The organism is Cyclobacterium sp. SOCE241 (genome assembly GCF_056867545.1).
In genome coordinates this window covers 2,018,499-2,076,169 of the sequence record NZ_CP149779.1, presented here as the reverse complement: position 1 = coordinate 2,076,169, position 57,671 = coordinate 2,018,499, and the positions used below count along the sequence as shown (strand labels likewise).

The 57,671-nt window shown below is 36.6% G+C and carries 56 protein-coding genes and 5 pseudogenes (2 of these 61 cut by a window edge); 37 read left to right on the top strand and 24 right to left on the bottom strand.

Going from position 1 to position 57,671, the window contains the following annotated elements; translation table 11 throughout:
- The 4 genes and pseudogenes from WG932_RS10180 to WG932_RS10165 form a co-directional block, all read left to right on the top strand.
- Positions 1-485 carry the 3' portion of a hypothetical protein gene (locus WG932_RS10180; RefSeq protein ID WP_483087844.1) on the top strand. 16 nt of this gene lie to the left of the window's left edge, so only the last 485 of its 501 coding nucleotides appear in the window; the start codon falls outside the window, past its left edge; the stop codon is at positions 483-485.
- 193 nt (positions 486-678) lie between these two features.
- On the top strand, positions 679-1,020 hold the full coding sequence (locus WG932_RS10175; RefSeq protein WP_483087843.1) for a FecR family protein: 342 nt from the start codon (positions 679-681) through the stop codon (positions 1,018-1,020).
- Between the two features lie 116 nt (positions 1,021-1,136).
- A pseudogene (locus WG932_RS10170) lies at positions 1,137-4,447 on the top strand (SusC/RagA family TonB-linked outer membrane protein).
- 21 nt (positions 4,448-4,468) lie between these two features.
- Positions 4,469-5,983, top strand: coding sequence for a RagB/SusD family nutrient uptake outer membrane protein (locus WG932_RS10165; RefSeq protein WP_483087842.1), 1,515 nt, complete (start codon positions 4,469-4,471; stop codon positions 5,981-5,983).
- 576 nt (positions 5,984-6,559) lie between these two features.
- Here the strand turns inward: WG932_RS10165 and WG932_RS10160 are convergent.
- On the bottom strand, positions 6,560-7,885 hold the full coding sequence (locus tag WG932_RS10160; RefSeq protein ID WP_483087841.1) for a S41 family peptidase: 1,326 nt from the start codon (positions 7,883-7,885) through the stop codon (positions 6,560-6,562).
- 192 nt (positions 7,886-8,077) lie between these two features.
- On the opposite strand from WG932_RS10160, the gene WG932_RS10155 reads away from it, so the two are divergent.
- Together WG932_RS10155 and WG932_RS10150 are read left to right on the top strand one after the other, a co-directional pair.
- Complete coding sequence (locus tag WG932_RS10155) at positions 8,078-8,734, top strand: TetR/AcrR family transcriptional regulator (RefSeq protein WP_014023045.1); 657 nt, start codon at positions 8,078-8,080, stop codon at positions 8,732-8,734.
- Positions 8,735-8,736: 2 nt separating this feature from the next.
- A complete protein-coding gene (locus WG932_RS10150; RefSeq protein WP_149393613.1) occupies positions 8,737-10,059 on the top strand; it encodes an ABC1 kinase family protein in 1,323 nt (440 codons plus the stop codon).
- Positions 10,060-10,068: 9 nt separating this feature from the next.
- Here WG932_RS10150 and WG932_RS10145 read toward each other — a convergent pair whose 3' ends face one another.
- Positions 10,069-11,139, bottom strand: coding sequence for a serine hydrolase domain-containing protein (locus tag WG932_RS10145; protein WP_014023043.1), 1,071 nt, complete (start codon positions 11,137-11,139; stop codon positions 10,069-10,071).
- 333 nt (positions 11,140-11,472) lie between these two features.
- Between WG932_RS10145 and WG932_RS10140 the strand changes: the two are divergent.
- The 3 genes and pseudogenes from WG932_RS10140 to WG932_RS10130 all read left to right on the top strand — a co-directional run bounded on the left by WG932_RS10140 (position 11,473) and on the right by WG932_RS10130 (position 14,659).
- Positions 11,473-13,060, top strand: a pseudogene (locus WG932_RS10140) (M81 family metallopeptidase).
- Between the two features lie 685 nt (positions 13,061-13,745).
- Complete coding sequence (locus tag WG932_RS10135; protein ID WP_483087840.1) at positions 13,746-13,976, top strand: hypothetical protein; 231 nt, start codon at positions 13,746-13,748, stop codon at positions 13,974-13,976.
- Positions 13,976-14,659, top strand: coding sequence for a DUF2490 domain-containing protein (locus WG932_RS10130; protein WP_483087839.1), 684 nt, complete (start codon positions 13,976-13,978; stop codon positions 14,657-14,659). The genes WG932_RS10135 and WG932_RS10130 overlap by 1 nt, the downstream gene beginning before the upstream one ends.
- 225 nt (positions 14,660-14,884) lie before the next feature.
- Here WG932_RS10130 and WG932_RS10125 read toward each other — a convergent pair whose 3' ends face one another.
- On the bottom strand, positions 14,885-15,316 hold the full coding sequence (locus WG932_RS10125; protein ID WP_483087838.1) for a hypothetical protein: 432 nt from the start codon (positions 15,314-15,316) through the stop codon (positions 14,885-14,887).
- A 605-nt stretch (positions 15,317-15,921) separates the two neighbouring features.
- Between WG932_RS10125 and WG932_RS10120 the strand changes: the two genes are divergently transcribed.
- The 3 genes from WG932_RS10120 to xylA are packed head-to-tail and all read left to right on the top strand — an operon-like array spanning position 15,922 to position 20,429.
- Positions 15,922-17,565 (top strand): sodium/sugar symporter, encoded by a 1,644-nt coding sequence (locus WG932_RS10120; RefSeq protein ID WP_149393619.1) that lies wholly within the window; start codon positions 15,922-15,924, stop codon positions 17,563-17,565.
- A gap of 20 nt (positions 17,566-17,585) precedes the next feature.
- Positions 17,586-19,076: a xylulokinase gene (locus tag WG932_RS10115; RefSeq protein ID WP_483087837.1), complete on the top strand. Its 1,491-nt coding sequence runs from the start codon at positions 17,586-17,588 to the stop codon at positions 19,074-19,076.
- A 39-nt stretch (positions 19,077-19,115) separates the two neighbouring features.
- The gene (xylA, locus tag WG932_RS10110) at positions 19,116-20,429 is read left to right on the top strand and encodes a xylose isomerase (protein ID WP_014023036.1); all 1,314 of its coding nucleotides are present in this window, start codon (positions 19,116-19,118) and stop codon (positions 20,427-20,429) included.
- 260 nt (positions 20,430-20,689) lie between these two features.
- On the opposite strand, the gene WG932_RS10105 is transcribed toward xylA, so the two are convergent.
- Positions 20,690-21,388, bottom strand: coding sequence for a mannitol dehydrogenase family protein (locus WG932_RS10105; RefSeq protein ID WP_483088617.1), 699 nt, complete (start codon positions 21,386-21,388; stop codon positions 20,690-20,692).
- Positions 21,380-22,002: pseudogene (locus tag WG932_RS10100) on the bottom strand (mannitol dehydrogenase family protein); the annotation flags it as partial. The gene WG932_RS10105 and the pseudogene WG932_RS10100, both read right to left, overlap by 9 nt.
- A gap of 805 nt (positions 22,003-22,807) precedes the next feature.
- Between WG932_RS10100 and WG932_RS10095 the strand changes: the two are divergent.
- The 8 genes and pseudogenes from WG932_RS10095 to WG932_RS10060 all read left to right on the top strand — a co-directional run bounded on the left by WG932_RS10095 (position 22,808) and on the right by WG932_RS10060 (position 29,893).
- Positions 22,808-24,213: pseudogene (locus tag WG932_RS10095) on the top strand (putative oxidoreductase C-terminal domain-containing protein).
- A 28-nt stretch (positions 24,214-24,241) separates the two neighbouring features.
- Entirely contained in the window at positions 24,242-25,510 is a 1,269-nt protein-coding gene (locus WG932_RS10090) for a dienelactone hydrolase family protein (RefSeq protein WP_339677134.1), read from the top strand.
- Between the two features lie 30 nt (positions 25,511-25,540).
- Positions 25,541-26,029, top strand: coding sequence for a hypothetical protein (locus tag WG932_RS10085; RefSeq protein WP_483087836.1), 489 nt, complete (start codon positions 25,541-25,543; stop codon positions 26,027-26,029).
- Positions 26,008-26,388 carry a hypothetical protein gene (locus WG932_RS10080; RefSeq protein WP_483087835.1) on the top strand — a complete coding sequence of 127 codons (381 nt, stop codon included), beginning with the start codon at positions 26,008-26,010 and terminating at the stop codon, positions 26,386-26,388. The genes WG932_RS10085 and WG932_RS10080 overlap by 22 nt, the downstream gene beginning before the upstream one ends.
- Positions 26,385-26,717: a hypothetical protein gene (locus tag WG932_RS10075; protein WP_483087834.1), complete on the top strand. Its 333-nt coding sequence runs from the start codon at positions 26,385-26,387 to the stop codon at positions 26,715-26,717. The genes WG932_RS10080 and WG932_RS10075 overlap by 4 nt, the downstream gene beginning before the upstream one ends.
- A 10-nt stretch (positions 26,718-26,727) precedes the next feature.
- Entirely contained in the window at positions 26,728-27,204 is a 477-nt protein-coding gene (locus tag WG932_RS10070; RefSeq protein WP_483087833.1) for a sugar phosphate isomerase/epimerase family protein, read from the top strand.
- Positions 27,201-27,614, top strand: a complete 414-nt coding sequence (locus WG932_RS10065) for a sugar phosphate isomerase/epimerase family protein (RefSeq protein ID WP_483088616.1) — start codon at positions 27,201-27,203, stop codon at positions 27,612-27,614. The genes WG932_RS10070 and WG932_RS10065 overlap by 4 nt, the downstream gene beginning before the upstream one ends.
- 185 nt (positions 27,615-27,799) lie before the next feature.
- Positions 27,800-29,893 (top strand): alpha/beta hydrolase family protein, encoded by a 2,094-nt coding sequence (locus WG932_RS10060; RefSeq protein ID WP_483087832.1) that lies wholly within the window; start codon positions 27,800-27,802, stop codon positions 29,891-29,893.
- A gap of 872 nt (positions 29,894-30,765) precedes the next feature.
- Here WG932_RS10060 and fbaA read toward each other — a convergent pair.
- A complete protein-coding gene (gene fbaA, locus WG932_RS10055) occupies positions 30,766-31,827 on the bottom strand; it encodes a class II fructose-bisphosphate aldolase (protein WP_483087831.1) in 1,062 nt (353 codons plus the stop codon).
- A gap of 199 nt (positions 31,828-32,026) precedes the next feature.
- Between fbaA and WG932_RS10050 the strand changes: the two genes are divergently transcribed.
- Positions 32,027-32,890, top strand: coding sequence for a substrate-binding domain-containing protein (locus WG932_RS10050; RefSeq protein WP_483087830.1), 864 nt, complete (start codon positions 32,027-32,029; stop codon positions 32,888-32,890).
- Between the two features lie 105 nt (positions 32,891-32,995).
- Here the strand turns inward: WG932_RS10050 and WG932_RS10045 are convergent, their stop codons facing one another.
- Together WG932_RS10045 and WG932_RS10040 are read right to left on the bottom strand one after the other, a co-directional pair.
- Positions 32,996-33,355, bottom strand: coding sequence for an NIPSNAP family protein (locus WG932_RS10045; protein WP_483087829.1), 360 nt, complete (start codon positions 33,353-33,355; stop codon positions 32,996-32,998).
- 116 nt (positions 33,356-33,471) lie between these two features.
- Positions 33,472-33,786: a hypothetical protein gene (locus WG932_RS10040; protein WP_483087828.1), complete on the bottom strand. Its 315-nt coding sequence runs from the start codon at positions 33,784-33,786 to the stop codon at positions 33,472-33,474.
- Between the two features lie 176 nt (positions 33,787-33,962).
- On the opposite strand from WG932_RS10040, the gene WG932_RS10035 reads away from it, so the two are divergent.
- From WG932_RS10035 to WG932_RS10015, 5 genes and pseudogenes are all read left to right on the top strand, one after another.
- On the top strand, positions 33,963-34,910 hold the full coding sequence (locus WG932_RS10035) for a UDP-glucuronic acid decarboxylase family protein (RefSeq protein WP_014023024.1): 948 nt from the start codon (positions 33,963-33,965) through the stop codon (positions 34,908-34,910).
- A 268-nt stretch (positions 34,911-35,178) separates the two neighbouring features.
- Positions 35,179-35,586 carry a response regulator transcription factor gene (locus tag WG932_RS10030; RefSeq protein WP_483087827.1) on the top strand — a complete coding sequence of 136 codons (408 nt, stop codon included), beginning with the start codon at positions 35,179-35,181 and terminating at the stop codon, positions 35,584-35,586.
- Positions 35,579-36,142: a response regulator gene (locus WG932_RS10025; protein ID WP_483087826.1), complete on the top strand. Its 564-nt coding sequence runs from the start codon at positions 35,579-35,581 to the stop codon at positions 36,140-36,142. The genes WG932_RS10030 and WG932_RS10025 overlap by 8 nt, the downstream gene beginning before the upstream one ends.
- Positions 36,123-36,176: pseudogene (locus tag WG932_RS10020) on the top strand (hypothetical protein); the annotation flags it as partial. The gene WG932_RS10025 and the pseudogene WG932_RS10020, both read left to right, overlap by 20 nt.
- Before the next feature lie 12 nt (positions 36,177-36,188).
- Positions 36,189-36,788: a sugar transferase gene (locus WG932_RS10015; RefSeq protein ID WP_483088615.1), complete on the top strand. Its 600-nt coding sequence runs from the start codon at positions 36,189-36,191 to the stop codon at positions 36,786-36,788.
- 116 nt (positions 36,789-36,904) lie between these two features.
- Here the strand turns inward: WG932_RS10015 and WG932_RS10010 are convergent, their stop codons facing one another.
- From WG932_RS10010 to WG932_RS10000, 3 genes are all read right to left on the bottom strand, one after another.
- Positions 36,905-37,471, bottom strand: a complete 567-nt coding sequence (locus tag WG932_RS10010) for a glycosyltransferase (RefSeq protein WP_483087825.1) — start codon at positions 37,469-37,471, stop codon at positions 36,905-36,907.
- A gap of 29 nt (positions 37,472-37,500) precedes the next feature.
- Positions 37,501-37,665 (bottom strand): hypothetical protein, encoded by a 165-nt coding sequence (locus tag WG932_RS10005; RefSeq protein WP_483087824.1) that lies wholly within the window; start codon positions 37,663-37,665, stop codon positions 37,501-37,503.
- 250 nt (positions 37,666-37,915) lie between these two features.
- Positions 37,916-38,128 carry a hypothetical protein gene (locus tag WG932_RS10000; protein ID WP_483087823.1) on the bottom strand — a complete coding sequence of 71 codons (213 nt, stop codon included), beginning with the start codon at positions 38,126-38,128 and terminating at the stop codon, positions 37,916-37,918.
- A gap of 133 nt (positions 38,129-38,261) precedes the next feature.
- On the opposite strand from WG932_RS10000, the gene WG932_RS09995 reads away from it, so the two are divergent.
- Positions 38,262-39,041 carry a glycosyltransferase gene (locus tag WG932_RS09995; RefSeq protein WP_483087822.1) on the top strand — a complete coding sequence of 260 codons (780 nt, stop codon included), beginning with the start codon at positions 38,262-38,264 and terminating at the stop codon, positions 39,039-39,041.
- Positions 39,042-39,067: 26 nt separating this feature from the next.
- Positions 39,068-39,442 carry a hypothetical protein gene (locus WG932_RS09990; protein ID WP_483087821.1) on the top strand — a complete coding sequence of 125 codons (375 nt, stop codon included), beginning with the start codon at positions 39,068-39,070 and terminating at the stop codon, positions 39,440-39,442.
- Between the two features lie 14 nt (positions 39,443-39,456).
- On the opposite strand, the gene WG932_RS09985 is transcribed toward WG932_RS09990, so the two are convergent.
- The 8 genes from WG932_RS09985 to WG932_RS09950 form a co-directional block, all read right to left on the bottom strand.
- A complete protein-coding gene (locus WG932_RS09985) occupies positions 39,457-40,791 on the bottom strand; it encodes an oligosaccharide flippase family protein (RefSeq protein WP_483087820.1) in 1,335 nt (444 codons plus the stop codon).
- A complete protein-coding gene (locus tag WG932_RS09980) occupies positions 40,788-41,243 on the bottom strand; it encodes a glycosyltransferase family 4 protein (RefSeq protein WP_483087819.1) in 456 nt (151 codons plus the stop codon). The genes WG932_RS09985 and WG932_RS09980 overlap by 4 nt, the downstream gene beginning before the upstream one ends.
- On the bottom strand, positions 41,225-41,869 hold the full coding sequence (locus WG932_RS09975; protein ID WP_483087818.1) for a glycosyltransferase: 645 nt from the start codon (positions 41,867-41,869) through the stop codon (positions 41,225-41,227). Before WG932_RS09975 ends, WG932_RS09980 begins: the two co-directional genes overlap by 19 nt.
- A 62-nt stretch (positions 41,870-41,931) precedes the next feature.
- Positions 41,932-42,840 carry a glycosyltransferase family 2 protein gene (locus WG932_RS09970; protein ID WP_014023017.1) on the bottom strand — a complete coding sequence of 303 codons (909 nt, stop codon included), beginning with the start codon at positions 42,838-42,840 and terminating at the stop codon, positions 41,932-41,934.
- Between the two features lie 39 nt (positions 42,841-42,879).
- The gene (locus tag WG932_RS09965) at positions 42,880-44,259 is read right to left on the bottom strand and encodes an O-antigen ligase family protein (protein WP_483087817.1); all 1,380 of its coding nucleotides are present in this window, start codon (positions 44,257-44,259) and stop codon (positions 42,880-42,882) included.
- Between the two features lie 18 nt (positions 44,260-44,277).
- Positions 44,278-44,559 (bottom strand): hypothetical protein, encoded by a 282-nt coding sequence (locus WG932_RS09960; protein WP_483087816.1) that lies wholly within the window; start codon positions 44,557-44,559, stop codon positions 44,278-44,280.
- 164 nt (positions 44,560-44,723) lie between these two features.
- Positions 44,724-46,388 (bottom strand): GumC family protein, encoded by a 1,665-nt coding sequence (locus WG932_RS09955; RefSeq protein WP_483087815.1) that lies wholly within the window; start codon positions 46,386-46,388, stop codon positions 44,724-44,726.
- Between the two features lie 30 nt (positions 46,389-46,418).
- Positions 46,419-47,174 carry a TolC family protein gene (locus WG932_RS09950; RefSeq protein ID WP_483087814.1) on the bottom strand — a complete coding sequence of 252 codons (756 nt, stop codon included), beginning with the start codon at positions 47,172-47,174 and terminating at the stop codon, positions 46,419-46,421.
- Between the two features lie 151 nt (positions 47,175-47,325).
- Between WG932_RS09950 and WG932_RS09945 the strand changes: the two genes are divergently transcribed.
- Complete coding sequence (locus WG932_RS09945) at positions 47,326-47,988, top strand: acyltransferase (protein ID WP_483087813.1); 663 nt, start codon at positions 47,326-47,328, stop codon at positions 47,986-47,988.
- Between the two features lie 46 nt (positions 47,989-48,034).
- Positions 48,035-48,736: a LytR/AlgR family response regulator transcription factor gene (locus WG932_RS09940; RefSeq protein WP_242067748.1), complete on the top strand. Its 702-nt coding sequence runs from the start codon at positions 48,035-48,037 to the stop codon at positions 48,734-48,736.
- Between the two features lie 174 nt (positions 48,737-48,910).
- On the opposite strand, the gene WG932_RS09935 is transcribed toward WG932_RS09940, so the two are convergent.
- From WG932_RS09935 to WG932_RS09915, 5 genes are all read right to left on the bottom strand, one after another.
- Positions 48,911-49,576, bottom strand: coding sequence for a response regulator (locus WG932_RS09935; RefSeq protein ID WP_483087812.1), 666 nt, complete (start codon positions 49,574-49,576; stop codon positions 48,911-48,913).
- Positions 49,577-49,802: 226 nt separating this feature from the next.
- Positions 49,803-50,321 (bottom strand): ATP-binding response regulator, encoded by a 519-nt coding sequence (locus tag WG932_RS09930; RefSeq protein WP_483087811.1) that lies wholly within the window; start codon positions 50,319-50,321, stop codon positions 49,803-49,805.
- On the bottom strand, positions 50,240-50,830 hold the full coding sequence (locus tag WG932_RS09925; RefSeq protein WP_483088614.1) for a histidine kinase dimerization/phospho-acceptor domain-containing protein: 591 nt from the start codon (positions 50,828-50,830) through the stop codon (positions 50,240-50,242). Before WG932_RS09925 ends, WG932_RS09930 begins: the two co-directional genes overlap by 82 nt.
- Positions 50,831-50,889: 59 nt before the next feature.
- Positions 50,890-51,942 carry a PAS domain S-box protein gene (locus tag WG932_RS09920; protein WP_483087810.1) on the bottom strand — a complete coding sequence of 351 codons (1,053 nt, stop codon included), beginning with the start codon at positions 51,940-51,942 and terminating at the stop codon, positions 50,890-50,892.
- A 74-nt stretch (positions 51,943-52,016) separates the two neighbouring features.
- Positions 52,017-53,033: a PAS domain-containing protein gene (locus WG932_RS09915; RefSeq protein WP_483087809.1), complete on the bottom strand. Its 1,017-nt coding sequence runs from the start codon at positions 53,031-53,033 to the stop codon at positions 52,017-52,019.
- Between the two features lie 207 nt (positions 53,034-53,240).
- On the opposite strand from WG932_RS09915, the gene WG932_RS09910 reads away from it, so the two are divergent.
- From WG932_RS09910 to WG932_RS09880, 7 genes are all read left to right on the top strand, one after another.
- On the top strand, positions 53,241-53,903 hold the full coding sequence (locus tag WG932_RS09910; RefSeq protein WP_483087808.1) for a glycosyltransferase: 663 nt from the start codon (positions 53,241-53,243) through the stop codon (positions 53,901-53,903).
- Positions 53,807-54,406, top strand: coding sequence for a glycosyltransferase family 2 protein (locus WG932_RS09905; RefSeq protein WP_483088770.1), 600 nt, complete (start codon positions 53,807-53,809; stop codon positions 54,404-54,406). Before WG932_RS09910 ends, WG932_RS09905 begins: the two co-directional genes overlap by 97 nt.
- A gap of 251 nt (positions 54,407-54,657) precedes the next feature.
- Entirely contained in the window at positions 54,658-55,434 is a 777-nt protein-coding gene (locus WG932_RS09900) for a cupin domain-containing protein (RefSeq protein ID WP_149393639.1), read from the top strand.
- 139 nt (positions 55,435-55,573) lie between these two features.
- Positions 55,574-56,161 carry an RNA polymerase sigma-70 factor gene (locus WG932_RS09895; RefSeq protein WP_014023008.1) on the top strand — a complete coding sequence of 196 codons (588 nt, stop codon included), beginning with the start codon at positions 55,574-55,576 and terminating at the stop codon, positions 56,159-56,161.
- Positions 56,162-56,307: 146 nt separating this feature from the next.
- Positions 56,308-56,439, top strand: coding sequence for a hypothetical protein (locus WG932_RS09890; protein WP_483087807.1), 132 nt, complete (start codon positions 56,308-56,310; stop codon positions 56,437-56,439).
- Entirely contained in the window at positions 56,411-57,298 is an 888-nt protein-coding gene (locus WG932_RS09885) for a FecR family protein (RefSeq protein WP_483087806.1), read from the top strand. The genes WG932_RS09890 and WG932_RS09885 overlap by 29 nt, the downstream gene beginning before the upstream one ends.
- A gap of 90 nt (positions 57,299-57,388) precedes the next feature.
- On the top strand, positions 57,389-57,671 hold the 5' portion of the coding sequence (locus WG932_RS09880) for a SusC/RagA family TonB-linked outer membrane protein (protein ID WP_483087805.1). 3,044 nt of this gene lie beyond the right edge of the window; only the first 283 of its 3,327 coding nucleotides appear in the window; its start codon is at positions 57,389-57,391; its stop codon lies beyond the right edge, outside the window.

Here is a 57,671-nt window from a genome sequence, read left to right as displayed (position 1 = left end):
ATATAGCGCTACTTTTACTTACCAACCCTGAATTTGTAAAGTGGGTTAAGGAGCCCACTGAGGAGTTGGACATCTACTGGAACAATTGGATGCAGGCGCATTCAGAGAAAGTGATGGATGTTAAAGAGGCCAGAGAAATTCTTCTGGGTCTAAAAGGACCTGCCAACAATGTAGCTGGGGAAGTTAAGTCTAGGGTTCTTCAAAATATTTTAGCCCATGAGGATGCAAATGAAATAAATTTTCATGTTCGCAGAGACGCTCATTCTTGGTTGACCATCAAGCAATGGTATAAAGTAGCTGTAATTTTAGTTTTGACGAGTTTTATGGGTTATTTACTTAGCCAATTTGCTACAGCTGAGTCTAAAGATAAAGAAGCATTGGTGTCAGAACCTGAAATGCTTACCAAAGCCACACATTTTGGAGAAAAGCTAAATTTTAAACTTCCTGATGGATCTAGTGTATGGTTAAACTCAGGAGTCAGTTGACTTTTCCTGAAACATTTGATTCCTTAGAAAGAAAAGTCTATTTATTGGGAGAGGGTTATTTTGAGGTGAAAAAAGATTCTTCCCGAGCATTTAAAGTAGTGTCGGGAAATATAGAAACTGCGGCTTTGGGAACATCTTTTAATATTGATTTTTTAACCCTAATGAAGTTTTTGTATCCCTGCTTACAGGAAGGGTGGAGATTCATTCTGATTCTGCCAACCAAAGCTATTTCCTAGATCCCGGAGAACAACTTCAATACAAACAAGCCGATAATCATTTTAATATTACCACATTTTCTGATGCTGAAACCATAGGCTGGAGAGAAGGTTTACTTGTTTTTGAAAATGCTGCATTTAAAGAGGTGATTGCAGTACTCGAAAGATGGTATGGGGTAGAGATAAAGGTAACCGGAAAACCCAAAAAGCCTTGGGCTTTGAGCGGACGATACTTTAATCAAACCCTTGATTTGGTGTTGGACAGAATGTCCTTCATTGAGTATTTCAAATACGAAATAAATGAAAAAAAATTCACTTAAATTTTAATTAATATGATATATGATAAATAAGATAATTGCAAAGGTGAAATACCTTTAAATGGACAGTTTCTTTTAATTGTTCAAAGTCATTAATTGAAAAAATAAACCTAAAAACTATGAAATTTAAATTACAAAAGACAATCTACCTATTGTCCCGCTACTTCTTGTATGGATTTACCTTACAACTTTTTCTATTCAATTTTGTTTTGGCACTTAACCTAAAGGATCAGTACCAATCGATAGATGAGGTAAAGGTGAATATCAACGAAAAGGAAATGACCTTAGGTCGTTTTCTCCAAAAGATTGAGAAGCAAACTGCTTTCACCTTTTCATTCGATAAAAAAGATGTAAATGAGAATATCTCGCTGGTGCTTTCCAAAGGCAATGCAAGTGTGGAATCAATATTAAAGGAAGTTGCCTCTCAGACTACTTTAGGTTTTCGCCAAGTCAATGATCAAATTGATATAAGACTAGCAAAAACTGAGCAGACTCCCAAAGCCCCAATAGTGGACAGAACTATAAAAGGGGTAATTAAAGATGAAGAAGGGCAACCTTTACCGGGAGCTACAATATCTGTGCAAGGAACCACTACAGGCACTGTTTCTGATCTAGATGGTAGCTATTCCCTAACAGTACCTGATGGAGCTGTTTTGGTCTTTTCTTATATAGGGTATGAAGCACAGACGGTTTCTATTGGTAACCAATCTGTAATCGATGTTACCATGAAAATGGACGCATCTTCCTTAGAGGAGGTAATAGTTGTTGGATATGGTACGCAAAAGAGGAGTGACCTTACAGGAGCTGTTTCTTCAGTTAAGGCTGAAGAATTAACTGCCTATCCCGCTATTGATGCTGTTCAAGCCCTTCAAGGTAGGGCAGCTGGTGTTCAGATTCAATCCAATAATGGTGCTCCTGGAGCTAGTATGAAAGTTAGGGTAAGGGGTGGAACTTCCATCAATGCGAGTAGTGACCCTATCTTTGTTGTAGATGGATTTATTGGCGCAGCCATGCCACCGCCGGAAGATATAGCATCCATGGAGGTTTTGAAAGATGCATCTGCTACAGCAATTTATGGTTCAAGGGGAGCCAATGGTGTAATTATGGTAACTACCAAAAGAGGTAAATCGGGAGCAGCAAAGATTGATTTCAATACCTCTTATAGTATGCAAAATGAAATTAATCGACTTGATTTATTGAATGCTTCTCAATTCAATGACTATATATCTGATGCACGACCTAATATTCAGCCTGCCGGTGGAGATACCGATTGGCAAGATCAGATTTTTAGAACCGGTGGTATACAAAATTATCAATTGTCTATTTCAGGCGGAACAGACAATGTTAACTATTATGTTTCAGGGTCTTATTTTGACCAAAAAGGGGTGATCATTAATTCTGACTTTAATAGGTTTAGCATTACCAGTAATTTAGATATTCAAGCTACTGAAAAACTTAAAATTGGATTAAATCTTTTTGCAAGGAGAAGTAGCAGCGATGGTGTAAGGACCCAAGAAAATTCAGGTGGGTTAACTCCTGGCGTTGTTGCATCTGCTTTTAAATTTGAACCGGATCAACCAATTTATAATGAAGATGGATCCTTTACCGTTGCAAGACTAAATGATCCTCATGATAATCCTTATGCTGTGGCCACCCAATTGCAAAACGAGAATGTCAATGATCGCTTTCAAGGAAATTTCTTTGCTGAATATGATATCATCGAAGGGCTGAAATTTAAAACTACCTTTGGTGCTACTGCAAACTCTTCAAGGACAGGTACCTATGCTCCTACAACCGTTACGGAAGGTAGAAATGTAGGAGGTGATGCATCTATCAACGCTTACAGAAATACCTTGGTTTTGAATGAGAATTACCTTACCTATTCAAAGACTTTTGCAAATGATCATACCTTTTCAGCAATGGGGGATACTCTTTCCAATCGTCAGAGAGTGAAAGCTATGGAGCTAGAGGAACCTCTTTTATTACTGATGCCTTTTCATTTTGGAACCTTGGATCTTCTGCTGTTTGGCAAGCGCCTAACTCAGCTTTGACCGACTGGCAAATATCCTCTTACTATGGAAGATTAAATTATTCCTTGGGAGACAAGTACTTGTTTACATTCAATGCTAGGTATGATGGTTCTTCCACATTTTCGAAAAACAACAAATGGGCATTTTTCCCTTCCGGAGCAATTGCTTGGAACATGAAAAATGAAAAATTCCTAGAGACATCTGATTTGATCAGTTTTTGGAAATGGAGAGGTAGTTATGGAATTACCGGAAACCAGGCCATTTCACCTTACCAAACCTTGGCTAGATTTTCACCGGTTTTTTCTATAATCGATGGTGTACCGGTAAATGCAGTGAGACCGACTACCGTGGCCAATGATAATTTGACTTGGGAAACTACTGCACAACTAAATATTGGTACAGATATTGGATTTTGGGATGACAGGGTGACTTTGTCAGCTGAGTATTACCGTATGGTAACCTCCGATTTGTTATTTGCCGTTCAGTTGCCTCAATATTCAGGTTATACTACGCAATTGAGGAATATAGGAGAAGTTGAAAATAAAGGTGTAGAACTTACATTAGGCTCTAGAAACCTTGTGGGTGCTTTCCAATGGGACATGGACATTAACTTTTCCAGAAACAGGAATACTGTACTTTCTTTACCTGAAGGGACTGATATTCAGTATGGGTCGGGCCCCGGTCATATGGTGGGCTTAGGTACTACTCAATTATTACAAGAAGGAAGCTCTGTAGGTAGCTTTTATGGTTGGGTATATGATGGGGTGTACCAAGAAGGTGATGAGTTCCTTTCCGGAGGTGGATTTGAGCAAGAGGCCGGTGGAGAAAAATTCAAAGATTTAAATAACGACGGTGTACTCAATAGTGATGACAGGCAAATAATTGGTAATCCTCATCCTGACTTCTTTTGGGGATGGAATCATGATTTTAGATACAAAAACTTTGACCTGAATGTGTTCTTTCAGGGCTCGGTGGGGAATGACATCCTTAGCTATACTTTGATGGAACTTAACCTAATGTCCGGGATAAATAATGCTACTACAGAGGCTTTGGATAGATGGACCCCTACAAATACGGACACGGATGTGCCGCGAGCATTTAATGGCAGGACAAGAAGGGTATCAACTAGGTGGATTTTTGATGGGACCTACACTAGGTTAAAGAACCTTTCTTTAGGGTATAATTTCCCTACCACTGTGGTCAACAGGTTGGGACTGGCCAAACTTAGAGTATACGTAAGTGCTCAGAATATATTAACAATCACCTCTTACGAAGGCTATGACCCTGAGGTTAACTATCGTTCTGATGGAGCAACTGATGGTAACCGAAACCTAGGGCTGGATTATGGAAGTTATCCAAATGCAAAGAGTTACACCATTGGTCTGAACGTAGGATTTTAAGCAACCAAAAAAGAAATAACCATGAAAACGAATATATATAAATCTTTGGTATTGGCAGCTACCTGTTTATTTGCAGGCTGTGCCGACTTAGAAGAAAAGCCTGTAGGATTATTGGCACCTGAGAGTTTGTTTAACTCTGAAAAGGATGTAGAAACCGCAATTTTCGGTGCCTATGGGTGGATAGCAAGTGAAAGACTTTATGGAAGGCAATTTGTAACTTCCATCATGTTAAGGGGTGATATGGTGGACATTGGCGATAGGGGAACTCCAGCTGAGAGGCAACAAGTCAATGACTTTAATATGGATGATAACAACGGGATGGTTAGGGCTTATTGGCCTTATTGGTATCAGGTTGTGAGTGCAGCCAATGCTGCCATCGCAGGGGCAGAAAGTCTTGAATTGGATGAAACTGTAAGTAACCAATTAATTGCTGAAGCGAGATTTGTTAGGGCCTTTAGTTATTATCATTTGGTTCGTGTTTTTGGTGATATTCCTTACATTGATTATTTCATTACCGACCCGGAAGCAGTCAAAGATATTTCCAAAACATCTGAAGCAGAAGTATACCAAGGAATCTTGGCAGATTTTGCATTTGCCAAAGAAAACTTACCCGATAATCAACCTAACAATGTGAGATCAAGGCCTACCAAAGGTACAGCAGCTGCCTACCTGGCATCAGTAAACCTTACCTTAGAGGATTACCAAAAAGCCTATGAAGAGGCCAAATGGGTGATTGATAACAAAGACAGGTTTGGGTACGAGTTGGAAGCAGATTATCAAAATTTGTATCGAGCTGAGATGGCCGACAATATTAAAGAACCTATTTTCTCAGTTGATTTTCTAGGTCAACAAAATGGCAGTGGTGGTGCCAATGATGATATTATGCCGCCAATGACCGGAATTAGAGGTGCAGATAATTTGGGATGGAGTGTTTGTGTGCCTTCCATGGCCGTGTACAATACTTGGGATGATAGAGATTACCGAAAGTCGGTAAGTTTTGAGCATGAAGCCTTAGTAGGTGGAGTGATGGTCCCATATACTGAATTTCAAAATACCCAAAGACCACATATTGCTAAATACAGAAGGTTTCCTGGTAACAGTAATTCGGATGGCAGGTATTCAGATAATAATTACTCAGCCATGCGTTATGCAGAGGTTTTGTTGATTGCCGCCGAAGCTGCTGCCGAAGTTAATAATGGCCCTACTGAAGAAGCTGTGTCTCTAGTAAATGCCATTAGGGAAAGAGCAAGAAATGCGGCAGGACAAATGAATAGTTTTCCTGAAGATGTTCAGTCAGGTATGGATAAAGATTCTTTTATTGATTTAGTCCTTGAAGAAAGAAGAATTGAACTTTCTTTTGAGTATAAAAGATGGTATGACATCAAGAGAAGGAAAATGGGTGATGTAGTATTTAAAGGAGAAAATAGTTTGGAACCACATGAGAACTTTGATGCTGCAAAGGATTATTTAATGCCTCTACCAAGAATTGAATTGGATGTAAATCCTAACTTGGCCCCTCAAAACCCAGGTTATTAATTGAAATTTGTTATAATTAAAAAGGTGGTAGAATTTTCTGCCACCTTTTTTTATCTCTTTTTGCTTATGATTATTTTAATACGGATTATAAAATAGGATTTCTCCGCTTTTACAATAGTAAGGTGTGAGGCCTGTCACGTGTTTATGGCAAGTGTTCCAATCCTAAAAAAAAATCATGCTGTGTGGAGATTTTAGCATGGCACCGGTATAATGAGAAAACCCTCATTTCGAGAATTCATATTTTAAAAACGCTGCGATCCAGATGACAGTAAATGAATTGATTTTTTGTGCATTAGCCTACGATAAGCTCAATTGAGAGGTTGGTTTTCACCAATGCCAATGGCTCCTTACCTCTGGTTTTTACCAACTGTCATTGGTATGCATAGGGTGGAATTTGCTTAGAGGAAGCTTTGGGCCCTTTGACAGGCTTAGGAATCCGAAAACCTATGAGACTGCTTCACCCTTTCCTGCTTCAGCCAGCCCCAGAAAGGGTTCACAGTGACGACGTGCCTGTTTTTATAGACAATTGAAATCTAGCTGTGGTTAAGTAAAATTTCTGATCGGATAATTATTAAGTCAATAAACGGGGAATTCTTTTTGTAAACCAGTAAATCCATCAATCATTTGCCAATTGGACTTTAAAGTTTTTGTCCGGCTACTTGGACTTAGGTTACCATACAATAGGTAGGATAGCGCGGCAGACAATCTCTCATCCTCCAGATTTCCCCAATTGATGGAGGGATCATCAGCAGCCAAAATATCTGCAGGAAATCCGTCATAATATTCTGCTTCTCCGGCAGCATTTGCAATAGCAAAAGTTATTGGGACCAATTCGACATTGTTTTGGTCCAATACACTGTTAAATGATGACAAGGGGAATGATCCAACAGGTTTACCATAGGTTTGTTCACCTACAAGAGTAACCTCCATATAGGGTTTCAAACAATTTATTAACAATTCACTGGATGAGGCAGAACCTCTTGAAGTGATTACTACCAATTTATCCAAAGTAAGATTATTGGTTCTTTCAAAATTATATGCATCGTTGAGACTTTCTTTATCAGGGTTAAAGTCATTGGTATACATTAATTTACCATCTGCAGCTGCAGGCACCAGTGCATTCATAATCTGTTCTGCTACATCTACAGAACCACCTCCATTGTACCTTAAGTCAATGATTAATTCATTTATATTTGCTTCTTCAAAATACCTAAGCGTCTCCTCAACTTCCACACTTTTTGTAGGGCTAACATCAGCAGTTGCTTTGAAACTGTTGTAAACCCAATACCCAATTTTTTCACCACCTTGATCGATAACTTCTTTATGAAGAACTGAATTTGCTTGGTAATTATCTTTAATGCTGGTTCTTGTAGTGGTACTTCCATCAGGAAGTTTGAAGGTGAATGAATTGGATATGCCCGGAGTGCTTTCGCCTAAATCAAAATTGTATCCTCCATCAGTTTCATAAACGGAAATTGGTTGGCCATTGATTTCTAAAATCTGCCAACCCCTCTGCCAACCATCCTGCCCGGCCGGAGAATCTTCATAGACAAAGGAAATAAACAATTCACCCGCAGAATTTAAACCGAACCCAAATCCATGTCCAGCGTTTTGGCCTGTAAAGGCTTTTTCAAACGCTTCTTTTGTGGTGAGGTAGGACCACCTGTCATATTGAAGGTACATAAGATTATATAACAACTCCTCGTTACTGCCATAACTATCGGTGTTTATTACTGTTGGCAATTGATCATTCCAGTAGTACCATTCCTGCATGGATTCAAAAATTGCATTTTTCACAAGATTAGGATCTTGAGGCGCTTCGTCAATGTTTTTATCACAGGATGATATGAATATAGAAGCCGTCAAAAAGGCGGTATAGAGAATAGACTTGGCTCTTAGCATTATTAAATTATCGTTAGACTGTATCATAAATAACGAAAACAAGTAAAAAATGGATGTGCAAATAGTATTTCGTGAGCTGTGAATTTACTCATTATCAAATAGATTTAATTTTTTCTGAGAAAATTTAGTAAGAATTAACAAACCACTTAGACCTTTATTTAGTTAAACTATTAAGAATAAAAAATGGGTAAAATGACAGAGAAAACAAAGAATAGCCAAACGGATAGAAATAAAATTATTGATGGATACATCGCTCATATTTTGGAAACAGGAAGTGAACCGGTTTCTGTTTTCAAGTTCACAAAGGACATAAAAATGAAAGAGGCGATTTTTTATGAATATTTTTCTTCATTTGGGGCAGTAAAAAAAGCAGTTTGGGAATTAATTTATGACCATACCATTCAAGCTTTAGAAAGTCAGGAGATATATCAATCTTATACATCTCGTGAGAAGCTGTTGGGCTTTTTATTTACTTGGATTGAAGAGTTGAAAAATAGAAGATCCTATTTGCTTGCGGTTTACGGTAATATTTCGTTAAAAAATCAAGGTTATCCATCAGAAATAAAAGGATTCAAATCAAAGTTTAAAGAATTTGCCAGTGGGATTGTCAATGAAGGGAAAGAAACAGAAGAAATTGCAGAGAGGCCTTATTTAACAGATAAATACCAAGAGGCCATGTGGCTTCAGGTGATGTTTGTGTTTAGGTTTTGGTTGAAGGACGATTCTCCGGCTTTTGAGAAAACAGATGCAGCCATAGAAAAGTCGGTCAATCTAGCCTTTGACTTGATGGGTAGGTCTGCCATTGATAGTTTCGTAGATTTTGCAAAATTCCTATTCCAATCCAAATAGCCATGTCAGAAAAATTAAACGAGCAACAAAGCATTCCTGTTTCCAAAGTCCAAAGGGCGGCTAAGTTTATAAGTACGGGAGCTAAGGTAGGTGGCAATTATATGAAGCACTATGCTAAAAAAGTGGTTAATCCCGGGATGTCCAAGGATGAGCTTCATAAAAATAATGCAACAGATATCTATGCATCACTGAGTGAACTGAAAGGGAGCGCTTTAAAAGTAGCTCAAATGATGGCGATGGATAAAAATATGCTACCAAGCGCTTATCAGGATAAATTTACGATGGCGCAATACAGTGCCCCACCTTTATCTTATCCATTGGTCGTTAAGACCTTTAATCAATATTTTAAGAAAAGTCCTGAGGTTCTTTTTGATACATTCACAACCTCAGCAGCCAACGCAGCCTCAATAGGTCAGGTACATAAAGCCACCAAAGGAGAAAATGTGTATGCAGTGAAAATTCAGTATCCGGGTGTGGGCTCAAGCGTGAAATCTGATTTAAAGCTGGTCAAGCCATTTGCACTTCGATTGTTAAACATGAATGAAAGGGAGTTGGATAATTATATGGAAGAGGTTGAAGAGAAATTACTCGAGGAAACCGATTACCAACTGGAAGTCATAAGAAGTAAGGAAATATCGGAGGCTTGTAGTCATATCAAAGGTTTAAATTTCCCGAAGTACTACGAAGAACTGAGCAGTGCTCGGGTGATTACCATGGACTGGATGGAAGGCAAACATTTAAAGGAATGGCTTGAAACCAACCCCAGTCAAGAGGCCAGAGACAAAGTGGGCCAAACCATGTGGGATTTTTATGACCATCAAGTTCATCAATTAAAACAGGTGCATGCAGATCCACACCCAGGAAATTTTATTATTCAGAAAGGGGATGAGTTGGCTGTAATCGATTTTGGCTGTGTAAAAGTGATTCCTGAGGAATTTTATTCCGGTTATTTTTCTTTAATTAAGAAAGACCTTTTGATTAAAGAGGATGAGCTGGATCAAATTTTTTATGACCTAGAGTTTATTTCTGATAGGGATTCCGACGAGGAGAAATCATATTTTAAAAATACCTTTAAAGAGATGATTTCTTTACTGGGTAAACCGTTTCATGTAGATGCTTTTGATTTCGCTGATGACAACTATTTTCAAATGATTTTTGCTTTAGGCGATAAAATCTCCAATGACAAGATGTTTAGGAAATCGAAGCAAGCCAGAGGTTCCAGACATGGTTTGTACATCAATAGGACTTATTTTGGTTTGTATAACCTTCTTAACCAATTACAAGCCAAAATTAAAACGACAAAACCGGATTGGATAAAAAGCTGAACTAACTAATCAATTTAATTCCTTTATCATGGCAGAAGCTAATTTATAGGGTAGAAAAGGATCGTCAGATTGATTGGTGGTTCCTGTCATGAAAATTTGAAATTCCGGGGCATATAGACTGAATGCTCCGGAGGTGTGTCCTGTGTACCCAATGAATTCCGGTTCTTTTGAAGCCAGAGGGAAAATTCTAGGTTTTTGATAATGTGAAATACCAATCCCTTGTCTTAGGCCTTGTTTTACCGGTATCCAGTTCATCAAATTTTCTAATTCAGACATAGGGAAAAGATGTCCGTGAAAAAATGCTTTCAAAAAAGTTAAGCTATCTCTAGCAGTACTAACTATACCTCCGGAACCCCCAAAAGAACTCATCGCTAGTGGTAAAATTAAAGGGTGGTTTTTATAAGAAAATAATGCAGGTGTTCTATCATGTATGTCCGTATATACATAAGTTTGGTTCATAGAAAGCCGTGAAAAATGAAAATCATGGAAGGCTTTTTCTAATGAATCTCCAGTGATTTTTTCAATGATTTTTCCAAGAAGTAGGTCATTGGTGGCAGAATAAACACTTTTTGTAGATTTCCCTGGTTTAAAATTTGCTTTCTGGTCTTTGCAATTGTTCAAAATATCTTTGATACTCCATGAGAGATCCTCTCCGGAATATATGCGGGATTTTATTGAAGGTTCATCCTTTGATGAGTGGTTCAGAAAATCAGGAATTCCAGACCTTTGAGACAGTAAATGAGAAACTGTAACCTCATCGGTAAAATCTTTGCCCTTGATGTTGATTAATCCGGAGTATTCATTTTCTGATAGTATTTCTGAAATAGATTGATCAAGTGTAAGTAATCCCCTTATTTTAAGTTTGATAATTATTGCCAAGAGGTGGATATTACCTAACTCTGTGATAAAGTAAGGCTGATCTAATGAAATGTCCTTCGTGGAATCAGACCATAAAATTGGTTCTGTGTCTTCCTTAAAAATACTAAGAACAAGCCCTTTTAACTTTTTCTTGTTGGAAAACTGATCAAACGCTTTATGCCAGGCAGTAAAAATGGTAGATTTCCTGTCGGTAGAAAACATAAAATGATATTTAGGATTAAAAGGGAAAGATACTAAAATAAACCTTATAAAGGCAAATTCATTGTAAAGGTTAGCAAACAATTAAAACTAGAATAACAGCTTAATGATGTTAATATTTATTAGAATGTTTTTGCCAATTCACAAAAAACTTTATTGATCATAATTAATGAGAGATACCATTGAATTATGAACCTTAGGATGGTGTTAATTTGGAGACCTTATTCAATTAAATTGTTAATGTTAGTAGAATATGTGTTAAAAATTAACTTATTTTAGATTATTCGATGATTTTTTGTCGAATGCAAGTCATTATTATCATTTAATATTGCTACTATGTTAAGAGAAAAATCTACCTATTCCTTTTTGTGCTTATTCAGTATTTTGCTGCTGTTTAGTGATTGTGGAGGCAAATCACCGGAAAGCACAAAAGAAAAAGCTGACCTCCCTAGGGTGGCTATTGCAGGGTTGGCCATAGAGTCAAGTACTTTTTCACCGGCAGTATCAGAAGAAGATGCCTTCCTTGCTCGCCGGGGTGAGGAAGTGTTTGATTATTATCCCTTTATGAAACCTGATTCAATTAATAGATCCAGGGCTAATTGGTTTCCTACTTTAAGAGGACATGCTATTCCGGGAGGGATAGTTTCCAGGAAGCTTACGAATCATTGGTGGGTGAGACGTTGGAAAGATTAAAGGAAAACCTACCTTATGATGGATTGTTTTTTGATATTCATGGGGCCATGAGTGTGGTAGGCCTTGATGATCCTGAAGGTGACTTTATTGAAAGAATTAGAGAAGTAATAGGAAAAGAGACCATCATTTCTACCTCTATGGATTTACATGGAAATGTTTCTTGGCGACTTGCCGGTAATTCTGACTTAATTACTTGCTACCGAATGGCGCCTCATGAAGACGCATTGGAATCGAAAAAACGTGCTGTCAATAATTTGTTAGATCGATTAGAATCGGGAAAAGGAAAGCCTGCATTTAAAGCTTGGGTGCCCATACCTATTTTACTGCCTGGGGAAAAAACCAGTACCCGTGTTGAACCTGGAAAAAGTTTATATGCGGCGGTAAATCCAGCTACTCAACAGGAAGGGATAGTTGATGCGGCAATTTGGGTAGGTTATGCTTGGGCAGATGAGCCTCGAAACCATGCTGTGGTTATGGTTACAGGAGATGAAAAAGAAAAGGTTACACAAACCGCAGAGGAACTTGCCACAAGTTTTTGGGAGAGACGGAACAAATTTGAATTTATTGCACCTACTGCCAGCCTAAAGGAAAGTTTGGATATGGCAATTGCTAGTGATAAATCACCTTTTATGATCAGTGACATGGGGGACAATCCAACAGCCGGAGGGGCAGGGGATGTAACTTGGACATTAAGGGAAATACTTGATAGACCGGAATTTAAATCAACGTCAGGGCCTTCGCTTATATATGCATCAATTCCCGGCCCTGATTTGGTAGAAGCTGCTTTGGAGGTTGGAGTTGGGGGAAAGTATCTGCTAAGGTGGGAGCTGCGGTAGATGACCGTTTTGCGCCGCCATTATTACTTTCAGGTACGGTGACAGCAATAGAAGAGGGTGATAAGAATGCGGAAATTGAAGTGGTTGTAAAAGTGGGCAGTGTTCATGTAATTGTAACTAAAAAAAGAAAGCCCTATCACAAGGAGAAGGATTTTACAGACCTTGGTCTCAATCCAAAAGAAACAGATATTGTAGTTGTCAAAATTGGTTACCTTGTACCGGAATTATACGACATGAGGGCAGATTGGATCATGGCCCTCACTCCGGGAGGTGTCGATCAGGATCTAGAGCGTTTGGAATTTAAACGCATTAACCGACCGATGTTTCCGTTTGATAAAAATATGGAAACTCCGGATTTAAGTGCAAGATTAGTGCCTTTGTCTCATGAGTTTTAATTAACCTGCATGGTTTTTGTTGTAATTATTTGTAGAACCGGCTAACTAAATTTATTCTAGATTAGTTAGGTAATTGAGTAAATGGCCTGATTCTAATGTGTTTACTTAGAATCAGGCCATTTGAATTTATTAAGGACTAGGTTTGGCCTATTTCAGCATTTATTGTTAGGGTGAAATTTTTAAATCCCATCAATAATTCCATTCAGGATTTAAATATTATAGGCTGGACTTAATAATTATTTAACAATTTCATCATTTAAATGACTGGCCTCTATTGGTGATTTAAGGTTTTTACTTTGAGTAAAAACTTTAAAAATCTGATAGTCAGTAAATCCGGTAAAAATGGTAAAATTAAATTGTGTTGTTTGGTTCATGTGCATGTTTCCGTTAATTTCCAATGCTCAGGTGAAGATTGAAAAGGAAAGCAAGGTCTTGAGTAGCGAAGTTCCCTTTAAATCGGTTTCTTGGGTGGAAGAAGTGTTTGATCAGAAAAAAAGTTGAAATGGTACTTTGAAACTTCAGCAGAAAGCCATAGTTATGAAGCTAAATTTCACCAAAAGAAAAAAAGTACAGTGTAGAGTTTAGTAAAGATGGTACCTTAGAGGATATTGAAGTAATAGTACATTGGAGGAAACTTCCAGTAGAGGTAAAACAGAATATTTCAAAATATTTTTCGGAACAATTTTTGAAAACTAAAATACGAAAGATTCAAATTCAATATACCGGAAGTGACGAAAATCTTAAAAATTGGATAGTTTCTAAAAAATCCGATGCAGTTGAAATTAAATATGAAGTGGAATTTTATGGTAAAACATCTAGTGAAAAAAAATTATGGGAAGGATTGTTTGATAAGGAGGGTGAACTTTTAATGAAAAGAGAAATCGTTCTGGCACCTTCTAATAATCTATTCTTTTAATGCAAAAACTATTACTTATTTTATTTCTATTACTTCCGGTACAAATAATGGCCCAAGGAACCGTCCGTTTATTTGGATTTTTCCCTGAATTTCAGGTGGGTTTTAAAGCGACAGAAAAATTAAAAATTATTGGTAAAATAGAGAGCCAACATGGTATGGCCGAAAAGTTTGAAGGAAAGGATCTTGATGTTGGGTATTTTCATAACTTGACTGATTTTCAAGGGTTCTTGGGCACAAAGGTTAATCCGTTTATTGATATTGCTGCCGGCTATCAGTACCGTGTAGATAGCAGAGGAGACAATAGCCATAGGACAATCCAGCAAATATCCATACTTCAATTGCCTAGAAATTATAAAATTGGGCATAGAGTACGTTTTGACCAGACCTATTCTCCTTTTGAAAAAAATGACTACCGGGTGAGGTATAGAATTTCTTTCGAAATCCCAATAGAAGGAAAAAGTTTAGATCCGGGAGAATTTTATTTGGTCTTTAGTGATGAGGTCCTTTATAGCTATCAGGCTAGAGTGAGTGGGCTCGAAAATCGAGCAGTTGCATCATTGGGACATCTTTCTAAAGGAAGCCAGAAATTTCAAGCAGGGATTGACTATAGAACAGATCGATTTTTTGATCCTGACTTGAGGCATAGGATATGGTTTAAGTTTGGATGGTATTTAAATTTTTAACTATAATTAGCCATTGCCTTAAAATAAAACTTAAAAACTTTCTTGATGTAAAGGGACCACGGAGTGAATTCGTAATCCCTTTACATTTGAAGGATGTTTTGAATTTTTTATGGCTTTACGATATGGGAGAACCCAACTCCTGATTCTTTTTTTTGGGTTTTATAAGAATCTCAAATATAAAAAGCTAAAATATTAATTGATATTAATGTTTCATCAAAATAGGTTTTAATACAAGTCTAGTATCTTATAAGATTTACCGTTTAACCCAAAAGTATCTCCTTTTTTCTTGCCTTTCATTTCCTTGTAAAGCGGAGCATTTTTAGAAATCCCAAACAAATTCTGACCATCAACCTCAAATTGCTCTAAACTTACGCTTGGAAAGAAGGTCATGCTGTCGGTTATAACAATAGCCCCGAGGGTGACTTCATCCAATATATTATCAGCTGTTCTCATTTGTTTTAAGAAATCTAATTCATCGATGACAAAATCCAATTCCCGTCCAATTCTGTTGATCACAAGTGCACTCTCATCTTCTTGTCCTTGTTGATCATATTCAACTGGCTCATCTTGTGGCTGTTGTTCCCCTTCTCTAATTTCCTTTATTCTTTGCCTAAAGTCCGACACTATGCTTTCTTGGCGCCTGACGGCTTCTTCCATTACTCTTTTTTGAAGTTTAATTTTTCCATAATGTTATAAAAATGTTTATCTGTACAGAGGCAAAAAGACTGCCAGAGTTCTCATTTCAAGATTTAATTACCTGCCAAAGAAAAATTAATGTATTTAATTCTTTACTATAATTATAATATTTCGGTTAATCTGAAAATTAAAAATTAGTTTTCCGCTAAAGGAGAGAAAAAATAGGTCTTGAAGATCTTTTAATGTAATGATCCAGATACAATAATGTTCACCGGGAAGCCGAAAGGGGTACAAAGGAAGCTACGATAGGTTGGTATTTGATTTTACTGAACAACCAAGGCGTCAAAAATTAATAATCATTTAGCCTATTTTTTGCTGACTTTCTCTGACTTGTAGCAGTTGACACAGCTAAAATAGGTTTGTATAATGAAATTATGACGGCCAAGAATTGCGGGTTTTAATCTTGGGGAACCATTCGACTTTCATTGATGCCATTTGAAAAGAGTGAAGGACTTTCTAAGGTATTTTATTTTATCAAAACCTTAATTGATTATATTGCACATTAATTTTTGACACCTAATACTCAATCGAATTGACAAAACCTCAAACCCATTAATCCAAATTTCATGAATTTCACCACTTTAGACCTCGCCATTTTTATTGGTTATTGTATCCTTATCATTTTAATGGGATACTTTGTATCAAGAGAGAAAGAGGGACACGTTAAAGATTCCAATGATTACTTCTTGGCAAGCAAAGCTTTACCTTGGTGGGCAGTTGGAGCTTCGTTGATTGCATCCAATATTTCTGCCGAACAGTTTATTGGTATGTCAGGTTCGGGATTTGCCCTTGGGCTGGCAATTTCTACTTACGAGTGGATGGCAGCTGCTACGCTGTTAATAGTGGCCATCTTCTTTTTACCGGTTTACTTAAAAGAAGGCATAAGTACCATGCCTCAATTTTTACTGAAACGATATGATAGTCGTGTTAGAACTGTGATGGCTGTATTCTGGCTACTGGTATATGTATTTGTCAACCTAACCTCTGTACTTTATTTAGGAGCATTAAGCCTTGAAACGATACTAGGAGTACCTATGGTGTATGGGATTGCCGGACTAGCCGTATTTGCTATGTTGTATTCCATTTATGGTGGGTTAAAAGCCGTCGCATGGACAGATGTAGTCCAAGTGTTCTTTTTAGTTTTAGGTGGCCTTGCCACTACTTATCTTGCCTTGTCCATCGTTGGGTCGGGAAATGTTTTCCAAGGTTTCTCCACCCTCTTAACGGAGGCATCAAGTCATTTTAATATGATTATTGAAAAAGGAGAAATGATGATACCTGATGGGGCTGGAGGAGAAAGAGATGCTTACATGGATTTACCGGGACTTTCTGTATTAATAGGTGGTATGTGGGTAGTTAACTTAAGTTATTGGGGATTTAATCAGTACATAACACAAAGAGCCCTTGCTGCTAAATCATTGAATGAAGCCCAGAAAGGTATGGTTTTCGCAGGATTTCTTAAACTGCTTATGCCGTTGATTGTGGTTATTCCGGGTATTGCTGCTTATGTAATTGTAAATCAGGAGATAGATCCTTCTTTTGCTGATTCTATGACTGACCCAATGACTGGTATTATTAAATCAGACAGGGCTTATCCCACGCTTTTACAATTGCTACCCTCAGGGCTGAAGGGATTAGCCTTTGCTGCATTGACTGCCGCTATTGTATCTTCTTTGGCTTCTATGGCCAATAGTACTTCTACTATATTTACATTGGATGTTTACAAAAATTTCTTTGATGAAAATGCCTCTGAAAAAAAGCAAGTAAGGGTAGGTAGAATTACGGCAATTGTTGCCTTTATAGTGGCTGCTATAGTAGCACCGGCTCTTCGTGAATTGGATCAGGCATTTCAATACATTCAGGAGTACACTGGGTTTGTCTCTCCCGGGGTTTTTGCCATTTTTGTTTTTGGGTTCTTTTGGAAAAAAACAACATCGAATGCTGCATTAACCGCAGCGGCCTTGACCATACCATTGTCCGCTGCATTTAAATTTTTGACACCCAACTTACCTTTTATTGATAGAATGGGACTGGTCTTTTTGATAATTTCAGGATTAATTATTGCCATAAGTTTGGTTGAAGGCAAGGGCAAGGATCATCCTAAAGGAATAGAAATCAGCAAAGATCTTTTCAAAACAAGTACTCAGTTTAAGATTGGAGCAATTTTGATTTCTGGTATAATCGCAGCTTTATACATTGTGTTTTGGTAAAATAAAATTTTTGATTTTAAATGAGACAACTCCTTATTGGATATGATATAGGTAGTTCTTCGGTGAAAGCTACCCTTCTGGATGCAGATTCAGGTAAAGTAGTAGCAGCAAAGGGACTTCCGGAAGTAGAAATGAGTATTGATTCTCCACAAAAAGATTGGGCAGAACAAGACCCTGAATTGTGGTGGAATTACATCAAAGAAACATCAAAAGAGATAATAGCTAAAGGACAAGTCAAATCGGGTGAGATTAAAGGAATAGGTATTTCTTACCAAATGCACGGCTTGGTGATGGTAGACAAGGACTTGTCTGTGATAAGGCCTGCCATTATATGGTGCGATAGTAGGGCTGTTGCTATTGGTAACCAGGCTTTTGCCGGTTTAGGGAGTGAGTATTGCCTGAGCCACCTTCTAAATTCTCCGGGCAACTTTACAGCTTCGAAACTTAAATGGGTAAAAGAAAATGAGCCTGAAAATTTTGAGAAAGCCCATAAAATTATGCTTCCGGGTGATTATATAGCGATGAAACTCACAGGTGAAATTCTTACTTCAGAGTCAGGGCTGTCTGAAGGTGTGTTCTGGGATTTCCTTGAAAATAATATTGCTGACAAATTACTGGACCACTATGGAATTGATGCTAATTTACTTCCAAAAGCTGTTTCTTCATTTGGTGAGCAAGGAAGAGTTCTGCCTCAGGCAGCACAAGATCTGGGCTTAGATGCCGGTATTCCGGTAACTTATAGAGCAGGAGATCAACCTAATAATGCTTTTTCATTGAATGTGCTTGAAGAAGGGGAATTGGCCACTACAGCTGGAACTTCAGGGACTGTATTTGGTGTAAGCACCAAGCCTGTTTATGATCCACTGTCTAGGGTAAACACCTTTGTTCATGTCAATCACCGGAAAGACAATCCAAGATACGGCGTGTTGCTTTGCATCAATGGAACGGGGATATTAAACAGTTGGTTGAAACGTTCTTTTGGAGATCAATCCTTGGATTATGAGGCAATGAATACCATGGCTGCTGAAGTACCTATAGGCGCTGAAGGTTTGAGTTTTTTACCTTTTGGTAATGGAGTTGAACGAATTATGGAAAATAAGCATGTTGGAGCACATTTGTCCCAATTGAATCTTTTGAAACATGATAAAAGGCATGTGTTCCGTGCAGGGCAAGAAGGTATTGTTTCTGCATTAACTTATGGCTTCAACATCATGAAAAATATGGGGCTAAATCTAAAAACTGTAAAGGCCGGAAAAGCAAACATGTTTTTAAGTCCTATTTTTAGGGAAGCATTTGTTAACATGAACAATGTATCTCTAGAATTGTACGATACAGACGGTGCTCAGGGGGCTGCTAGGGGAGCCGGAATTGGCGCAGGGATATATGCAGGGCCTGAGGAAGCTTTTCAAGGTTTGGTGAAAATCCAGGATTTTGAACCTGATACCCAAAAGATAGAAGCCTACGGAGAGGTTTACCAGCAGTGGGAGAATTGCTTGAACCAAGTAAAATAAAATTAATATACTTATCTAATACCTAACAAAAATTGAATTATGTCAGATATGTTTTTTCCTGAGATTGATAAGATTAAGTTTGAAGGAAAGGATTCAAAAAATCCCTTGGCTTTCAAATATTACGATGAGAGCCGGGTAATTGCCGGGAAGACAATGAAAGAGCATTTTCGTTTTGCAATAGCCTATTGGCATTCATTTTGTGCCACCGGAAATGATCCTTTTGGCCCGGGTACAATGGTTCATAAATGGGACCAATCCAATGATCCAATTCAAAGAGCTAAAGACAAAATGGATGCAGCCTTTGAATTTATCGGTAAAATTGGAGCTCCTTTTTATTGCTTTCATGACATTGACCTGATCGATGAAGGAGACAGCATTGCAACCTATGAAAAACATATGGGGGCAATAGTAGATTATGCCAAGCAAAAGCAAAAAGAGACCGGAATAAAACTACTTTGGGGAACGGCTAACGTATTTAGTCATCCACGGTATATGAACGGAGCAGCTACCAACCCTGACTTTGATGTGGTAAGTAGAGCTGCAACCCAGGTGAAAAATGCCATTGATGCAACGATTGAACTTGGAGGTGAAAATTATGTTTTTTGGGGCGGTAGAGAAGGTTATATGTCATTGTTGAATACTGATATGAAACGTGAAACTGAGCACTTGGCCCAGTTTTTAACGATGGCCAGAGATTATGGAAGAAAGCAGGGTTTTGAAGGTACCTTTCTTATTGAACCAAAGCCGATGGAGCCAACCAAACATCAGTACGATTATGATGCAGCTACTGTTATTGGATTTCTTAGACATTTTGGGTTAGACAAAGACTTTAAGCTAAATTTGGAAGTGAACCATGCCACCCTTGCAGGACATACCTTCCAACATGAATTGCAAGTTGCCACGGATGCAGGTCTTTTGGGAAGTATTGATGCCAATAGAGGAGACTACCAAAATGGTTGGGATACTGACCAATTTGCCATCAATCTACAAGAATTGACAGAAGCCATGCTGGTACTTTTGCAAGGCCCCGGATTTACCACAGGTGGAGTGAATTTTGATGCGAAAATTAGAAGAAACTCCACAGATTTGGACGATCTATTTCATGCTCATGTAGGAAGTATGGATGCCTTTGCAAGGAGTTTGGTTATTGCCAATGATATCATGGTGCATTCAGATTACCAAACCTTAAGAAAGAACCGTTATGCTTCCTTTGATGGAGGAAAAGGAAAAGACTTTGAAAGTGGAAAACTAGATTTGGAAGCATTAAGAAGCCATGCAATGGAAATTGGTGAGCCGAAAATGACAAGTGGTAAGCAAGAAATGTATGAAAATATCCTGAATCAATTTATTTAAACCAGAATAATGTAATCTTTAGAAAATCAGGCTGATTGAAGTCTTGGTTAGCATTACCTTGGTGAAATTTAAAAAGTAAAGACTTGGGTGACTTTGAATTGATTTCACTTCGTAGGAGATTTTCTATTGCGAGTTAAATTGTTCGAAGAAAGGCATAAAAAAAGCGGCTTAATTTTTAAACCGCTTTTTTTATGCCACTTCATTCATCTCGGATTATGTAATAGGCTTTGTACGCTTGAATTGATGGCGTTTGGGAATAATTATCCTTCCTCTTGAGCCAATAGGACTTTAACTTCTTTAATTAAGGCTTCACTAAGCCCATAAATTAAGTTAAGGTCTTGATCCCAATAGTCCACTTTTGACAACACGCTTTCCACTACTGCCTCAGGTCTTTTTATTTTCCATATCTGATCAAAATACTTAATTACTTCAGGTTTGTCTTTAATGGGAGTAGGCTCACCATTATAATGACCTCTGTAAAACACAATCATTGCAGCAAATGCTTGTACCATACCTGTAGGGATTTGATCTTTTTTATTGATATAATCCAGCAAGGTGGGCAAAACTCTAACTTTCCATTTTGCGATAGAATTCAATGCAATATCACTTAGCTTGTGTTTAATAAAAGGATTTCTGAACCGATCTAGGACATCTTCTGCAAATGGAATTAAATTTTCTTCGGGTTGATCCATTGCAGGAATTATTTCTTCAAAGATGACTTTTTGGAGATAATTACTCGTGGATTCATTTTCCATGGCATCTTTGACTAACCTGATACCTTTAAGGTAGGCAACAGGTACCAAACAAGTGTGGGCCCCATTAAGGATTCGCACCTTTCTTGTTCTGTAAGGGCTGATGTCCTTTACAAAAAGTACATCAAAACCGGCTTTATCTAATGGTAATTCTTTTTTAAGCCATTCCGGTCCATCAATGGCCCAAAAATAAAAGGGTTCTGTCATCACCATTTGCTCATCTTTAAAACCTAATTGAGCTTGAATTTCATTACCACTACCCAATGGATATCCCGGCACAATCCGGTCTACTAATGTGTTGCAAAAAAGTTGTGCTTCACCACCCAATCCTCAAAATCTCCTGAGAGGTCCCATAAATCAATGTATCTTTTGATGTTTTCTTTAAGCTTTTTTCCATTGTCTTCAACCAATTCACAAGGGATGATTACCAACCCTTTTTCAGAAGCTCCATCAAAATGTTGAAAACGATGATAAAGCAAAGCAGTTAATTTTCCTGGAAAAGACTCAGGAGTAGTCGCCCAATCCTTATCGTCTTCATCAAAATATATGCCTGCCTCTGTTGTGTTTGAAATAACAAATCTTAATTCCGGTATTTTGGCCAAATCTAAGTAAGCCTTATAATCTAGAAATGGGTTGATGGCCCCTCTTACTGATTGAATTAACCGACTATCTTCTATGGTTTGGCCTTTACTAACCCCTTTGGTAAGGACATGATATAAACCTTCCTGAGAGTTAATTCCTTGGGCGGGTTTTTTACTATGCACCTGCACCATTTGGATGTCTCCATTAAATGATGTTTTCTCATTTAGAATATCTATCATCCAATCTGCAAATCCTCTCAAAAATTACCTGTCCCAAATTGAAGTACACTAATTGGGCGAGTTGGAGATGAAGGAATATTTTGTCTACTTAATAGTTTCATGTTTATAAAATTATGATTTTAGGTTTTATTCTTTTTCCTAATCGAAAGAATTTTTTTCGCTTTGAGCTTATTATTTATTAAGATGCTACAATGTCTTAATTACTACTTAAATATTGAATTAAAGTATTTATTTTTTTTAAAATTGTGGTTAATGAATGCTATTCTTGCCCTTCGTTTTTTGTTCCCACTAAAGTGATTCATCAATTTAATATTCTAGCGGATTTGATCATACATGAAAGAAATTCAATGAGCTTTAGGCATATTAACCGGCCTATATGGATTCATCGTAATAGGTCTAATACCCTTGATTAATTTACATTAATGGCAAAATTTACTTTTAATGGATATGTGTATTCATCAAGCAAAGGTCAAAATTCATACCAACCAAAATAGGGAGGGACTTAATTTTACGGTTAATAATAAACTGAGTTTTATTTAAATTTAAGTATTGGCTTATGCCGAGCCTATAAAGCGGTAGGTCTCTTGCCTTTTGTGACAATAAATCTTGAAAATATGCATCAATTGTAATCGGTAACGTTAATATATGTTTTATTCTCCTTTATTATTGTTTATATTTATTCCCTTGATGCACGACAATGCTTTTTCTTAGGTTAAAGCAATGATCGAATATTTATGCAAAAAGCCAAAGGGTTATCCCAAAGTAATTATTACTTAATTTAAACCAATTACCAAAATCAAATCTTATGAAATTTAATAGTAAATTTTGGTCACCTATTGCTGCCTCAATTTTGCTTTTATCATGTTCCAACGAAAAAAATGTGGAAGAAGAAGTGAAGACTACCTTTACCGGAGAAAAAAACGAAATAAAACTACTTACTCTTGATCCCGGCCACTTTCATGCCCACCTTGTGAAAAAATCCATGTACGAAGAAGTGGATCCAAAAGTTTATGTGTATGCACCCGATGGACCGGAATTGACCTCTTATTTAAAATCAATTGAAAGTTATAATACCCGTGAGGAGGATCCTACTAGTTGGGAATTAGAAGTATACAAAGGAGATGATTACCTTCAGAAAATGCTAAGTGAGAAGAAGGGTAATGTAATGCTAACCGCAGGAAACAATAAGAAAAAACTGCTAACATTAAGGCTACCATAGAGGCAGGCATTAATGTTTTGGCCGACAAACCTATGGCCATAGACGCGCAAGGCTTTGAAACCTTAAAAGAGGCCTTTGAACTTGCAGAGAAAAACGATGTATTGTTGTTTGATATCATGACCGAAAGGTTTGAAATTACTACTATTCTTCAGCGCGAGTTTTCATTAATTCCTGAAGTTTTTGGAGAAATGGAAAAAGGTACGCTTGAAAACCCGGCCATAACCAAAGAAAGTATTCACCATTTTTACAAGCAAGTATCCGGAAAAACCTTGATCAGACCAGGATGGTTCTATGACGTTAACCAACAAGGTAATGGTATCGTGGATGTTACCACACACTTAGTAGACTTGGTACAATGGGAGAGTTTTCCAGACAAAATCATAGATTATAAGACAGACATTGAAATGATCAATGCCAAAAGATGGACCACCGACCTTACACTTGAAGAGTTTACCTTGTCCACCGGTCTTGAAGAGTTCCCTGATTACCTGCAATCTGTTGTTTCTGATGGATTACTGAAGGTGTATGGTAATGGAGAAATCAACTATAAAATTAACGGAATTCATGCCAAGGTATCTGTAATATGGAATTATAAGGCTCCGGAGGGGTCTGCTGATACTCATTATTCTATCATGAGAGGATCCAAAGCGAATTTGGTGATCAGACAAGATGCTGAAGAAAATTATAAACCTGAATTGTATATAGAGCCGGTTGAAGGACAAGATATTGCTGCTTTTGAAGCCAGTGTAACCAAACATGTAAAAGAACTTGCAAGCACCTTTGAAGGTTTGGATGTTGTAAAGGTTGAGGGACAAGACTCTTGGAGGGTTGAGATTCCGGAAGCTTTCCGTCATGGACATGAAGATCACTTCAGAGAGGTAACTGAAACTTATATCGATTATTTGGAACAAGGTAAATTACCTGATTGGGAAGTTCCAAATATGTTGGCAAAATATTACGTTACTACTCAGGCCTTAGAATTAGCCAAATAAAATTTCTATTCAATAAAAATTAATTCAGATGAAAAAGCCAAGAAGAGACTTTATCAAAACTGCAGGATTGACAGGTTTTGGTATGGTGGGAGGAATATTGAATCCTCAAAATCTTGCTTTTTCATCTGTTTCTAAAAAAACCGGTATGACCAAGGCTGATCTAAGTATTATTGGTCCTTACGGCCCATGGGCCAATGGATTGATCAGTGATCAATTGCCATCACTTTCTTACAGAAATGAGCGTTACACTTCTCTTGAATCTTGGAGAAAGGAAGCCATGGCAACTGTCAAAGAAAGGATGGGTATACCTGATTTGGGAGCTATTCCTAAGGTGACCGTGCATGATACATATGAAAACGACGGTCTAGCATTTGAGGAAATTAGTTGGCAATTGCCCTATGGAAACCGAACAAAGGCTTTGGTGATCAAACCTGCCGGTGTGGTAGGGGAACTGCCTGCAATCCTTGCTTTTCATGATCATGGAGGAAATAAATATTTCGGATTACGAAAAATTACCCGAACAGGAAAAGCGCAACATCCGCTGATGAAAGTACACCAGGAGCATTATTATGAGGGAAAAGCTTGGGCCAATGAAATGGCAAAAAGAGGATATGTTGTTATGGTTCCCGACTCCTTTACTTTTGCCAGCCGTAGGGTGTTATTGGAAGAAGTTCCGGAGAACCGGAGAGCCGGTTTGACTGATGAAAATCCAGAAAATGAAGAAAACATTGCAGCCTATAATAAATGGGCTGCTGATCATGAACATGTCATGGCCAAGTCTTTATTCTGTGGTGGTACCAGCTGGCCTGCAGTATTTTTTGCTGAAGATCAGATGGCCTTAAACATTCTTTTGGCCAGAAAAGATGTGGATTCTAACAATGTAGGCTGCGGAGGATTATCTGGAGGGGGATTGCGTACTGTGATGATGGGAGGTTTAGACCATAGGATTAAATGTGCCGTCTGTGTAGGCTTTATGAGCACATGGACAGATTTTCTTTTGAACCGAGCCTATACCCATACTTGGATGGCCTATGTTCCTAGGCTTCCGAATGAATTGGATTTTCCCGAAATTTTAGGGCTTCGTGTACCATTGCCCACATTAGTACTCAATGATCGAGAAGATCAATTGTATACTTTATCTGAAATGCAAAAAGCAGATAAAATTTTAGCATCTGTTTTTGATAAAGCCGGAGCCTCAGATAAATACAGAGCCTCCTATTACCCTGGTCTTCATAAATTTGACAAAGCCATGCAAGCAGAGGCTTTTGATTGGTGGGACAAGTGGTTAAAAAGTTAATTATTTCATTTCTTATTTAAAACTTTCCTTATGAAATCAAATAGGTATTTATTGGCTTTTATTGTTTTGTTTTTAACAAGCTCGATGGCAGTATTTGCACAAAGTGTGGATTCAGACATGCTATGTGTCGGTGATCATTGGACAGAAGAGGAAGGAGCTTCTTTTCTACAGATGGAAAAGGGAAAATACAAGACCGAAAAAGATTGGGACAAGAGGGCCAATGCTATTAGGAAGCAAATCCTAAAAGGAACAGGTTTAAATAAAATGCCTAAAAAGACTCCTTTGAACCCTGTAATGGGAGAGATTAGGGAATATGAGGGTTATGTTGTTCAAAATGTGGCTTTTGAAAGCTTACCGGGAGTATTCGTTACCGGAAGTTTATACATGCCCACTGAAAATCCGGGCAAAATTCCGGGTGTTTTAAGTCCTCATGGACATTGGACCAAGCCTGGAGAAGTAGGAAGGTATAGGCCTGACGCGCAAAAAGATTTGCTTCTATGGCCAGAATGGGTGCAATAGTTTGGGCTTATGATGCAGTAGGCTATGGTCAGATGGAAGAAATTGGATGGGGACATAGAGACGGAGATGTTCTGAAATTACAATTATGGAATAGTATTAGGAGTGTTGATTTTATGCTTTCTCTTGGAGCTGATCCTGATAAGTTAGCTGTGACAGGTGCTTCCGGTGGTGGAACCCAATCCTTTTTGTTGGCTGCAGTAGATGACAGAATTGATGTAGCCGCTCCGGTAGTAATGGTTTCGGCACATTTTTTGGAGGGTGTACCTGTGAAAGCGGGATGCCCATTCATAAAGCAAAAGATTACCAAACAAATAATGTTGAAATCGCTGCAGTATTTGCTCCAAAGCCACTATTGTTGACCTCAGTTGGCGGTGATTGGACCAAAAACACCCCTAAAGTGGAATTTCCCCATCTGCAATATGTATATGGGTTAAAAGGTCATCCTGAAAAGGTGGAAAATAAACATATACCTGAAGATAACCATGGATATGATGAAAAGAAAAGGCAAGCAGTATATCCATTTTTAGCCAAATATTTAAATTTAGATTTATCTAAAGCCATGTATGAGGATGGTCGATTAAAGGAAGAAGCAGTGGTGGTCGAAGACCAGAAGGCACTCTATCCATTTACTGAAAAGAATCCTTTTCCAAACCATGGATTGACTTCCATAGAAAAAATTAAATGGTAAACCCAAAACGATGAACAACGACCAAAATAAACGAAGAAACTTTCTTAAGAAAAGTCTTATTTCCGGAATAGCATTAAGCAGTATAGGAACCTCCTTGATAAATCCTACTCTGGCAAAGTCAGCATCTATGAAATTAGGTCTGGTTACTTATTTGTGGGGTAAAGATTGGTCCTTGCCGGAGCTTATTAGCAATTGTGAAAAAGCAGGCTATGAAGGTTTAGAACTTCGTACCCAACATGCCCATGGAGTTGAAACAAACCTTAATGAAAAGGAGCGTAGAGAGGTTAAAAAAAGGTTTGAAAATAGCTCAGTAACATGTGTAGGCTATGGTAGCAACTACGAATACCATAGCCCCAATCCAAATGAACTTGAGGCCAATATAAAAGGTACGAAAGAATACATTAGACTGTGCCATGATATTGGCGCCTCCGGAATTAAAGTAAAGCCCAACCGACTTCCGGAAGAAGTCTCTAGGGAAAAACCATAGCACAGATAGCTAAATCTTTTAGTGAAGTTGGAGAATATGCAAAAGATTATGGTCAATTGGTGCGGGTGGAGGTACATGGAAAAGTTACCCAGCAACTACCTGTTATGAAAGCAATATTCGATCAAGTAAGCTCATCCAATGTAAAAATATGCTGGAATAGCAACAATACTGACCTTATGGAGCCGGGACTTGTGGGTAACTTTAATATGGTAAAAAAATGGTTAGGGGATACAACCCATATAAGGGCATTTGATGAAAATGATTACCCTTTTCAGGCATTACTTCAATTATTACATCAAGCAGAGTATAATGGATGGATTTTGATTGAATCTCATAGTGATCCTGAAGATAAATTGGCGGCCATGGTTGCCCAAAAAGAGACTTTTGACAAGTACTTGAAAAATCTATAAATTAGAAATAGTAAAGCATTTCAAAGTGTTGAAGATTAATTTAAAGAAAACATGCTGAGAAAAAGATTATTTTTCAATGGATAACCATTCGCAATTGGGAGGGTTTAAGGATCAATTCAAAAAAAAATAATATAGCAACAGTTTATTCAAAATGCTGTTGCTATTTCATTACAATCAAATTATTAATGAAAAACATACCACTAATCTTATTACTTTGTATTGGCATCTCCTTAAATGGTTTTGGTCAAGAGAATCTAAATGTGATCAAATCTCACTGGGTTAATTTCACAGATGGACCCAATGCCCTCTACAAGCACCAAAGCCAACAAGCACTGGAAATGCTAAAAGATAGGGATGAGGCGATTGCTTCTATTTCTTCTTTAAATGAGTGGAAAAATTGGCAAGCCAAAGCCAAAGAGAAGTTAATGAAGGTGGTAGGTCCCTTTCCGGAAAAAACACCATTAAATGCTAAGATAACCGCTAAACACAAAGGCAATGGATTTAAATTTGAGAACATAGTTTTTGAATCTCAACCAGGTCTGTATGTGAGTGGCACTTTATTTATTCCGGATGGAGCGAAAAGTAATACGCCCGCTATTATCTATTGCTCGGGCCATACGCCTTTGGCTTATAGGGCTCCGACCTATCAACATGTAATTTTAAACCTAGTAAAAAAAGGATTTATTGTTTTCGGTTTTGACCCCCTTGGACAAGGTGAAAGGTTAGAGTATTTTAATCACGAAACCAACGAAGATCAAGTTGGAGGTCCCACAAAACAGCATTCTTATCCTGGAGCTCAAGCATTTATCGTAGGTTCTTCTCAAGCCAGACACATGATTTGGGATGGCATCAGGGCTGTAGATTACCTGATGACCAGAAAAGAAGTAGATCCAAAAAGAATCGGAATCACGGGTAGATCAGGAGGAGGTACGCAATCTTCCTATATCGCAGCCTTTGATGAAAGGATTAATGCATCTGCACCTGAAAATTACATTACAAATTTCAAGCGACTGATGCTTACCCATGGCCCTCAGGATGCCGAACAAAATTTCTACCATGCCATTGCCGAAGGATTGGATCATCCCGATCTAATGATCGTTAGAGCTCCTAAACCAAATCTGCTTATCTCTACTACCCGTGACATGTTCAATATAGAGGGGTTAGAGAAACAAGTCAGCAAGTACAAAAAATTTATGATGCTTATGGGGTACCTGATAATTTCCAAAAGATTGAAGATGATGATGGCCATGCTTCTACAAAGAAGAATAGGGAGCGCATGTATGCTTTTTAGAAAACACCTTAACTTACCCGGACCTGTGGTAGATCAAGACATAGATACACTTTCTATGGAAATTCTGCAGGTGTCACCAACAGGACAGCTTGTTACCAGTTACAATGGTAAAACAACCTATGATCTTAACAAGGCCGAACTAATAGCGTTGAATGGTACTTTGAAAGAGAAAGTAGCTTGGGCAAAGAAACTTTCGGGGTATCAAGCGCCCGGTAAATTTTCGGAAACCATGATGGTGGGCAGGTATCAACGTGATGGGTATACAGTGGAACAACATCTGATGAAAGGGGAAGGAGATTACTGGTTGCCTTATCTTTTAATGAAACCTGAACATGAGACTGACAAAGCGGTACTATATTTAGATCCATCAGGTAAAGCGGTTGATGCTAGTGTAGGAGGAGACATGGAGGCTTTGGTCAAAGCAGGGGCAATGGTGCTTGCTCCGGATCTTTTGAATACTGGAGAGATGGGCAATGGAGGATTTAAAGGTGATGCCAATTTCGACGGAAATTCCTACAACCTTTGGTTTGAAAGTATTCTTATTGGAAGAAGCATTGTGGGGATTAATGCAGGTGATGCCAATCGGCTGGTAGCCGTATTACAGGAGAAAGAAGGGGCCAGAGAAATCAAAGGCCTTGCTAAAGGAGAAATGTCTTCGGTATTGCTTCATGCGGCCAATTTCAATCCTGCTATATCTTCAATAGCGCTGCTAGATCCGATGAGTTCTTACAGAGGAATTGTGGAGTCCTTTAAGTACAATACTAGTGAAATTAATTATACTGTAGCCGGAGCATTGAAGCATTATGATCTGCCGGACTTATTGGAAAATTTAAGTATTACCAATCCCTTGGTACTTCATGAAAATACTGAGTTGAAAAAAGAACTTTCCCTTTTGCCGGAACGTGGAGGTAAGGAAAAAATTAAAGCCCTTTCTGTGAAAAATTCAAATGATAAAAAAGCTTATTTGACAAAATGGCTAAATCCTTAAGCAAGGGTATTGTTTCAATTTCAAGAACATATTTGACTTGAAAAAATGGTAAAAGTTAAAAAGCATCGGGTTTCTACTCGGTGCTTTTTTTAGTGTCCACTTCCACTGTAAAACATGATAATGATTTAATAGTTTTATTGATTTTTTAATTGGCGCATATATCCCAATTCCAGCTTGTTGTTCTTCGTAATAGTCAATAGCTTCCTGAATATCCTTGATAGCCCTGGGGTCAATGACTAAGCTATAAGCCATTTTTAGGACTTTCCTATAAAAGTAAATTGCTTGCGAACTTCCTTCCATTCAACCATGTCTTCCGCTTTGGCTGTTTTGATTCGCTCTCGCACTATTGATTTATGTTCCTGGGGGCCTTTGTTTCTTCAGACACTTCAAAGCCCAGTTGGTTGATAAGTTCCATAAAGAAGGCAAGCTTTTTATCTGGTATTTTAAGAGTTACTTCCTTTATAGTATTTTTGTTTTAAGGTTTGTTAATAGATTATAAAACGCAAATTAAGTCAATTAAATTGCGCACTAAAAAAGTTGAATTACTTAAGGCCTGTAGATCAAAGTTAACTATTCTGGCAGATAGTTGAAAAGCGATAAAGTTAAAAAAAATATGAAATCGGCTCGCAAAGGCATGCAGTAACTGGAACAGCAGGCAAGTTTAGTTTTATAATCGGGATCAAAAAGCATGGTCCCAAAATTATAAGATGGTGAATTAAGAAGATTTGTAAGTTGAGACCCCATTTTAAATAGAGTCAATTGCCAAGTAATAAATTATTAGGTGACAGCTTTAGAGGGGATTTCAAAAAATCTAAAACAAAAAAAGCTACCCAAAAAGGGCAGCTTTAACAATCAATTATTAATTTCTAAATTTAATTTCTATCCAATGCATTAAGCATATCGAAGGCAAGTTCTAATCTTTTGCTGAAGTTCTCTTCACCTTTTCTAAGCCATACCCTAGGGTCATAAGACTTTTTGTTAGGATTGTCTGCTCCTTCAGGATTTCCTAATTGGGTTTGAAGGTAACCTTCTTTGCTATGGTAGTATTTCAATACACCTTCCCAGAATGCCCACTGAAGATCGGTATCAATATTCATTTTTACAGACCCGTAGCCATTGGCTTCTCTAATTTCTTCTACAGTAGACCCTGATCCACCATGGAATACGAAGTTCACAGGTTTGCCAGTAGTTCCGAATTTCTCATTGATATAATCTTGAGAATTTTTCAAAATTATAGGTTTCAATGAAACATTACCCGGTTTGTATACACCATGGACATTACCAAAGGCAGCAGCAACAGTAAACAAATCGTCTACTTTTTTCAACTCTTCATAAGCATAAGCTACTTCTTCAGGTTGTGTATAAAGTTTTGAGCTGTCAACCTCTGTATTGTCCACGCCATCTTCTTCTCCACCAGTTACACCAAGTTCGATTTCAATAGCCATTTTTATTTTGGCAAACTCCTTGAAATATTTAACAGAGGTTTCGATATTCTCCTCTATGAACTCTTCAGATAAATCCAACATATGTGAGCTGAAAAGAGGTCTTTTGTAGGCTTCATAATAAGCTTTACCTTCAGCAAGTAAACCATCGATCCAAGGTAGTAATTTTTTTGCTGCGTGATCTGTGTGTAAAACCACAGGGACACCATATACTTGAGCCATTTTATGTACATGCAGGGCACCGGAAACACCACCTGCCACAGATGCTTGTTGCTTGTCATTAGGAAGGCCTTTGCCAGCATAAAACTGAGCACCGCCATTTGAAAACTGAATCATTACCGGGGAGTTGACCCTTTTTGCGGTTTCTAAAACAGCGTTCACAGTATTACTGTTGATACAGTTAACTGCTGGCATTGCAAATTCACTTTCTTTGGCATAGGCCAATAGGTCTTTAAGCTCTTCGCCGTACTTTACTCCAGGTTTGAATTTCATATTAAATAATTTATGGTTGTATTAAATTTGATCCGCATCAATCCACCAAAGTAATTGATTAGGAATTCAAAGATATAAATAGTGTGGAACAATTACCTTATTATTTGATTGAAAAAAACTTTTTCACCGAATTTTTCATTATTTTTCTAAGCAATATTTAGGGTTGGAAACTATAAAATTTCCTTTATATATTTGTTTTATGGAACAAATAAGGATTACAGGGGTACCAGAGCATTTTAATTTCCCTTGGCAACTATTGGTTAAAGAACAACCTTTTTTAAAAGATGGGGTGAATTTGGTCTGGGAAGATGAGTCCAGAGGATCTGGAGCAATGAATTCTGCCATTAGAAACGATTCAACTGATTTGGCCATCATACTTACCGAAAGTTTTTTGAAAGACAAAATTGACGGAAACCCTGGAAAAATTATCGGGTACCATGTCAAGTCTCCTTTGGTATGGGGGATTCATGTTCCTGCAGAGGCCGGTGTGAATAATCTTAATGATCTTAAATCTTCCCCATTTCTGGTAAGTAGAAAGGGATCAGGCTCTCATTTAATGTCTTTTTTACTTGCCAAAAGAGAAGGCTGGAACCCTCAAGATCTCAATTTTGAAATTATTAATAATCTAGATGGTGCCATTTCATCATTTAAGGATAATAAAGTTAAAGCTTTTCTTTGGGAAAAATTTACAACCAAACCTTTGGTAGATCAAGGGCTTTTCAAAAGAGTTGGGGAAATCCCCACGCCTTGGCCTTGTTTTGTTATTGTCGCTTCAGATAAAATTTTAGAGCATAAGCCAGAATTGCTTCAAAAAATTCTAAATGAAATTTACAGTATCAATAGGAAAATTTTGGAAGACAAAGAAAGTTTTGTTCTGCCTATAAGTAAAGCTTATTCGCTTGAGGATGAAGATGTTAGGGATTGGATCCGGCAGACAACTTGGGCAGAAGATGCTGAAGTCCCAAGTCAAGAAATTGGCATTACTTTGGAAACTTTAATGGGTTTAGGGCTCATCGATGAAAAAATGGACATTGCTGAATTTATTCAAAATTTAAATCCTTAATTGCTTATGTGATGCCTTTTATAAATGAATAGCAGAGGAGTATTTAACAATTAGACAAAAGACCGAACATTTAATAAATGTTCGGTCTTTTGTCTTTTGGTAATTTTAAAAATCTGAGTAGGAAGTTGGTCGCAATAGTCTTTTATCATTTTTAGAAACAGTATTGTCATACTCACTATTGGCCTTTAATGCCAACCAAGCTGGATAATCACTAAAGGTGGCCCAGTGTGCATCCCTATCTTCCATGTTCTCAAAGGCTGTCAAATATACAAGGTTAGGCATATTTGCACCTGCCAAAGGCTCTCCATAAAAAATGCCGTTGAAATTTAATTCATCAAAAATATCAATTTCACCTTCGTTAAACATTTTTACTTTTTGGTGGTAAAGCCTTTCTGTAGCAGACTCATAACTTCTTAATTCATAAACCCTTTCACTTTTAGGAGAACTTAGTTTCGGAAGAGCCATTCTAGGTCTTGTTTCAAAGGCTTGCATTAAAGAGGTCTCAATCCTACTAAAGCTAGGATTATCAAATGCTGCATGAATGAATGTTTTACCTTCTTCTTGATGTTTGGGGTCAGATTTTATTTTTCTTTGAAATCTGAAATAATCTTTTGAATCTGAAAAGGGTAGAAAAACGTAGATTTTTTTCCTGCATCAGGCTCGGAGGGCAATGGTTTAAAAACACCAACGTTCTTAACTCCTGCTCGATGGGCAGCCGGTATAAAAGCCTTTTCTAAATAATTTTCAGTTACTTCCCCTTGTTTAAGATTCGCTATGTGGTAAACCCTTAACTCATACAAGTCTTTTTTCCCATCTTGGGCTTTAAGAGAGAAGGAACTTATAATGAGAAGAAAAAATAAAGCAAAAAACTTAAATGTACATGGATTGTGTTTCATCTTGTTTTAGGTTTTTGATGGATTTATTGGTTAAATTAAGTAATTGATAGATAAATTTAAGTATATTATTGGGATCATTTAGAAAAAGTTATTTGAATGGGAAATATATTATTATTTTTGGATTTTAGACAACAGCAATTTTAGACTTCAAGTTTTTAACTAATTATTTTGATAAAATGAAAAGGATTTTAGTAACAGGTGGAGCCGGGTTTTTGGGTAGCCATCTTTGTGACAAACTTTTAGAGGAGGGCAATGAAGTAATTTGTGCCGATAATCTTTTTACAGGTAGAAGAAGAAATATTCACCATTTATTGGAGAATAAGAATTTTGAATTTTTAAGACACGATGTAACGCTTCCATTGTATGTTGAGGTAGATGAGATTTATAATCTTGCCTGTCCTGCTAGTCCTGTTCATTATCAATTCGACCCTGTTCAAACCACCAAAACTAGTGTGATTGGTGCCATCAATATGTTAGGCCTTGCAAAAAGGCTTAAAATAAAAATTTTACAGGCCAGTACCAGTGAGGTTTACGGGGACCCAGAGATACATCCGCAACCTGAAACATATAAGGGTAGTGTCAGTGTAACCGGACCTAGAGCCTGTTATGATGAAGGAAAAAGATGTGCGGAAACGTTATTTTTTGATTACCATAGGCAGCATGATTTAAGCATTAAGGTTATGCGAATATTCAATACCTATGGACCTAGAATGCACCCATCTGATGGTCGAGTGGTGAGTAATTTTATCGTCCAAGCATTGAAAGGGGAGGATATAACCATCTTTGGAGATGGAATGCAAACCAGGAGTTTTGGATATGTGAGCGATTTGATCTCTGGAATGTATAAATTGATGAACAGCTCTGATGATGTAATTGGGCCAATTAATATTGGTAACCCAGTAGAATTTACCATGCTCGAATTGGCTGAAAATGTCTTGGAACTAACCGGTTCAAAAAGCAAGCTTAAATTTCTACCGCTTCCACAGGATGATCCCATGCAAAGAAAACCTATTATTGATTTAGCCAGGAAAGAATTGGGCTGGGAACCAAAGGTCCAGTTAAAGGAGGGCTTGGTTGAGACCATTAAATATTTTGACCTTATTTTAAAAGAAGATAATGTTTAAGGATTGAGTCATCCCTAAGCGATTGAATACGGCATTGTTCTTGTAAAAAGAGCAATGCTTTTTTTTTATTTTAATTTTTGTTTAAAATACAAAAATTAGCTATTTGAATACTATATTTTGTAATTTGTAAATATTGTAAAATTATAAGTTATATTTTTCACATATCATTTTATTAAATAAGGAAATTAAATATTAAATCCTTTTTTTATTTGCAGGTTCGTTTTTACCTTTATTAGTATTTAAATAGGTATTATGAATTTTTGCAACTATGAAAAATAAGTATAAGATTTTTGGTATAGATGACGAACCCTCTGTTCTTCTAATCATACAGCATTATTTTAAAAGTAAATTTGATGTTAAGGTATTCAATAAACCTGCAGATGCCATAGCAAGTATGCAAGAGGGTGATTTACCTGATATAATTATTTGTGATTTAAACATGCCGGCAATTAGTGGAGCGGAATTTGTTGAAATGGTTCGTTCAAGTGGATTTTTCTCTTCCATTCCTCTAATCGTTCTTTCTGCTACAGACTCCTCTGAAAAGAAAATTGATATATTGAACATGGGCGCTGATGATTTTATGGTTAAACCTTTTAACCCTAAAGAGCTTGAAGCCCGAATAAATTCAATATTAAGGAGGACAGGGAAATTTGCAATCGATTCAATAAATGAATAAAGAAAATAAAAAAATTGCTTTGATTTCTGAGGATCAAGAAGTAATTGATGCGATAAATAAAGCTGTAGGAGAAATTTTTGACATCAATGTTTTTTCTAATGGAATAATCTTTTACAATCAACTTTCTAGTTCACCGGAAGGGTACTGCATGATCCTTAGTGATTCCTCTTTAATGGATGTTCATGGAATAACCTTGAAAAATACCATAGAAAAATTGGGCTTCGGAAATTTGCCCTTTTTTATGATCGTTGATAAAGCTACTCCTGAAGATATTGTTAATGCCATCTCTTCAGGGGTTACGGATTTTATCTTAAAACCTATCAGAGCCAAACAATTGAGATCCCGGCTGGAGTTTCAGTTGAAACATCCTACAACGAATAAGAAAGCTCAGGAATATACTACCCTCAAAGAGTCAAAGACACCATTTATTAAAAGAGTTTTTGATATTGTAGTTTCCGGAGTTATTATTTTGGTTTTGTTGCCATTATTCTTAGTTGTAGCCATTTTAATTAAGTTGGAGTCTAGAGGACCGGCCGGTGTTCTATTATTCTTATAGAGTAGGGACAGGGTATAATATCTTTAAGTTTTATAAATTTAGATCCATGGATCCTGATGCTGATGCAAAATTACAGCAATTAAAGCACCTGAATCAGTACAACAATGAAGAAGAGACCATTGAAGAAGAGGAGGTAAAACCTAAAGAATTAGTGAATGAGGTAAAAGAGCTTTGCGAATTTTGTGAGCAAGCTGGTGGTGGATGTCTTCAACCTATGTACGATGACAATAAAATGGTCTGTGAAAAAATTCTCATGGCTAAAAAGGACAGTAATAAGGATGCAGCATTTATCAAAATTAAAGATGATCCTCGCGTAACAAAAATTGGTAAATTTATTAGAAATACTAGTATTGATGAACTACCCCAATTGTGGAATGTCTTGAGAGGTGATATGTCCCTTGTAGGAAATAGACCATTGCCTTTATATGAAGCAGAAAAAATTACCACTGACAAGTATGCATTGAGATTTCTTGGTCCTGCAGGTATCACCGGCCTTTGGCAGGTTGAAAAAAGAGGTAGGGGCGCTATGTCTGAAGAAGAGCGATTAAGCCTTGACAATGATTATGTTAAAAATTTCAGTATATGGTTTGATATAAAAATTTTATTGCGAACCATTCCTGCATTGTTCCAAAGCGAAAATGTTTAATACCGTTAATAATAATAAAATTGAACTATTTAGAGTGTCTTTGTATGATTGGACACGTTATGGTGTGGGGAATGGAATTGTAATTTTGTCGGTTAAAGGCTAAACATTGCCACCTTTTAACCGCCGAGTAATTGCCAAAATAACTTTACCCTTCCTTTCCAGGTGTTTTTTGAAGCCTCAAGGTACCTGGATTTTGCTTTTTGATCTGAATCAGTATTCAATTCCTTTTGTATAGCTTCATTAAAATTTTCAGGTATTTTTTCAAGGCTAATTAAAGGGTGAAATGACTGTATATCTTCTGAAAAAGGCGTAGCAACTATTGGCTTTCCGGATGCTAAGTATTCATTGATTTTAAGAGGATAAATACTCTTGGTGACCTCATTGCAAAGAAAAGGCAATATCAATAATTGAAAATGGGCCAGGTATTGAGGAAGTTGTTCAATTTTCTTTGGTCCGGTAAAGAATAGGTTGGGAATTTTATCCAAATCAATTTGAGTATGCCCTTGGTGATTTCTAGGGCCTACCATTACGACACTTTTATCAGGATTAGCTTTACAAATACTTTCAATCAAATTGTAATCCAAGCGGTGACAAATATTACCCGTGTAGCCAATTATAGGACGAGGAATATCTTTGAGGTCTTCCGGGATTTTCACAACTTCATCATAAGCTGTTTTAAACAAATCAAAATCCGCTGCATTTGGAAAATAGGCTACTTTTTTCCTGATAGACTTTCTAAATCTTTTTGGAGCATCCGGGAAGTTACCAGGCTGAGATCTGCATTTTTTACAGCTTCAATTTCTTTTCCTGCCCCATGTTTTCTTAAGTAGGGTTCCAGTGCCCTAATATTATCCCTAGATTGATAAACAAAAGCCAATGGTTTAAAATTACTTGGTAATTTGCTTAAATAAAGCGGATTAAAGGAATTAAAAAAGATAAAGTCCTCTTCGTTTAACGCTTTTATGGCCTTTTTATGGCCCCTGCCAACCTTCTGTCATTCCATTTTGAGAAGTAATTATAGAGCTTACCGGAGGGTAACCAGTTTATTGGAAGCATTAATGGTGGACAAAGGGTATAGAGTAAAGGACTAAATTGTGTAAGTGGTTTAAGACTTTCTGTCCCATTAATCAAGGCCTTTTTTCTAGCGACAACGGAGGGTTTTTACGCTCCTTCATATAATCAAGCAAGGTAAATGGATAATCCACATAAATTACCTTTTGGTTTTGGGCAAAAGTTTTGGCTAGTGACCAAGAAGCAGAAGAAAACTCACCGTCCCATCTGGACATGCTGGTCATAACAATGGTAACCTTATCAAGCGTAAGATTTGAAAAATCCTCCATAAAAGCTGTTTTTTTTCTAAAATAATCAATGTTTTCCGCATTGGAAAGCTTAAATTTAGGTTTATAACAATCCTTAATTTTTGAAGCTTTGATCTTATTTATTATTATTTCCTGTATTTGTAGCTTTTATCTTTTGTTTCCTTTATTAAGTACTTTTATATCATTTTTAGGGGGTAAATTTAAATTAAAGGAAGCGGAACTAACGGCAGACTTTGCTTGTGTTATCACAGTTTATAAAGAAAAAGACATTGCATGGCCGTTGGTGAGGGCCTTGCTTGCACAAGATTATCGCAATTACCATATTTATTTGGTGGCAGATGGAATTGAAGGGGAATTGGATGTAATGACACATGAAAAGCTGACCATCTACCAACCCCGGCCATTTCTTAATAGTAAGGTAGCCTCTTTAGGCTTGGTTTTAAAAGAAATGAAAACAAGACATAGCCATGTGGTTGTTTTTGATCCGGATAACCTTGTTCCATCACATTTTTTACGCGTAATCAGTAAGTATCACGCCAATGGTTTTAATGCTGTGCAAGGGAAAAGAATTGCAAAAAATATTGAAGGTACCTATGCCTCTTTGGATGCACTTGGAGAGTATTACTATGACTTTGCTGTCAGAAATCTTCCTTTTCAATTGGGTTCCTCTTCTACAATCGCTGGTTCCGGTATGTCCATTGAGAAAAATCTGTATGAAGAAAATATTGCCAAAGAGTTATTGATTTTAGAAAAACAGGGGGTAGTTGTAGCAGAGGATAAATCTTTGCAATCTGAACTGGTTGACCAAGGGCATATAATTGCCTATGCAGGAGCGGCTATAGTATTTGATGAGAAAATTACAGGAGCCGAACAAATCGGAAGGCAAAGGGGAGGTGGCTCAACAGCTACTTTGGACAGCTTCCTGAAAACCTGAAATTAATAGGTAAAGGGGTATTGAAAATGGATTGGAACCGAGTATATTTTGCCATAATGACAGCTATGCCACCTATGGTGGTGTTGGTAGGTCTTAGTGGGCTCTTAGCTATAATTGCCCTGTTTATCAACTGGATTTATTTCTTTCTGTTGACTGGAAGTTTAATGTTGTTTGCGCTCGCCTTTTTATTGTTATTGCTATTCAATAAAACACCGATGAAAGTATTACAGGCTATTCCTAAAATCCCCTTATTTGTGTTAGGCCAAATTTCAGGAATGCTCAATATTAGAAAGGCGAGTAAGGATTTTATGGCTACTAGCCATAATGAAATTACGGAGATTGATGTTTTATGGAAACAGCGCAGACATGAGTTTAAGCACCTTGAAAAAGATTGGGAATAATTTTTTAATGGTTTTCAGGATTTATTTTTCACTTTATCTTTTAGTGTTTCGATCATAATGGGATAATTTTCAAAAGCTTTTATCCAACATTGCCCAATTCGTATGTCAACGAATTTATTTAAGATGATAAATTTTATTATTGAAGTGGTGAACAAGGCAAGAATTAAGCCATAGGCAGCTCCCATTAAACCAAACCATTGGATGAAAAGATAGCTGAATATAGCTCCATAAACGAAAGTACCGAAAACCATAATCATATTAAAAAATGGTTTACCTATGGCATCTAGAAATACTCCGGATTGTCTGTCAAAAGGCTTGATTAGTGCCATAAATGACATGATTCTCAAAAATGGGACGGCATCTAAATAAGCTTCTCCTGCTATCAGCAAGACAATATAATGGGCGAAGAGCATACAAAATAACCAAAAAGGAATGGTGAGACTTAACATCATCCCCAATGTCTTTTCATAGATTTCACCAACCATTTTGCTTTGCTTTTTATCGTGAGCTTCAGCTGCTTTTGGGTAACTAATAGAAGCTATAGAATTCACAGGAATTTCAACCATATTCAAAACCCTCCCTGCTGTATTGGCCATGGCTACTTGTACAGGAGACAATAAAGCTCCTAATAAAAATTTGTCCAAGCTATTGGTTAACATGGATACTAAATTGGTTCCGAAGACAAATTTTCCAAAGTGAAAAATCCTTTTCAGCCAATATTTTTGTGCTTTTAGACGAATTTTTAAATAATTTCTGACCTGATAAACTGACATAATTGTGGCTAATAAAAAAGCCAAGTTTTGATACCAGGCCAGTTCAATCAGACTGAGTTTTATGTCTAAAAAATAGCCAAATAAAATCACCAAAAAGAATGGCAGGCTTTTACTTATGCCTGCCCAAAAATAAGCTTGGAAATCGTACTTTGCCTGCATCAATACCATATTGTGTGTATGTAAAATCAATACCGGAAGGATCAAGGAATGAATTTTTATTAGGTCAGCTAAACCATTAGCATTTAATAATTTTTCTAGAGGCCCAGCCAAAATCCACAATAAGAAAACCAATATCAAGGTTAAGGCCGTGTTTAGCCATACTGAAGCAGTTTGTATTTTTGCTTGAATAACTTTTTCTTTTCCTACTAGAAATTTGATCATTCCATTTTGGATGAAACCATTTCTAGCCATATCAATTATTGCAACTATGGTGATAAGTAAAACCCAAATCCCAAATTCCTCAGGACTAAATACCCTCACAAGAAGCATAAAACCGATGAAGCCAAGAACAAAATCTACACCTCGGTGCATCATGGTGAAAAAACCACCGGTAAGCCAATATTTCTTATCAGTCATTGTGTAGCATGGATTTTTTTATAGGCAGTGAGTGTGTCCAATGCCCCTTTTTTATAGTCAAAAAATGGGGGTCTATCATAGCCTTTACTGATAAGTTCTTTTCTAAGGACTTCGTCTGACAATATCTTCTCTATGCCGGCACTAATAGCCGAAGGGTCAAAGGGGTCAACAATAATGGCAGCATCACCTGCAACTTCCGGCATAGAGGAGGTGTTAGCGGTGATTACTGGACAGCCACATGCCATTCCTTCCAAAATAGGGAGGCCAAAACTCTCTCTTAATGAAGGGTATAAAAATACTTTAGCCTGACTGTATATGGCAGGTAAATCTTCGTTGGGAATATAGCCGGTCAGGTGAATTTTTGAAAGCAGTTGAGGCGCCTTAATCTCATTCAACATACTTACCAGTACTTCTTTGCCAAAGTCTGGCATTACTATGTCCGGATAATCCACCTTTTTTTATCAAGAATGGCTAAACTTTTTAACACTCCTTTGAGATTTTTCTTAGGATCTGTATTTCCCAGAAATAGAATGAATGCCTTAGGTAAATTGTATTTATTACGAATAATTTCCTGTTTTTCTGGAGATTCTACCTTAAAATGATTGGCTACACCGTTATACACCACTTGAACAGCATCAACTTTCATATTGAAATGCTGAACAATCCTTTTCTGTTCATAATGAGAGACTGTAAATATCATTGCTGCATTTTTCACTACTTTTGGCACATTCCATCTTCTGTAGATGTTTCCAAGTCTTTGGTACCAGGTACCTTCTTTTAGGTTGATTTTTTCCAAATAGATAATGTCGTGGAGAGTTATTAAAAGCGGAACGGAACATGCAACAGGAGCCGTATTACTGGTGCAGTGAAGAAGATCTAATTGATAAGTTTTTACCGCTTTAGCTAAGTGTTTTTGTTCCCAAATTGGGTAAGGTGCAGGGGTAAGGGGGACAATTTTAAAGTTTTTTGTTTCTTTTATTGCAGAAGGGTCTTCTGTATCATTTACAAAGATGAAATATTCATTTTCGGTGTCTAGCTGTTGCAAGTTTTTGATTAGGGCAAGGGCCACCATGTCCATGCCATGCTTTTTTCTCTAAAAATGCGTTGTGCTTCTATACCTATCCTCATTGTCCGTTTTGTTTAGTTGTTTAAAGTGGGGTTTTCCTTGATGTCTTTCAGAAAAAGCCCGTCAACAAAGCCTTTAAAATACTTTCCAAAATGGCCCCATTCAAACTTAAAGGCATGAACCAATAGATTTTTTGGAAGGGCTATGAGCATATAATACCCGGCTGTAAAGAAAAACAAAGGATAAGCTACATTTCTTCTAAGGTATAACCACCTGTTTCTACTCATATAATAAGTTTTGAGCAGAGAGTTTTTTCCTACACTCATAGACTCTTTGTGAAGAATATAGCTCTTAGGTTCGTACCATATATCATAACCTGCTTGTTTGATGCGTTCACAGTAATCCATTTCTTCATAATATAAAAAGTATAGCTCTGCCATAAGTCCTATTTCCTTGACAACCTTTCTGGGAATAAACATGGCAGCACCATGTGCCAATTGAGTGATTTCAGCTACTTGGTATTGACCTTCATCCTTTTCCAAATAACCTTTACCTCTACCTCTTCCGGTAATGGGGTTTATGGCTGAAAAACCTGCATATTGTATAATGTCAGGTTCTTCATGGTAGAGTATCTTAGGACAAACCAAACCTACATTTTCAACTATTTCGGTCCGTTCCAATAGGGTTTCAAGCAAGTCAGGAGCAACTTCAGTATCATTGTTAATCAGAAAGAAAAAATCACCTTTAGCAACTTCCATACCTCTATTATTTCCACCTGCGAACCCCTCATTAACCGGGCTTTTTATAAGGATGGTTTCAGGATATTTATCGAGGATACTATCCGGAGATTCTTTGGAAGCATTGTCTACCACTATAATTTCTACATTCGGATAGCTTACCTTTTGAAATGATTCTAAAAAACCCATGGTATGAACCAGGCCGTTGTAGTTGATGGTGATGACAGAGATCAGTGGTTTATTCATTTTCTGATGGTTTATTTAAACTTTTATCCATGTCTTCAGCTAGAAAAAATAAGCCCACGACATATAAAGAATGATTCCTGTAGGCATTTGCCCCAACAGTGGGTTGCCATAAGACGCTGCAGCTATACCGACATAGCCTCCGAATAAAGCCAATAATTTTTGCCGTAATCTAGGATCCTTGACTTTCCATATTTTTAGCAGCCCCATTCCGGCTATAAAAGCCAAAATGCCTATGTGTAGGTATAAACCTACTATACCCATCTCTGCCCATATTTTTACAAACCAACTGTCATTAGGTGTTTCCGCTAAAAATGTGCCTGGGCTAAATCTTTGGCCCCATGAGCCCGAAGTGCCAATACCTCCCCCAAAGGGTCTGGTTTTTAAGTATTCTGAAAATTTCCGTTGGTTTAAGTACCTAACATTTAATGATGGGTCTGATGGATCTAATGCAGACCTCATTCTACGGACTTGGTAATTGTTGTTGGCTATGGTAGTGAATTTTAGAAATGAAAAAGCTAGGCCAAGGGCAATCAACCCGGCAAGCATAAGCCTATAGTTTTTTGAAGCAAATAAATAAGCTAAAGAGCCTGCAACAGGAACCATTAAAGCTCCTCTGGTGCCACTCATTATCATCAAGTAAAAAAATAAAAGCGCCATCACAGCAAATAAAATTCTTTTCTTTAATGAAAAAGGCCCCAGTGCCAATACCATAGCCATTACTCCTGAATGAGCTATTCCTGCTCCAAATTGCCCTGCATCTGAGAAAAAGCTAAATACCCTTAAATTGCCAAAAAGGACATGAGTTGACCGGGAGCCCGCATCTAGCCATCTGTTTTCAGCATAATCAAGGCCAATATAAAATTGTCTCAAACCCCAAAATGAAGCCAGTATGCTTAAAGCAAAAACAATTATAAATAGGCGATTTAAATCAGAGGGTTTATTGGCATACAATAGTGTAAGAGGAACTGTGAGGAACATATACAAAGCGGTGCCTCTTACCGCATAAAACCAAGCCGTAACACTTCTCGCTTCAGGATTAAAGATTTCTGCCACATTATACCCCATCCAAATTAGTGTAACTAAAATGAGGCTATTGTGTAATTTTGAAAAATCGGTCTCGACTTTATTGTGAAAAAGAGCACTGACAATTAACATGGCCAATGCAAAATCCACAGTTAGCCCTAAAGGTAAATTAGGGACATATCTGATGGCACCAATGGATAAAAAAGCAAAAATTAATCCTGAGGCTAGTGACTTGTTAGGGTGACTCATCATAAAAATCCCACCTGCCAATACAAAAGGAAAGACAAGCATTAAACCAATACCCATCACCCCGGTTTTAACCACAAACAAACTCAAAAGCCCGGCCACTAGCAGGGCAAAAACTTTATTTGAGATATTTGCTTTGGTGATTTGCATAGTAGTTAGAAGTACCCTTTAGGATAGTAACTGCTTAAATTTTGTTCTAATTGAAGATCTTTTCTTTGGTATTTCACCATTAATGTCTTCTAGTTCATCCGCTTGCATTTTATTTAACCATACCAAATGAGAGGTTTTTACCATTTCTGTAATTCCATTATTAATAAATGCATCGGAGGATGTCCAAGATCTACCTGCATCAGTCACTAACACCAATACATTTGATTTGTTAATTAAGGAATAGTTGAAGGGTTTCTCTTTAATGTTTGGCAACTCCCATAATACAAATTCGTGTGGCAATTTGGTTAGGGTTTCTTCCCAGAAATACGATTCTTTTTTAGGATTGGAAATGGTCTGTTCATCAATTACTAAGCTTTCACAAACTACCTTTTTTGCGTCAGCTTCATTTCCACAAAATATAGTGCTCCTATTTTGTCTTGTAAGTTCTTTGACCAGATGGTCAATTAAAAAGTTTTCCCTTCTCCTTTTTGATGGCTATAAAAGAGTATGATTTTTTGGCCATTCTCAGGAAAATGCATGCTCAAATTATTATAAAATAATTTGATTTGGTTGTTATGCAATTCATCCAAATAAATGCTTTTGGAGATAGCATCTTCATTTAACCAACCTCCTGCAACAGGAAGCGTGGTTAATTTGGTAGCATTTTTGCCTGATTTTATAGAAGAATCTAAGAAAAAAGAAAGTAGCACTACTGTAAGCACAAGTCCACCCGTACCCAGCATGCCACCAATTACCATTAACATTCTTTTAGAGGCCAATGCTGTCTTGGGGTAATAAGGTTCATCAATTAGTTTCTGGGTCGAAGCCATTTCCAGGTCGTATTTCTGAAGGTACGCCATATTGAGCCCATGTAAGATTGAAAGGTATTGGTCTTCATTGACACTAACCTCCCTTTCCAGTTTTTTCAATTCAGCCCCTAAAGGTGCAAATTCATCAATTTTATCGAGCAGGTAGGATTTTCGGGTTTTCATCACTTCAAGTGCCTGCTTTTGTTCTTCATAAGATATTTTTAAAGACAGCCATTGGTCAAGAATGGTTTCTCTTTGCACTCCCTGAATTGAATTGCTATTTTTAAACAAATCATCTGAAAGCACTTTTATTTCTTTTTCTAAACTCTCAATCTCATTTTCAAGATTTCTTATTTGGGGCTCTTGGTTTTCTAATACAGAAAGTCCCTGAATTTTTAAATTTCTAGTTACTATTTCATCCTGTAACAAAGATATATTTTCAATGATGACTTGACGCTGATCAAAATTTTCAAACATCTCCTCGATCTGTTCTAAATTAAAGCCAGTACCGGAAAGAAGTCTTCTTGAACGTTCCTCATCTTGGTCATGCTCCAATTTTGCAATATCGAGGTATTTCCCTTGTTCGTAATAGTTTAATATTCGATTATCGGCCATAAACCCCTTTAAATTTTCTTCAGCGTCCCTTAGTTTGGCTTGCGCAATGGATAGCTGGTTTTGGAAGTAAGCAATGGTATTAATATTTTCCAGCTCCTTCATTTTTGAGTAACCATTCATAAAGGACTCAGCAATGTATTTTAGGGTGTAATAGCAAATACCTGCATCATTGGAGCTGTATTTTACCTCCATCATGTCACTTGAAAATTTCCGGGAAACTGATAATCGACCAAGTATTTTATTGATGGAATAATACTCGTGTTCTCTTAATAAATATTCAATTGGAGAGTTTTCATCGTTTAGCAAGTTATCAATGATATTATTCAGCGTTTTCTCTTCATCATTAACTACAGCTAGTTCTTCCCATAGAGGGGAGGGGATATGTGTTTTTAAGTCAAGGTAAGCCTCTGCACACAGTATCTCATCGTCTTGTGCGGGAAGGGCCATGTGCTTGGCCAATAATTTTAAAGAGGCTTCTTGTATAGTAGTTCTGGATTTTACTATTAATGTTAAATTATCAAAAAGATTATTCGACGTGTAAAAATCCATTCTTACCACGCCACCATCAGTGGCACCCCTGTCTGATGTAGGATTAGTAAAAATAAGGGTAGAACTTTCGTATTCTCTCGGGAGGTTTTGGGTAAGAAAGAATACGCCAACAGCTACAAATAAAGGTGTTAAAAAATCCAAAATTTGTTTTTCCAAAGAAGCCTTATGATTTGTTTTATTGTCATATTAATTAATAAAGTTGGCGAGCGATTCTCCTAATAGAATTTCTAATTTTTGAATGGCTACGAAAAAGTTTTTTCTTGCATTTTCATATTCCGATTGTGCAATGGTATAAATTTCTTGGTTTCTTAAGAATGAAGTTGCTTCTAAGTTACCCAAGTTAAATTCCATTTCCATTTGCTGTAGGTTGGTTCTAGCTTTTTCCTGCATTTCTAGTCTGATAAGCATTAGCTTTTGTCCAAGTAGTGCACTATTGTATTCTTCGATTACTTGGTTGGAAATTGTCAATTCCATTTCTTTAGTCTTGTAGTAAGTCGCTTCTAATTCTTGTTTTTGAAGCTTCACTCTGTCTTCCTTTAGAAATACCTCAGAAAGTGGTATACTTAAGCTTGCACCTACTCTGTAACCATTGGCTACATTGGATAAATCTGTTCCGGAGGTGTATAAAATTGCTTGATTACCGTAAGAATAATCAGAATATACTCGAATTAAGTTGGACCATGATTTTTTGGCCATTTTTATTCTGGCCTCTGCTGATCCGATTAATGCCTCGTTGACTTTTACTGTGGGGTGATTGGCAATAGCTATTTTTATTAAGCTATCCAAATTAGGTAATTGATCTTTAAGTGGTTCTGTTAAATTGATATATTTCTCAATATCATTTTCCTGCTGTGCATATAAATTCCCCCTGAAATAAAAAAATATTACTGCAATGGATTGGAATAAAAATAGGTGTTGTACTTTTTTAAATATGAATTTCATTTATTTATATATCAAAGGCATTTAATGTTTTACGTAAAATAATTGATCGTTTTTATCTTATTTTTAAAATAAATGTAATAAAAATTTTAGTTTATCCTTTTTTTGAAATTAAAAATTTCACTTCTATATTCATTAAATATTTACAAAAGGAATGGTTCAGCGCAAGATTTCGGAAAAATTATCTCAATTAAGTCAAGAAATTTACGGTAGAGAAACCAGAAGTTTTCCAGAAAAATTTCGAGTCTTGATGATCGTCTTCAAGGATGTTTTTAATGGAATATTGCGTGTGCTGAATGGGAAATTTCGCTTAAGAAATTGTAAGCACACCGGTAAAATGATTACCGTAAGAGGAGCTTTGAGAGTAGAGGGATATGGTGACATTTCCTTGGGGGATAATTGTAAAATATGGTCCCATATGGGCGTTACCCAGTTGTATGCAGATAGAGGTGCGGAATTAATTATTGGAGATGGGACTTTCATCAATACAGCTTGTATAGTGTCCGCCAGTAATCGAATTGTAATAGGGAAAAATTGCCAAATTGCTAACCAAGTAATCATTATGGATGGTGATTTTCATGGAGTAGACAATAGAGATGATACTGGTAAATCGGGTGAGATCACAATTGGTGACAATGCATGGCTTGCAACCAGATCGATGGTTTTAAAAGGAGTGAGCATAGGGGAAGGAGCCACCGTTGCCGCCGGATCTGTAGTGACAAAAGATGTGGCACCGTATACATTGGTAGGAGGGGTACCTGCGAAATTAATTCGTAAACTTCAAGTCCCCGAAAAAAATCAGGGGGTTTCGGCCTAATTACTTCCCTTTATTTTTATAATTTTAATATGACAATACCCTATAAATGATGGATAACTGTGTAATCCTAGATGATGATACGGCCAGTATAAAAGTGCTTTCGCATTATATTGAAAAGACAAAATCGCTAAAACTATTGGCGAGTTTTTCTGACGCAATAGATGGTTTGAATTACTTGGTTGAAAACCGTGAAAAGATTGATCTGTTATTTCTGGACATAGAAATGCCGGAAATGAATGGTTTTGAAATTCTAAAGCATAGCCAATATACCGGGGCATTAATTATTATTTCAGCAAATAATGAAAATGCTATTGCAGCCTTTGAAACAGAAGCTTGTTTTTATTTGCCCAAGCCATTTAGTTATCCTCAATTTTTGAAAGGGATTGAAAAACGAAAAGAGAAAGAAGTAAAAATTGATCCGAATTCCTATTCCAAGGATTTTATCTTTGTGAAGGACGATAGATTATATAAGAAAATTCTTTTTTCTGACATCAGTTATTGTGAAGGAAAAGGTGATTATATTAGTCTGAAATGTAAAAATAAAACCTATACGATTAAATCGACCATTTCAAATTTCTTGGATAAGTTATCTGGAAACCCTGAATTTGTTCAAGTTCACCGTTCTTATGTGATTAATCTTTATTACCTCACAGATTTTGATAGTGATACGGCTGTAGTTGATGGTAAAATAATTCCTATAGGTGCAAAATACAAAGAACAATTGAAGAGCAGTGTGAATTTTCTGTGAGAAATCCTTTTTAAGCAATGTTTACTGCACTACGTATGTCTTGAGCAAACCAGTTAAAGTATCCGTAAGCTAGCCATTACTACAGCAAGTGCAATTTTAATTTACTTAATTAGTTAGTGTCGAGGTACTAAACCAGTTTTCCCCTAAGGGGAAATGCAAATTTTGGCCGTAAATTCAATTACCCCGAGCAATATAATCATTGATTAAATCTACTACTAGATTATATTCAGCATCAAAGCTGTCAATTAACTTTTTGGCAAGTGGTAAATCCAAGGTTTTCATTTCTTCCAATGCAAGAGCTGTTTTATAAACCTCACCCAGGCCTGCTGTTAATGCAGAACCTTTCAATTTATGCCCTTCGGAGCTTAAACCACCTAAATCTTTATTGGTATAATGATTAGCCAATACGGTTTTGGATTGTTCCAATTCATGGATGGTTAACTTTAGGACCTCTTTAATGATTTCGGGTTCATCACCCAAAAATTCCTTGACTTTGTCTACATCAAAATGGTCCTTTTGTTCAGTGATAGCCCCATCTTTTTCTGCGGGCATTTCATTTAATTCTTCCTCTTCGGAAGTTTTTTCTGTTTCTTTTGTATTTAACCATCTGTCAAAAATATATATTATGTTTTTCTCTACAATTGGTTTTGGTACAAAATCAGACATACCGGAGGCCATGCATTTTTCTTTTTCTCCTTTTATGTTTCCCGCTGTGATAGCAATGATTGGAATATCTTTGGTTTTAGGATTTTCCTTTAGTTTTTTGGTGGCCTCATGACCACTCATAATAGGCATTTGTATGTCCATTAAAATTATATCCGGCAAAAACTCTGTAGCCATTTCATAAGCATCAAGACCATTAGTTGCTTCAAATATCTCGACTTTAGGGAAACTTTTAAGACAATTGTTTTAGCCAAAAACATATTTATAGAATTGTCTTCAGCTATTAGTACACGTGCACCAACTGTTTCCTTTTTCCCAGTGTCAGCTTGCCCTACTGTTTCTCTAGAAGTAGACTGCTTAGGAGGCTGTAGTTTGCTTAAAGCCTCAAACAATTCTTTGTTTTTTATTGGCTTAGAAATCCGACGATTAATGGAAAGTTCCTTGCACTGTTTAAGGATATAATCATCTTCTGCAGAACTATGCAGAAGTAAAATTGGCACCTGAGATTTTTTATTGGTAAAGTTTTCTCTGATTTTTTTGTGGTTTCTATCCCATCCATATAGGGCATGTTCAAGTCCATTAAAACCACATCATAATCATTACTTTCTATCTGTTTTAAGGCCTCAAAACCATTTTCTGCTTCATCGACTTTGATGTCGTTCAAAGAAAATATTTCTTTTAAAATATATCGGTTATTTGAATTGTCATCAACAACTAAAACATTATTCAGTGGGTAGTCTGCAAGAGGCTCTAATTCTCCTTCTTCGGTTACTAGCTCTAGGTCAAAGTAGAAAGTGCTGCCTTCATTTAATTTGCTATTAAGTTGCAACTCTGACCCCATCATTGATAGAAGTTTGTTCGAGATAGTAAGCCCCAGACCTGTGCCCCCGTACTTCTTTGTGGTAGACCCATCTTCTTGCATAAAAGCGTCGAATATCCTTTTTGGTATTCCTCTGAAATTCCTATTCCTGTGTCACGAACTTCAAATCTGATAACTCTTTTATTTTTATCAATCTTATTTAAAGTATGGATTTTAAGCTCGATTTCTCCTTTATCTGTAAATTTTACAGCATTTCCCAGAAGGTTTATTAGTATTTGTTTTAATCTTATATCATCAACTTGAATAAACCTAGGAAGTGATTTTTCAATGTTTAGGAGCATTTCAACCCCCTTTTGCTGGGCTTGGTAGGATACAACGTCAGTGGCTTGACCGGACAGTTCAAAAATATCTGATTTAATGATTTCTAATTCAAGTTTGCCGGCTTCAATTTTGGAGAAGTCTAATATATCATTAATAATATTTAGTAAGGAGACTGCCGATTGATTGACAATGTTTATGTATTGACTTTGGGTTTCATCGAGTTCTGTTTTTACCAATAAATCTGTAAAACCAATTATACCGTTAAGCGGAGTTCTAATTTCGTGGCTCATATTGGCCAAAAATTCTGATTTTGCTAAACTTGCTTTTTCGGCTATTTCTTTGGACTCAATCAGGTTTTTTCCAAAATATTTCTGTCAATAGCGTTTGAAATACTATTGGCAAAACTTCTTAATAACGACAACTCAGCTTTTGACCATTCTCTTTCATTGGTACAATCATCATAGCCAATGAATCCCCAAAACCCATTTTCTGTAAAAATAGGAATGGTTAATATTGATTTAATATTTTGATTGTCTAAAAATTGTTTCGTTTCGGATTCATCAGGAAGGTTTGAAATTATAGCCATAAACACCTCATTGTTTTCCATAGGAAAAACAAAATCGCCAAAAGCCTCCAAAGGTATGTTCTGTAAATCGGGATTGTTTATTTGAGCTTCTACACTATCATTACTCCATTCAAACCGTTGAGATGTGTATTTTTCACCTTCGTCACCAATACTATTTTCGAAGTAATAAATTCTATCAACACCAACTGATTTCCCTATGATTTCAAGGCTATTTGGAATGGCTTCATACAGTTTATTATTAGAAAGTAATTCGTCGGTGGCTTTGGATATGGCTCCCAACATTTGTTCCTTTTGAATTAACTGTTTTTCTTTTTTGACTTCTTCATCGATGTCTTGAATGGTTCCTGAAAGATAGAGGCATTTGCCATCCTCAATATGGGCTTCACCAAGTGTCCTTACCCATATTTCTTTCCCTTTATCATTGATTATTTTAAGCCTTTCATCCCAAGGTTTGCCATAATGCATAGCCAAATCAATAACTTCTTTTACCTTGTCCCGGCTTTCTCCTTCTTTATAAAAATTAATCCCAGATTCCAAATCAGGAATATAGTCATCAGAAACTCCAAAAATTGATTTGGTAATGTCTGTCCAGTTTATGGATTGTTTTTCAACGTCGTATTTCCAGCCACCTATTTTAGCCATGGCATGGGTTTGATTTAAAAATTCTTTGGCATTTTGGATTCTCTTCTCAAGGCGTAATCTTTCCGTAATATCAATAGAATTACCTATAACATATTGCTTACCAAAATGATCTTTTTCCAATTTGTTACTATAAAGCCAAACTTTCAACTGACCATTGGCTTGAAAAGTGGTCATTAAACCTTGGGCTTCACCATTTTCTTTAATTTCTTTGATGTAATCGTCTATTTCAAATCTGAACTTTGAAGGTATTATATCCCAAAGCTTTTTGTGAGCATTTCTTCTACAGTATAACCCAACAAACGAGCACCGTAACTGTTGAAACTTAAAAAATTACCTTCCATATCATGGGTTAACATTAACCCTTGACTATTTTCAAAAAATGAACGAAATTTTTCCTCACTTGCTAAAAGCCTTTCTTTATTTTTTGTTTCTTCACTAATGTCTCTCCCAATGGCAAAAACTAAATTATTTTCTAAATCTCCAGTGGCACGCCAAGCAAAGGTTTTGTATTCTCCATTGTGACATTTCAATCGGTGATAAAAAATAGCGGTTTGTTCCTCTCCTTTAATCAACAACTGAATCTGTTTCATGGTGCTTTTTACATCATCAGGATGAATGTAGTCCAACACCGGTTTGTCAGAAATTTCTTTTTCATCGTAGCCGAGAAGCGTTTTAAAGGCCTTATTGACTTTAATTATCTTTCCATCAGACCCGAGAATTGTGATTAGGTCTTGAGATAAAACCATTGCCTTACTTAATATTTGGTCCTCAAGTTCACCGGCTTGGGCAATTAATACTTCTTTTGCTTGTGGGTAAAGTAAGTCAAGGTTTTCTGCTACATTTAAATTTTCTGCTGGGATTTCCTCATTAAAAACAACGATGAAACCTAAGGTTGAATTATCTTTATTAATAATTGGCAGAATGGCCAAATATTTTATATCGCCAATCTCATTTAGGTATTTGCTTCCTGTTAATTCTTTTTCATTATGAATTTCATGAATCGCTTTAAATTCCTTTATATTTTCTAAAAAGTAGTAAAAAGGATCGTTTTTAGGGATATTTTGATAGGTTTCAATTCCGGATGCACTAAGAATACATATTACTTCATCTTGCAAGACACCCAAAAATGAATGGTTACAAGCGCTTAGTTTTTGAGCCAGAGCCACGATCTTTGAAGAAATCTGTTGTCTAGAATTATTTTCTGGATTCATTTTTTTATTATGTCCAGTATTCTCCGTATTATTATCTGAAATATTTTTTTTCATGCTCTGAATTAAACTTTCATGAGATGGGCGCTAAATCTCGAAATATTAACCAAATAAAATCATTTATTGCTAAATTAATAGTGGAACTCTAATTTTTAAAAAATAAAGTATCCGATATAATTAAACTTTTACCTTCATCAAACTTTAAATTTTTACAAAATCGAAATTTTAATTTTAAAATCAAATTCATAAATTAAATATATTCTTATGCTTCAGGTAGTTTTTTGGATAGCAATTGCAGTGGTTGGATACACTTTTTTAGGCTATGGAATAGTTATTTCATTGCTTGTAAAACTAAAAGGTTTAATCAGGAAGAATGATGACAAATCAGTAGGAGATTTTATTCCGAACGTTACATTGGTAGTTCCTTGTTACAATGAGGCAGATATTATTAAGGAAAAAATTGTTAATTCACTTAGCTTAGAATATCCAAATGAAAAAATTGAAATTGTTTTCATTACAGATGGATCAAATGATCATTTTAGAGAAGTATTAGGTGAATTCCCCAGCGTAAAATTGCTTCATGAAGATAGGAGAGCAGGAAAAACCGCCGCAGAGAATAGAGCAATGAAATTTGTGGATAGTCCATTTGTGGTATTTACTGATGCCAACACCATGCTTAATAAAAAAGCCATCAAAAATATCGTCAAACATTTTAGCAATGATAATGTGGGTTGCGTTTCCGGCGAAAAGAGGGTTTTAGTAGAGGAAGAAGATTCAGCAAGTTCTGCAGGTGAAGGGATGTATTGGAAGTATGAATCCTTTCTTAAAAAATGGATTCCAAATTTTATTCAGCAGTGGGAGCAGCCGGTGAATTGGTGGCATTTAGAACCTCCTTATATAGAGATTTGCCTGAAGATACTATTTTAGACGATTTTATGCAGTCCTTACTTATTGCTTCCGATGGGTACAGAATCGTATATGAGCCGGATGCATATGCGATGGAAACAGGTTCTGATTCCACAAGTGAGGAATTAAAACGGAAAGTAAGGATCAGTGCAGGTGGCTGGCAATCTATGAAAAGACTGTTTTTCAAGATCACACCGTTTAATCATCCATTGCTCTTTTTTCAATATTTATCACATAGGGTTCTTAGGTGGACGATTACTCCTTTTTTATTGATTCTCATTTTTTTACTTAACTTTTTTCTTCTCAATGAAGGATTTATTTATCAATTATTAATGATCGGGCAGGTATTTTTTTATGCTGCTGCATTCGTTGGATATGTATTGGAAAACAGAAAACTTAGAATTAAAGTACTGTTTATACCTTTTTATTTTTGTATGATGAACTATGCAGTTGTTGCCGGGCTGTTTCGTTTTTTAAAGGGGAGTCAAAAAAGCACCTGGGAAAAATCAAAAAGAAAATCTTGAACTTAGAATTCTGGTATTATCAGCATAATGAGGGGGAAAATATTTCAAATATTAATTGATGGCATTAAAGCATTTCTTTGGATTTGAATTTATTACTATAGATTGATATTTGAAGGTTGTTTTTCTCATTTTGAAAGGTTTTTTCTACTGAGTCATAAAGGAAAGGTTTGAATCAATATGAAATAAGATTTGGAGTACCAATAAAATGTTGTTTTATTGGTTGATAATTACAATGATCAATAACCCAATCAATGAAATATATAGCCTGTTTTTTGATAATGCTTTGGAATACCCCAGTACAAGCGCAATTAATGCCACTTCCTTCTGCAGTTTACGAGTACAATATGATGGCAGTAAATGTTGAAAAAGGTACTGAAATCCGCCCTATTCTTGACGGACCTACAGAAACCTTAGATAATTTTCGGGTGAAACATTTTAGCCTTTCAGACGGAAAAAGTCTGAAACTTAAAAAAGGGGAAGAAAAATTGGTCTTAATTTTTTCTGGAGAACTTCAGGTAAATCAGGGAATGAAAAGTGAAAATTTAGAAAGTAGGAGTGTAGCTTGGTTAACTAAAGACCAACCTGCAAATATTCATCATTCAGGAGATTCCCCGGTTTCATTTTTTGTAGTAGAATGGGAATCTGAGCAGGTAGGGAAAGATTTTAAGCCTGAGTTCAATAGCTTAACCAAGTTTAATTACCGACAATTGGAATTTAAAAAAAGTGCAAAGGGAGGACGTAGAGATGTGAGTAGAGGAGCGACACCCACGTTGCAGGAATTGGAAATGCATATTACCACCTTAAAAGAAGGTGAGAAGAGTCACGATCCTCACGTCCATGCGGATGAGGAGATAATTCTAGTCCTACAAGGGCAAGTAGAGGAAATGATTAACGGAGTTCCTTATCTGCTAGGACCTGGTTCCCTAATCTATTTACACGCTATGGATGCACATGGTATTAGGAATGCCGGGAAAGGAAAATGTGAATACTATGCTATCCGGTGGATCACAAAAAATACCGGTAAATAACTATTGGACTAGGTGTAATATGCGGTAAAGACATTTTTATATTTAAATTATAATACCTTATATTGTCTACATAAAATAAAGTTTTGTTTCCGCTTATGATTGCTTTGAGCGGAGATTAAAGGTTGTAAGCAATAAACCCATGGGCATACTAAGTAATCATACGGACAACAACTTGCTGATCTGCTTAAAACAAGGAGATATAGCTGCTTTTGATGAGTTGTACCATCGATATGCCAAAAAATTGATGGCATTTTCACTCACCTTTTTTGCGGACCAGCAGTTGGCAGAAGAGGCAGTTCAAGAAATTTTTGTCAGAGTATGGGAGCGAAGGAAAAAATTGGACGAATCAAAATCCTTTAAAAGCTATCTCTTTCAAGCTGTTAAATTTTACATCTTTAATTATATAAGGGATAGGAAGAAAGATTGCAGTCTTGATAGCTTGTCCGGTGATTTTGGGATGGTTTCTGAAAGTCTAGAAGACAGCCTATCTTATAAGGAATTGGAAGGGATGATGATGGAGCAAATAGAAAGGCTTCCAAGTGTACAGAAGGAAGTTTTTAAATTGAATAAATTCAATGGTATGACGAGTGAGCAAATTGCTCTGCAAATGAAATTGTCAAAAAGAACCATTGAACATCATATTTATTTGGCTTCTAAATCATTAAAAAGTAATATGCTTCACAATCCTACATTGAGTTTGGTTTTCATGCTCAATATATTGTATTGATAGCACATTTTGATTCGTAATATTGCAAAATATTAATTGCATGCGTTTGGTGTAGACTTAATATTTTAACTTTTTGTGTTTTTTTTAATTTTTCTTTAAGTAAATATAAGCTTTGATGGTTTATATACAAAAGAACAATAAACCCATTGGAAAGAGAGATCATCACTAAATTTTTAAATCAAACGGCTAGTCCTGAGGAAACTAGACAAGTATTGGCTTGGTTAGAAAAACCCGAGGCCAGGAAGTTTCTTGAGGACTATAAAAAAGACTTGGGATAACAGTTCCTTAAGAGATGAAGACCAGACTGATTATAACAAGCTTCTTCAAAAAATCCATGCTCGTAATTCAATTACAAAAAGCTCTACTCGAATAAAAGAAATTCCATGGGACAAAACTTTCAGGGTTGCCGCAAGTATAGTTCTTTTAATCGGCAGCATTATTTTTTTAAAAATAGGCTTAGAGTTTGAAGAGCCGAGCCTTACCCTTACTGAAAAGGTAATTGAGCGGAAAACCGGCATTGGAGAAAAGCTAACCTTAAATCTTCCAGATGGCACAAGCATAGTTTTGAATGGCAATTCCAGTGTAATTTTTTCTGCTGGCTTTGGGGATAAAAATAGACTTGTGGAGTTAAAAGGGGAAGGATATTTTGAGATCGCCAAAGATAGTTTAAGGCCTTTCCAAGTAAAAACAGAGCGAATGACTACCACCGCACTTGGTACTGCTTTCAATACAATTGCTAGAGATGGGTTTTACGCAGTGGCGCTTACTGAAGGGAAAGTAGCCATTGATACTGGTCGTGATAAACTAAAGTTAAATCCCGGACAAATGATGGTTTTTGATGAAAAGGATAGCTTATCTACGGTCAAAATTAAACCTTTTGAAATCGAAAAAGTGATAGGATGGAAGGAGGGGATGTTGCATTTTGAGAGGGTTCAATTAAAACAGATCTTAGAAGATCTTGCCAAATGGTATGGTGTGGATATAGAAATTGAAGCGGGCCTAAATGTTAATAAAAGAGTAATTGGGACTTTCCGTAATAAAAACCTTAGCGATGTACTTACCGGATTAGGTTTTTCAATGGGATTTCAATTTGAAATAGATAATAATCGAGTATTAATAAAAAAAAGCAGCCTATGATATAAACCTATGCAGGGCAAATCCCCATCGCCAAATGAAATGATTTACCCTGCAGATCTTAAAATTTAACCTTTAAAATCATATAAAATTATGAAAAGAAAACTACTGTACCTAATAAAAATGGTATCCAAAAACCTATTATATGGCTTGTTGTTACAGTGTTTGTTTATGACAACCTTGGCAGCTCATGAGATAAGTGCTCAGATCAGGCCCATTGATAAGTCCTATATTAAACTTAAAAAAGTTCAATGGGAGTTGGGGGAGATTTTCCAAAAAGTTGAAAATTCAACTGATTATCAATTCGTGCTTCCTGAAGAAATTTTAGACAATAACCCAAATTTAAACTTAAAAAATAAACGACAATCAATAAATG

Coding starts and splice junctions, on each gene's coding strand:
- WG932_RS10165 (WP_483087842.1), top strand. CDS start 4,469: ATGAAAACGAATATATATAAATCTTTGGTATTGGCAGCTACCTGTTTA.
- WG932_RS10160 (WP_483087841.1), bottom strand. CDS start 7,885: ATGCTAAGAGCCAAGTCTATTCTCTATACCGCCTTTTTGACGGCTTCT.
- WG932_RS10155 (WP_014023045.1), top strand. CDS start 8,078: ATGACAGAGAAAACAAAGAATAGCCAAACGGATAGAAATAAAATTATT.
- WG932_RS10150 (WP_149393613.1), top strand. CDS start 8,737: ATGTCAGAAAAATTAAACGAGCAACAAAGCATTCCTGTTTCCAAAGTC.
- WG932_RS10145 (WP_014023043.1), bottom strand. CDS start 11,139: ATGTTTTCTACCGACAGGAAATCTACCATTTTTACTGCCTGGCATAAA.
- WG932_RS10130 (WP_483087839.1), top strand. CDS start 13,976: ATGCAAAAACTATTACTTATTTTATTTCTATTACTTCCGGTACAAATA.
- WG932_RS10125 (WP_483087838.1), bottom strand. CDS start 15,316: ATGGAAGAAGCCGTCAGGCGCCAAGAAAGCATAGTGTCGGACTTTAGG.
- WG932_RS10120 (WP_149393619.1), top strand. CDS start 15,922: ATGAATTTCACCACTTTAGACCTCGCCATTTTTATTGGTTATTGTATC.
- WG932_RS10115 (WP_483087837.1), top strand. CDS start 17,586: ATGAGACAACTCCTTATTGGATATGATATAGGTAGTTCTTCGGTGAAA.
- xylA (WP_014023036.1), top strand. CDS start 19,116: ATGTCAGATATGTTTTTTCCTGAGATTGATAAGATTAAGTTTGAAGGA.
- WG932_RS10105 (WP_483088617.1), bottom strand. CDS start 21,388: ATGACAGAACCCTTTTATTTTTGGGCCATTGATGGACCGGAATGGCTT.
- WG932_RS10090 (WP_339677134.1), top strand. CDS start 24,242: ATGAAAAAGCCAAGAAGAGACTTTATCAAAACTGCAGGATTGACAGGT.
- WG932_RS10085 (WP_483087836.1), top strand. CDS start 25,541: ATGAAATCAAATAGGTATTTATTGGCTTTTATTGTTTTGTTTTTAACA.
- WG932_RS10080 (WP_483087835.1), top strand. CDS start 26,008: ATGGCCAGAATGGGTGCAATAGTTTGGGCTTATGATGCAGTAGGCTAT.
- WG932_RS10070 (WP_483087833.1), top strand. CDS start 26,728: ATGAACAACGACCAAAATAAACGAAGAAACTTTCTTAAGAAAAGTCTT.
- WG932_RS10060 (WP_483087832.1), top strand. CDS start 27,800: ATGAAAAACATACCACTAATCTTATTACTTTGTATTGGCATCTCCTTA.
- fbaA (WP_483087831.1), bottom strand. CDS start 31,827: ATGAAATTCAAACCTGGAGTAAAGTACGGCGAAGAGCTTAAAGACCTA.
- WG932_RS10050 (WP_483087830.1), top strand. CDS start 32,027: ATGGAACAAATAAGGATTACAGGGGTACCAGAGCATTTTAATTTCCCT.
- WG932_RS10045 (WP_483087829.1), bottom strand. CDS start 33,355: ATGGCTCTTCCGAAACTAAGTTCTCCTAAAAGTGAAAGGGTTTATGAA.
- WG932_RS10040 (WP_483087828.1), bottom strand. CDS start 33,786: ATGAAACACAATCCATGTACATTTAAGTTTTTTGCTTTATTTTTTCTT.
- WG932_RS10035 (WP_014023024.1), top strand. CDS start 33,963: ATGAAAAGGATTTTAGTAACAGGTGGAGCCGGGTTTTTGGGTAGCCAT.
- WG932_RS10030 (WP_483087827.1), top strand. CDS start 35,179: ATGAAAAATAAGTATAAGATTTTTGGTATAGATGACGAACCCTCTGTT.
- WG932_RS10025 (WP_483087826.1), top strand. CDS start 35,579: ATGAATAAAGAAAATAAAAAAATTGCTTTGATTTCTGAGGATCAAGAA.
- WG932_RS10015 (WP_483088615.1), top strand. CDS start 36,189: ATGGATCCTGATGCTGATGCAAAATTACAGCAATTAAAGCACCTGAAT.
- WG932_RS10000 (WP_483087823.1), bottom strand. CDS start 38,128: ATGGAGGATTTTTCAAATCTTACGCTTGATAAGGTTACCATTGTTATG.
- WG932_RS09990 (WP_483087821.1), top strand. CDS start 39,068: ATGGATTGGAACCGAGTATATTTTGCCATAATGACAGCTATGCCACCT.
- WG932_RS09985 (WP_483087820.1), bottom strand. CDS start 40,791: ATGACTGATAAGAAATATTGGCTTACCGGTGGTTTTTTCACCATGATG.
- WG932_RS09975 (WP_483087818.1), bottom strand. CDS start 41,869: ATGGACATGGTGGCCCTTGCCCTAATCAAAAACTTGCAACAGCTAGAC.
- WG932_RS09970 (WP_014023017.1), bottom strand. CDS start 42,840: ATGAATAAACCACTGATCTCTGTCATCACCATCAACTACAACGGCCTG.
- WG932_RS09965 (WP_483087817.1), bottom strand. CDS start 44,259: ATGCAAATCACCAAAGCAAATATCTCAAATAAAGTTTTTGCCCTGCTA.
- WG932_RS09950 (WP_483087814.1), bottom strand. CDS start 47,174: ATGAAATTCATATTTAAAAAAGTACAACACCTATTTTTATTCCAATCC.
- WG932_RS09945 (WP_483087813.1), top strand. CDS start 47,326: ATGGTTCAGCGCAAGATTTCGGAAAAATTATCTCAATTAAGTCAAGAA.
- WG932_RS09940 (WP_242067748.1), top strand. CDS start 48,035: ATGATGGATAACTGTGTAATCCTAGATGATGATACGGCCAGTATAAAA.
- WG932_RS09935 (WP_483087812.1), bottom strand. CDS start 49,576: ATGGCTACAGAGTTTTTGCCGGATATAATTTTAATGGACATACAAATG.
- WG932_RS09930 (WP_483087811.1), bottom strand. CDS start 50,321: ATGCAAGAAGATGGGTCTACCACAAAGAAGTACGGGGGCACAGGTCTG.
- WG932_RS09925 (WP_483088614.1), bottom strand. CDS start 50,830: ATGAGCCACGAAATTAGAACTCCGCTTAACGGTATAATTGGTTTTACA.
- WG932_RS09920 (WP_483087810.1), bottom strand. CDS start 51,942: ATGACCACTTTTCAAGCCAATGGTCAGTTGAAAGTTTGGCTTTATAGT.
- WG932_RS09915 (WP_483087809.1), bottom strand. CDS start 53,033: ATGAAAAAAAATATTTCAGATAATAATACGGAGAATACTGGACATAAT.
- WG932_RS09910 (WP_483087808.1), top strand. CDS start 53,241: ATGCTTCAGGTAGTTTTTTGGATAGCAATTGCAGTGGTTGGATACACT.
- WG932_RS09905 (WP_483088770.1), top strand. CDS start 53,807: ATGGATTCCAAATTTTATTCAGCAGTGGGAGCAGCCGGTGAATTGGTG.
- WG932_RS09900 (WP_149393639.1), top strand. CDS start 54,658: ATGAAATATATAGCCTGTTTTTTGATAATGCTTTGGAATACCCCAGTA.
- WG932_RS09895 (WP_014023008.1), top strand. CDS start 55,574: ATGGGCATACTAAGTAATCATACGGACAACAACTTGCTGATCTGCTTA.